56 protein-coding genes (2 of these 56 only partly in view) are annotated in these 56,860 nt (G+C 61.4%); 35 read left to right on the top strand and 21 right to left on the bottom strand.

The window, feature by feature from the left end:
- The 3 genes in view from proS to ABFY71_RS00530 are tightly spaced (each overlapping or abutting the next) and all read left to right on the top strand, a layout consistent with a single transcriptional unit that may run on beyond the window.
- Window positions 1-939, top strand: partial view of a proline--tRNA ligase gene (gene proS / locus ABFY71_RS00540; protein WP_347944221.1) — the 3' portion only. 411 nt of this gene lie to the left of the window's left edge; only the last 939 of its 1,350 coding nucleotides appear in the window; the start codon falls outside the window, past its left edge; it ends in the stop codon at window positions 937-939.
- Window positions 936-2,306 (top strand): ABC transporter permease, encoded by a 1,371-nt coding sequence (locus tag ABFY71_RS00535; RefSeq protein ID WP_347944220.1) that lies wholly within the window; start codon window positions 936-938, stop codon window positions 2,304-2,306. The genes proS and ABFY71_RS00535 overlap by 4 nt, the downstream gene beginning before the upstream one ends.
- Window positions 2,299-2,985, top strand: a complete 687-nt coding sequence (locus ABFY71_RS00530; RefSeq protein WP_305578087.1) for an ABC transporter ATP-binding protein — start codon at window positions 2,299-2,301, stop codon at window positions 2,983-2,985. The genes ABFY71_RS00535 and ABFY71_RS00530 overlap by 8 nt, the downstream gene beginning before the upstream one ends.
- A gap of 113 nt (window positions 2,986-3,098) precedes the next feature.
- On the opposite strand, the gene ABFY71_RS00525 is transcribed toward ABFY71_RS00530, so the two are convergent.
- From ABFY71_RS00525 to ABFY71_RS00500, 6 genes are all read right to left on the bottom strand, one after another.
- Entirely contained in the window at window positions 3,099-3,515 is a 417-nt protein-coding gene (locus ABFY71_RS00525; RefSeq protein WP_347944219.1) for an HIT family protein, read from the bottom strand.
- Between the two features lie 3 nt (window positions 3,516-3,518).
- Window positions 3,519-4,643, bottom strand: a complete 1,125-nt coding sequence (locus ABFY71_RS00520) for a hypothetical protein (protein WP_347944218.1) — start codon at window positions 4,641-4,643, stop codon at window positions 3,519-3,521.
- Between the two features lie 59 nt (window positions 4,644-4,702).
- On the bottom strand, window positions 4,703-5,905 hold the full coding sequence (locus ABFY71_RS00515) for a GNAT family N-acetyltransferase (protein ID WP_347944217.1): 1,203 nt from the start codon (window positions 5,903-5,905) through the stop codon (window positions 4,703-4,705).
- A 173-nt stretch (window positions 5,906-6,078) separates the two neighbouring features.
- Complete coding sequence (locus ABFY71_RS00510; RefSeq protein ID WP_305578079.1) at window positions 6,079-6,537, bottom strand: RidA family protein; 459 nt, start codon at window positions 6,535-6,537, stop codon at window positions 6,079-6,081.
- Window positions 6,534-7,856, bottom strand: coding sequence for a DNA polymerase IV (locus ABFY71_RS00505; protein ID WP_431021488.1), 1,323 nt, complete (start codon window positions 7,854-7,856; stop codon window positions 6,534-6,536). Before ABFY71_RS00505 ends, ABFY71_RS00510 begins: the two co-directional genes overlap by 4 nt.
- Window positions 7,857-8,138: a DUF3572 family protein gene (locus ABFY71_RS00500; RefSeq protein WP_305578077.1), complete on the bottom strand. Its 282-nt coding sequence runs from the start codon at window positions 8,136-8,138 to the stop codon at window positions 7,857-7,859. It abuts the gene before it with no gap.
- 98 nt (window positions 8,139-8,236) lie between these two features.
- Here ABFY71_RS00500 and ABFY71_RS00495 point away from each other — a divergent pair, with 98 nt between their 5' ends.
- Entirely contained in the window at window positions 8,237-8,608 is a 372-nt protein-coding gene (locus ABFY71_RS00495) for a response regulator (RefSeq protein ID WP_108459298.1), read from the top strand.
- A 93-nt stretch (window positions 8,609-8,701) separates the two neighbouring features.
- Window positions 8,702-10,072 (top strand): PleD family two-component system response regulator, encoded by a 1,371-nt coding sequence (locus ABFY71_RS00490; protein WP_347944216.1) that lies wholly within the window; start codon window positions 8,702-8,704, stop codon window positions 10,070-10,072.
- Between the two features lie 407 nt (window positions 10,073-10,479).
- Here ABFY71_RS00490 and rpmG read toward each other — a convergent pair whose 3' ends face one another.
- From rpmG to rnr, 3 genes are all read right to left on the bottom strand, one after another.
- Window positions 10,480-10,647 (bottom strand): 50S ribosomal protein L33, encoded by a 168-nt coding sequence (gene rpmG, locus ABFY71_RS00485; RefSeq protein ID WP_305578073.1) that lies wholly within the window; start codon window positions 10,645-10,647, stop codon window positions 10,480-10,482.
- Window positions 10,648-10,743: 96 nt separating this feature from the next.
- The gene (locus tag ABFY71_RS00480) at window positions 10,744-11,136 is read right to left on the bottom strand and encodes a DUF983 domain-containing protein (protein WP_305578071.1); all 393 of its coding nucleotides are present in this window, start codon (window positions 11,134-11,136) and stop codon (window positions 10,744-10,746) included.
- 4 nt (window positions 11,137-11,140) lie between these two features.
- Window positions 11,141-13,426 carry a ribonuclease R gene (rnr, locus tag ABFY71_RS00475; RefSeq protein ID WP_347944215.1) on the bottom strand — a complete coding sequence of 762 codons (2,286 nt, stop codon included), beginning with the start codon at window positions 13,424-13,426 and terminating at the stop codon, window positions 11,141-11,143.
- 183 nt (window positions 13,427-13,609) lie between these two features.
- Between rnr and ABFY71_RS00470 the strand changes: the two genes are divergently transcribed.
- Window positions 13,610-14,653, top strand: coding sequence for a dipeptidase (locus ABFY71_RS00470; RefSeq protein WP_347944214.1), 1,044 nt, complete (start codon window positions 13,610-13,612; stop codon window positions 14,651-14,653).
- Window positions 14,654-15,272: 619 nt separating this feature from the next.
- On the opposite strand, the gene topA is transcribed toward ABFY71_RS00470, so the two are convergent.
- Window positions 15,273-17,948, bottom strand: a complete 2,676-nt coding sequence (topA, locus tag ABFY71_RS00465; RefSeq protein WP_347944213.1) for a type I DNA topoisomerase — start codon at window positions 17,946-17,948, stop codon at window positions 15,273-15,275.
- 255 nt (window positions 17,949-18,203) lie between these two features.
- On the opposite strand from topA, the gene ABFY71_RS00460 reads away from it, so the two are divergent.
- Window positions 18,204-19,235: an aldo/keto reductase gene (locus tag ABFY71_RS00460; protein WP_347944212.1), complete on the top strand. Its 1,032-nt coding sequence runs from the start codon at window positions 18,204-18,206 to the stop codon at window positions 19,233-19,235.
- Window positions 19,236-19,406: 171 nt separating this feature from the next.
- Here the strand turns inward: ABFY71_RS00460 and dprA are convergent, their stop codons facing one another.
- The 5 genes from dprA to ruvX all read right to left on the bottom strand — a co-directional run bounded on the left by dprA (window position 19,407) and on the right by ruvX (window position 24,230).
- Window positions 19,407-20,528, bottom strand: a complete 1,122-nt coding sequence (gene dprA, locus ABFY71_RS00455) for a DNA-processing protein DprA (protein WP_347944211.1) — start codon at window positions 20,526-20,528, stop codon at window positions 19,407-19,409.
- 3 nt (window positions 20,529-20,531) lie between these two features.
- Window positions 20,532-21,140: a glycerol-3-phosphate 1-O-acyltransferase PlsY gene (gene plsY / locus ABFY71_RS00450; RefSeq protein ID WP_305577684.1), complete on the bottom strand. Its 609-nt coding sequence runs from the start codon at window positions 21,138-21,140 to the stop codon at window positions 20,532-20,534.
- A gap of 212 nt (window positions 21,141-21,352) precedes the next feature.
- Window positions 21,353-22,657: a dihydroorotase gene (pyrC, locus tag ABFY71_RS00445; protein WP_347944210.1), complete on the bottom strand. Its 1,305-nt coding sequence runs from the start codon at window positions 22,655-22,657 to the stop codon at window positions 21,353-21,355.
- Window positions 22,654-23,643: an aspartate carbamoyltransferase catalytic subunit gene (locus ABFY71_RS00440; RefSeq protein WP_305577688.1), complete on the bottom strand. Its 990-nt coding sequence runs from the start codon at window positions 23,641-23,643 to the stop codon at window positions 22,654-22,656. Before ABFY71_RS00440 ends, pyrC begins: the two co-directional genes overlap by 4 nt.
- A 92-nt stretch (window positions 23,644-23,735) precedes the next feature.
- Entirely contained in the window at window positions 23,736-24,230 is a 495-nt protein-coding gene (ruvX, locus tag ABFY71_RS00435) for a Holliday junction resolvase RuvX (RefSeq protein ID WP_347944209.1), read from the bottom strand.
- Between the two features lie 69 nt (window positions 24,231-24,299).
- Between ruvX and ABFY71_RS00430 the strand changes: the two genes are divergently transcribed.
- The 5 genes from ABFY71_RS00430 (at window position 24,300) to ABFY71_RS00410 (ending at window position 27,698) form a co-directional block, all read left to right on the top strand.
- A complete protein-coding gene (locus ABFY71_RS00430; RefSeq protein WP_347944208.1) occupies window positions 24,300-24,833 on the top strand; it encodes a hypothetical protein in 534 nt (177 codons plus the stop codon).
- Between the two features lie 96 nt (window positions 24,834-24,929).
- On the top strand, window positions 24,930-25,217 hold the full coding sequence (gene gatC / locus ABFY71_RS00425; protein ID WP_347944207.1) for an Asp-tRNA(Asn)/Glu-tRNA(Gln) amidotransferase subunit GatC: 288 nt from the start codon (window positions 24,930-24,932) through the stop codon (window positions 25,215-25,217).
- Complete coding sequence (locus ABFY71_RS00420) at window positions 25,218-25,700, top strand: GNAT family N-acetyltransferase (RefSeq protein ID WP_347944206.1); 483 nt, start codon at window positions 25,218-25,220, stop codon at window positions 25,698-25,700.
- Between the two features lie 75 nt (window positions 25,701-25,775).
- Window positions 25,776-27,260 (top strand): Asp-tRNA(Asn)/Glu-tRNA(Gln) amidotransferase subunit GatA, encoded by a 1,485-nt coding sequence (gene gatA, locus ABFY71_RS00415; protein WP_347944205.1) that lies wholly within the window; start codon window positions 25,776-25,778, stop codon window positions 27,258-27,260.
- Between the two features lie 120 nt (window positions 27,261-27,380).
- Entirely contained in the window at window positions 27,381-27,698 is a 318-nt protein-coding gene (locus ABFY71_RS00410; protein WP_305579737.1) for a hypothetical protein, read from the top strand.
- A 123-nt stretch (window positions 27,699-27,821) separates the two neighbouring features.
- On the opposite strand, the gene ABFY71_RS00405 is transcribed toward ABFY71_RS00410, so the two are convergent.
- Window positions 27,822-28,079, bottom strand: coding sequence for a YjhX family toxin (locus tag ABFY71_RS00405; RefSeq protein ID WP_305579738.1), 258 nt, complete (start codon window positions 28,077-28,079; stop codon window positions 27,822-27,824).
- Window positions 28,080-28,328: 249 nt separating this feature from the next.
- Between ABFY71_RS00405 and ABFY71_RS00400 the strand changes: the two genes are divergently transcribed.
- Genes ABFY71_RS00400 through gatB form a run of 4 tightly spaced genes read left to right on the top strand, consistent with a single transcriptional unit; the run spans window position 28,329 to window position 31,179 of the window.
- Entirely contained in the window at window positions 28,329-28,640 is a 312-nt protein-coding gene (locus ABFY71_RS00400; RefSeq protein ID WP_305579739.1) for a chorismate mutase, read from the top strand.
- Between the two features lie 11 nt (window positions 28,641-28,651).
- Window positions 28,652-29,164 (top strand): GNAT family N-acetyltransferase, encoded by a 513-nt coding sequence (locus ABFY71_RS00395; protein ID WP_347944204.1) that lies wholly within the window; start codon window positions 28,652-28,654, stop codon window positions 29,162-29,164.
- Window position 29,165: 1 nt separating this feature from the next.
- Complete coding sequence (locus tag ABFY71_RS00390) at window positions 29,166-29,666, top strand: GNAT family N-acetyltransferase (RefSeq protein ID WP_347944203.1); 501 nt, start codon at window positions 29,166-29,168, stop codon at window positions 29,664-29,666.
- 13 nt (window positions 29,667-29,679) lie between these two features.
- A complete protein-coding gene (gene gatB, locus ABFY71_RS00385) occupies window positions 29,680-31,179 on the top strand; it encodes an Asp-tRNA(Asn)/Glu-tRNA(Gln) amidotransferase subunit GatB (protein WP_347944202.1) in 1,500 nt (499 codons plus the stop codon).
- 107 nt (window positions 31,180-31,286) lie between these two features.
- On the opposite strand, the gene ABFY71_RS00380 is transcribed toward gatB, so the two are convergent.
- Window positions 31,287-31,499: a hypothetical protein gene (locus ABFY71_RS00380; protein WP_305579742.1), complete on the bottom strand. Its 213-nt coding sequence runs from the start codon at window positions 31,497-31,499 to the stop codon at window positions 31,287-31,289.
- A 50-nt stretch (window positions 31,500-31,549) separates the two neighbouring features.
- Window positions 31,550-32,440: a DMT family transporter gene (locus ABFY71_RS00375; protein WP_347944201.1), complete on the bottom strand. Its 891-nt coding sequence runs from the start codon at window positions 32,438-32,440 to the stop codon at window positions 31,550-31,552.
- A 126-nt stretch (window positions 32,441-32,566) separates the two neighbouring features.
- On the opposite strand from ABFY71_RS00375, the gene ABFY71_RS00370 reads away from it, so the two are divergent.
- Window positions 32,567-33,079, top strand: a complete 513-nt coding sequence (locus ABFY71_RS00370) for a DUF1801 domain-containing protein (RefSeq protein WP_347944200.1) — start codon at window positions 32,567-32,569, stop codon at window positions 33,077-33,079.
- A 2-nt stretch (window positions 33,080-33,081) separates the two neighbouring features.
- Here ABFY71_RS00370 and purN read toward each other — a convergent pair whose 3' ends face one another.
- Both purN and purM read right to left on the bottom strand, forming a co-directional pair.
- Entirely contained in the window at window positions 33,082-33,624 is a 543-nt protein-coding gene (gene purN / locus ABFY71_RS00365) for a phosphoribosylglycinamide formyltransferase (RefSeq protein WP_431021487.1), read from the bottom strand.
- 44 nt (window positions 33,625-33,668) lie between these two features.
- Window positions 33,669-34,745, bottom strand: coding sequence for a phosphoribosylformylglycinamidine cyclo-ligase (purM, locus tag ABFY71_RS00360; RefSeq protein ID WP_347944198.1), 1,077 nt, complete (start codon window positions 34,743-34,745; stop codon window positions 33,669-33,671).
- A gap of 134 nt (window positions 34,746-34,879) precedes the next feature.
- On the opposite strand from purM, the gene ABFY71_RS00355 reads away from it, so the two are divergent.
- Genes ABFY71_RS00355 through ABFY71_RS00340 form a run of 4 tightly spaced genes read left to right on the top strand, consistent with a single transcriptional unit; the run spans window position 34,880 to window position 40,418 of the window.
- Window positions 34,880-35,998, top strand: a complete 1,119-nt coding sequence (locus ABFY71_RS00355; RefSeq protein WP_305579747.1) for an AI-2E family transporter — start codon at window positions 34,880-34,882, stop codon at window positions 35,996-35,998.
- Complete coding sequence (locus tag ABFY71_RS00350) at window positions 35,976-36,722, top strand: P-loop NTPase family protein (protein ID WP_347944197.1); 747 nt, start codon at window positions 35,976-35,978, stop codon at window positions 36,720-36,722. Before ABFY71_RS00355 ends, ABFY71_RS00350 begins: the two co-directional genes overlap by 23 nt.
- Window positions 36,715-38,880, top strand: a complete 2,166-nt coding sequence (locus ABFY71_RS00345; RefSeq protein WP_431021486.1) for an RNA degradosome polyphosphate kinase — start codon at window positions 36,715-36,717, stop codon at window positions 38,878-38,880. The genes ABFY71_RS00350 and ABFY71_RS00345 overlap by 8 nt, the downstream gene beginning before the upstream one ends.
- Window positions 38,881-38,882: 2 nt before the next feature.
- Entirely contained in the window at window positions 38,883-40,418 is a 1,536-nt protein-coding gene (locus ABFY71_RS00340) for a Ppx/GppA phosphatase family protein (RefSeq protein WP_347944195.1), read from the top strand.
- A gap of 5 nt (window positions 40,419-40,423) precedes the next feature.
- Here ABFY71_RS00340 and rnd read toward each other — a convergent pair whose 3' ends face one another.
- The gene (rnd, locus tag ABFY71_RS00335; protein WP_347944194.1) at window positions 40,424-41,602 is read right to left on the bottom strand and encodes a ribonuclease D; all 1,179 of its coding nucleotides are present in this window, start codon (window positions 41,600-41,602) and stop codon (window positions 40,424-40,426) included.
- 223 nt (window positions 41,603-41,825) lie between these two features.
- Between rnd and aspS the strand changes: the two genes are divergently transcribed.
- The 14 genes from aspS to lipA form a co-directional block, all read left to right on the top strand.
- Entirely contained in the window at window positions 41,826-43,622 is a 1,797-nt protein-coding gene (aspS, locus tag ABFY71_RS00330) for an aspartate--tRNA ligase (RefSeq protein ID WP_347944193.1), read from the top strand.
- A gap of 183 nt (window positions 43,623-43,805) precedes the next feature.
- A complete protein-coding gene (locus ABFY71_RS00325; protein ID WP_347944192.1) occupies window positions 43,806-45,416 on the top strand; it encodes an EAL domain-containing protein in 1,611 nt (536 codons plus the stop codon).
- A 128-nt stretch (window positions 45,417-45,544) separates the two neighbouring features.
- The gene (locus ABFY71_RS00320; protein WP_371136186.1) at window positions 45,545-47,836 is read left to right on the top strand and encodes an NADP-dependent malic enzyme; all 2,292 of its coding nucleotides are present in this window, start codon (window positions 45,545-45,547) and stop codon (window positions 47,834-47,836) included.
- Window positions 47,833-48,123 carry a Dabb family protein gene (locus ABFY71_RS00315; RefSeq protein ID WP_347944191.1) on the top strand — a complete coding sequence of 97 codons (291 nt, stop codon included), beginning with the start codon at window positions 47,833-47,835 and terminating at the stop codon, window positions 48,121-48,123. Before ABFY71_RS00320 ends, ABFY71_RS00315 begins: the two co-directional genes overlap by 4 nt.
- Window positions 48,124-48,348: 225 nt before the next feature.
- Window positions 48,349-48,750, top strand: a complete 402-nt coding sequence (locus tag ABFY71_RS00310; RefSeq protein ID WP_347944190.1) for an FtsB family cell division protein — start codon at window positions 48,349-48,351, stop codon at window positions 48,748-48,750.
- Window positions 48,751-48,865: 115 nt separating this feature from the next.
- A complete protein-coding gene (gene pdhA, locus ABFY71_RS00305; RefSeq protein ID WP_305579756.1) occupies window positions 48,866-49,885 on the top strand; it encodes a pyruvate dehydrogenase (acetyl-transferring) E1 component subunit alpha in 1,020 nt (339 codons plus the stop codon).
- 11 nt (window positions 49,886-49,896) lie between these two features.
- Window positions 49,897-50,292 (top strand): hypothetical protein, encoded by a 396-nt coding sequence (locus ABFY71_RS00300; protein ID WP_347944189.1) that lies wholly within the window; start codon window positions 49,897-49,899, stop codon window positions 50,290-50,292.
- Between the two features lies 1 nt (window position 50,293).
- Window positions 50,294-51,685, top strand: coding sequence for a pyruvate dehydrogenase complex E1 component subunit beta (locus ABFY71_RS00295; protein ID WP_347944188.1), 1,392 nt, complete (start codon window positions 50,294-50,296; stop codon window positions 51,683-51,685).
- Between the two features lie 11 nt (window positions 51,686-51,696).
- Window positions 51,697-53,076, top strand: coding sequence for a pyruvate dehydrogenase complex dihydrolipoamide acetyltransferase (locus ABFY71_RS00290; RefSeq protein WP_347944187.1), 1,380 nt, complete (start codon window positions 51,697-51,699; stop codon window positions 53,074-53,076).
- 165 nt (window positions 53,077-53,241) lie between these two features.
- On the top strand, window positions 53,242-53,871 hold the full coding sequence (locus ABFY71_RS00285) for an SGNH/GDSL hydrolase family protein (RefSeq protein ID WP_347944185.1): 630 nt from the start codon (window positions 53,242-53,244) through the stop codon (window positions 53,869-53,871).
- 30 nt (window positions 53,872-53,901) lie between these two features.
- Complete coding sequence (gene lpdA / locus ABFY71_RS00280; protein ID WP_347944184.1) at window positions 53,902-55,341, top strand: dihydrolipoyl dehydrogenase; 1,440 nt, start codon at window positions 53,902-53,904, stop codon at window positions 55,339-55,341.
- 195 nt (window positions 55,342-55,536) lie between these two features.
- Window positions 55,537-55,794, top strand: a complete 258-nt coding sequence (locus ABFY71_RS00275) for a GlsB/YeaQ/YmgE family stress response membrane protein (protein ID WP_347944183.1) — start codon at window positions 55,537-55,539, stop codon at window positions 55,792-55,794.
- Between the two features lie 109 nt (window positions 55,795-55,903).
- Complete coding sequence (locus tag ABFY71_RS00270; RefSeq protein WP_347944182.1) at window positions 55,904-56,161, top strand: GlsB/YeaQ/YmgE family stress response membrane protein; 258 nt, start codon at window positions 55,904-55,906, stop codon at window positions 56,159-56,161.
- Between the two features lie 15 nt (window positions 56,162-56,176).
- Window positions 56,177-56,860: the 5' portion of a lipoyl synthase gene (gene lipA, locus ABFY71_RS00265; RefSeq protein WP_305579764.1), read on the top strand. It continues 270 nt past the right edge of the window; only the first 684 of its 954 coding nucleotides appear in the window; its start codon is at window positions 56,177-56,179; its stop codon lies beyond the right edge, outside the window.

Here is a 56,860-nt window from a genome sequence, read left to right as displayed (position 1 = left end):
AAGTTCCGCGACGAGGTGCGGCCGCGCTTTGGCACCATGCGCAGTCGCGAATTTCTGATGAAGGATGCCTATTCGTTCGATTTGAGCAAGGAAGAAGCGGTGAAGGCCTATGAACGCATGTTCGTGGCTTATCTGCGCACCTATGCCCGCATGGGCCTGACGGCGATTCCAATGCGTGCTGATACCGGCCCGATTGGTGGCGATCTCAGCCATGAGTTCATCGTGCTGGCGGACACCGGCGAAAGCGCGGTGTTCTGTGACAAGCGTCTGCTCGATAAACCCATCCCACCCCAGGATACGGACTTCCGGGGCGATCTGAGTCCGATCTTTGAGGACTGGACGTCCCACTATGCCGCGACCGAAGACATGGTCGACATGAGCGAATTCGAGGCATCGGTGAGCGAAGAAAACCGGGTTTCGGCCCGGGGCATCGAAGTTGGCCATATTTTCTACTTCGGGACCAAGTATTCGGAACCCATGAAGGCGACTGTGACCGGTCCCGACGGCAAGGAAATTACCGTGCATATGGGATCCTACGGTATCGGGCCGACCCGGTTGGTACCGGCCATCATTGAAGCGTTCCATGACGATGACGGCATTGTCTGGCCAGTATCGGTGGCCCCGTTTGAGGCCGTGCTGATCAATCTCAAGGCCGGAGACGATGCCTGTGATGCAGCCTGCGACGCCCTCTATGCCGAACTAAACGCGGCCGGCCTCGACATGCTGTATGATGATCGCGATCAGGGTGCTGGTGCCAAGTTCACCACGGCGGACCTGATCGGCATTCCCTATCAGATCATCATCGGACCGCGCGGGTTGAAGGCTGGCGAGGCCGAAATCAAGCACCGCAAGACCGGTGAGCGCGAGACACTGCCCATTGGCGAGGCCGTGGCTCGGCTCAAGGGATTGATTGAACCCCAGCGAAAGACCGACATTTGACCGACACGGCGCAGCCTGCACTGAACAAGGGCACGCGCGCCTTTTCGCGCTTTGAGTGGCTGATCGCTGGCCGCTATTTGCGGGCCCGGCGCAAGGAGGCGTTCATTTCGGTGATCGCCAGCCTGACCATGGTCGGCGTGGCTATCGGGGTAGCGACCCTGATCGTGGTGATGTCGGTAATGAACGGCTTCCGCGCCGAGCTGCTGACCAAAATCCTGGGTCTGAACGGCCACTTCACCGCGTTTCCCATCGAGCGCGAATTCACCGACTACAAGGAGACCATCGCCGCCCTCGAGCAGATTGATGGCGTCAGTTTCGCGGTCTATTTCGTCGAGGGTCAGGTGCTTGCCTCCGGTCCCGGTAGTTCAACCGGCGCGACGGTGCGCGGCATGGATGAGGAAAACCTTGAAAAGCTCGACCTGCTGTACAATTCGGCAGTGCAGGGCGGCTGGGACGAGTGGGATAGCTCCAAGGGCGTCGCAATCGGTTACCGGTTGGCGCAAGCTCTGGGGGTGTCGCTGGGTGACCAGGTGCAGATCATCAATCCGGATGGGGCGATGACGCCATTTGGCTCGACACCACAAATCCGCTCCTATCCGGTCAATGTGATCTTCAATCTTGGCATGGTCGAGTTTGACAGCTTCTTCATGTACATGCCCCTCGAGCCGGCGCAGACCTATTTCAAGAAATTTGAAGAGGTGCTGAAACCCGGCATGGGGCCGTTGGATCCCTTGGCGAGCGACGCCGAGATCGACGCTGCCTATGAGCGCATCAATCAGGTTTCGGCGGCGGAGGTCTTTATCGACGATCCCGACAACGTGATGGAGATGCGGCAAAGGCTACAGTCTGATCCGTCGACCCGACCACTGGTGCTGACTGACTGGCAGCAGCGCAACGAGACGTTCTTCTCGGCGCTGCAGGTCGAACGCGTGGTGATGTTCACCATTCTGTCGATGATTATCCTGGTGGCGGCGTTCAATATTATTTCCAGCCTGATCATGCTGGTGAAGGACAAAAGCTCCGACATCGCCGTGCTGCGTACCATGGGAGCCACGCGCGGCGCGATCATGCGCATCTTCTCGATCACGGGTACCACCATCGGCGTGATCGGCACGCTGACGGGCGTGGTGCTGGGCCTGATCGTGGCCGCCAATGCGGAGACACTACGGGCCTTTGTGTCGAACACGCTGGGCGTGGCGATCTTTCCGCCCGAGGTATTCTTCCTGTCGACGCTGCCATCCAAGACTGATCCGGTGGAGGTAGCCGTGGTCGTTGGGCTTGCCTTGGGGCTGAGTTTTCTGGCGACGCTGTATCCTGCCTGGCGAGCGGCCCAATATGATCCGGTAGAGGCATTGCGTTATGAGTAAGCCCCATCTGGTTCTCACCGATGTGCATCGCCACTATGGTCAAGGCGACAAGATCGTCCGTGTACTCGAAGCCGCCAACCTGACCGTACAGAGCGGTGAGATGGTGGCGCTTGTCGCACCCTCTGGCGCCGGCAAATCGACGCTGCTGCACCTCTCAGGCCTGCTGGAGAGCCCGCAGGGGGGCGAAGTGGAGCTGATGGGGATCAAGACCAGCCATCTGGGTGATCGTGGCCGGACGCAGCTGCGCCGATCGACAGTGGGTTACGTGTACCAGTTCCACCACCTGCTGCCCGAGTTCACGGCATTGGAGAATGTCTCCATGCCGCAGCTGATCGCCGGCAAGTCGCCGGCCGAGGCGGACAAGCGTTCCATGGAATTGCTCGAGCTGCTCGGCATTGCGGCGCGCGCCAGCCATCGGCCAGCTGAATTGTCGGGCGGCGAACAGCAGCGCGTGGCGATTGCCCGGGCTGCGGCCAACCATCCCAAGGTCATTCTGGCCGATGAACCCACCGGCAATCTTGACCCCGAAACCAGCGACATCGTGTTCGGGGCGCTGGCCGACCTGATCAAGAATGAAGGGGCGGCAGCCTTGATTGCCACCCACAACCACGATCTGGCGCGCCGCGCCGACCGGATTGTCACGCTCAAGGGCGGATTGGTGGTCGATCACACACTGTGATTGGGCGCCGCCAGTCTGACCGCCTGAACGCTACACACCCTACCTGCCGCGACCTTTGAGCCCCCCCCTTGAGGGACGGGGGCGATGCCGCATCAGCATCAATGTGAAATACTCTAGAGCTGAGCAGCAATCTTGCCGGCCAGTGCGGCCAGTTCGTCATTGTCCGCCTGGTTGCGGCCGTGAGCGCCCATCTCCACCCCTTCAAACATCGGGATGACGTGAAAATGCAGATGGTACACCGTCTGCCCAGCCGCGGCTTCATTGAACTGGGCGACACGAATGCCATCGGCATCGGTGGCGGCCTTGGCTGCTGTGGCGACACGCTGTACCAGCGGCATGACTGCTGACAAGACTGCCGGATCGGCGTCGAGCAGATTGCGCGAGGCCGACTTGGGAATGACCAGGGTATGGCCGCGCGACTGCGGAAAAATGTCCATCATCACTAGGGCGGTCTCGTCTTCATACACCTTGTGAGCGGGGATTTCGCCGCGCAGGATTTTCGCAAAGATATTGGCTGGATCATAGGTCATGGATCACTCCGCTGGCTGGACAATTTCCTGCTGTCCCTTCTGCAAGAATCGAAAACGAAAGTAGTTGAGGACAGCGAGGCCGGTAAAGGTCACCGGCACGTATCGGAAGCCCCGGCGAACAAAGAACAGGGTAATGTTGGCGGCGGTGCTGGCGCTCATGGCGCCTTTGCCCATGGCCGAGGTAAAGGAGGAGGGGACGATATGCCGATAGATCAGCGCATCCGAGCGATAGAAGTCCAGCGCCTTGGCGGCGAAGGCCCGCTTTGAGGCGGAATAGGCCTTGAGCTCGGCCATCCCCATATCGCCGTGAAACTCGACCTCGGAACCCAGCGCCCAGACTTCCGGGGGCGCGAGGCGGGTGTTTCCGACCTCGGTGAAAAGCTCGGTCAGGTCACGGAAGGTGACGAAATTGGCATTCCAGCAATCATCAGTCTTGGCGCCGTGGGCCATGATCAGCACGTCAGCTGTTTCGAGTTTGGCCCGTATGGCCGAGTAGTCGCCCGCGCTGAAGTCGACGCCGGATTTGGCGGTTTCGACAATCGCGCCGGCGCGGGTGAGTTTTTCGACCATGGCCGAGCCGAAGGCACCGCTGGCGCCGGTCACAAGAAATCGACGGCCCTTGATCTGGCAGGTGGTACCGGCCAGCAGATCAAACACATTGGCGAAAGATGAGAAGAAATTGTGCGGATAGACATGATGCATGGCGTGGTAATTGTCGCCGACCCAGAGCAGGTTCTGCTGACCGCCGACGCGGTCCATCGACATGTGATTGTAGTCCAGCCCCTCTTCGCGCAGCGTCATCACCAGCATGACTGTCCGGAGCACGGCCACGGCGGCAATGGGCGGCCAGGGAAAGACCAACAGGAAGATTACTGTTCCGGCCATCGAGGTGAGATACTCGGGCAAGATATGGAACCAGATATTGGCCCGGGCATAGGCCGGGTTGATCTGCATGTCCACACCCAGGAACTTGTGATGAACCCAATGCCAGGACGACAGACGGCGCAGCAGCGGGATCGAGGAACCCTCCCATCGGTGCAGGGTCCAGTGCAGAGCGTCAAACAGTACGGTTGAAGCCACAAACACCAGAGCGGCCTGCAGCACGAAAAAGAAAATATCCAAAATCATGGCAATCTACATAGAGCTCTTGGGTGGTTGGGGAAAGCCACGATCATCGCCGAACCGTGCTAGCGGTCGGTGCGTTCGCCCTTGCGGAACGGAGTGAACTGGTCGAGCAGGTCCTGGTTGCGCTCGACGGACTGGCGTTCGTGCTCAAGATAGTCGGCGACGGCGGCGCGCAATCCTGGATGGGCAAGCCAGTGCACCGAATAGGTTGACGCAGGTGCGTAACCGCGGGCCAGCTTGTGTTCGCCCTGGGCCCCGGCCTCGACCACAGCCAGTTTGTGGGCAATGGCGTAGTCGATGGCCTGATAGTAGCAGAGCTCAAAATGCAGGAAGGGGACGTCACGGGTGCAGCCCCAATTGCGGCCGAAAATCCGGTCTTTGCCGACGAAATTGATGGCACCAGCAATCGGTTCGTCGCCGTCATAGGCCAGCATCAGCACGATGGACTCGGGCATGGTGGCGCTGATGCGCGAGAAGAATTCACGGTTGAGGTAGGGGCGGCCCCATTTGCGGGCGCCAGTGTCCTCATAGAAATCGTAGAAGGCGTCCCAGTGATGTTCCTGCAGATCGGCGCCCGATAGCCATTTGACGGAAAGCCCATCCATAAGTGCGTCGCGGCGTTCGCGGCGTATGGTCTTGCGCTTGCGTGACGACAGGGTCTCGAGAAACTCGTCAAAACTGGCATAGCCATCATTGTGCCAATGGAACTGCGTGTCGACGCGTTTGAGCCAGCCTTCGGCCTCAATTTCATTGGCCTCTGCTTCGGGTACGAAAGTGGCGTGCACCGAGGAGGCATGGCGCTGCAGCGCAAGCTGCTGGGCGGTCGAGAGCAAGGCGGCCCGCACAGATGCGTTTCCCGAGGGTACCAGCAGCTTGGGCGCGGTCGCCGGCGTAAAGGGCACCGAACATTGCAGCTTGGGATAGTAGCTGCCACCGGCCCGTTCCAGCGCGTCGGCCCAGCCATGGTCGAAAACATATTCGCCCATGGAGTGGGATTTGAGAAAGAGCGGCATCAACCCGATGGGTGTCTCATCAGCATCGGACAGAACAATGTGCTGAGGCTGCCAGCCGGTGCTGGCGGTAGCGCAGCCCGATTCTTCCAGCGCCAGAAAAAACGCATGATCAAGAAAAGGATTGTCCACCTTGCCGTCGGTCGAGGGCGCAAGGGCATTCCACACGGCCGCTGGAATGCTGGCAGTGGAGGGATGGACGGTGGCCGTGTATCCGCTATCGGGCAATGTCGGGATTGAAACCTTCGAAGACAATCTGATCCATGTGGGGCCGGGCAGCCTCCGCTGCAACCTTGGACCGAATTGTCCCCGCCGTCACGGGCTTTCCCGGCGCTCGCCAGAACTTGATCGCCGCGTGACGGCAGGAGATGAATTCGAGCCGGGTTGCCCGTGCAGCAGGTGCACCGGACTGTGATGGGCCAAAATGCCTAGACTTCGACTATCGCTTCGATTTCGACGGCGGCGCCGAAGGGCAGGGAGGCCACGCCAAAGGCGGCACGGGCGTGCTTGCCCTTCTCGCCCAGAATGGCGACGAGCAGGTTGGAGCAGCCATTGGCAACCAGATGTTGCTCGGTGAAGTCGGGTGTGGACGCCACCAGAACCGTAACCTTGACGATACGCTTGATGTCCTCAAGCGGGACGCCGGCAGCGTGAACGATCTGGGAGAGGACGTTGAGCGCCGACAGTTCAGCGGCATTGCCACCCTGGACGACATTCATGGTATCGCCGAGCAGTCCGGTGACCACGCCCTGATCATTGGCAGAGATCTGGCCGGAGACGTAGAGCAGATTACCGCTGCGCGCGACCGGCACATAGCTGGCCACGGGTACCTTGGGGGCGGGCAGTTCATAGCCGTACTCGCGGAGTTTTTCGATTGGGCTGGTCATTTGGTCTTGCCTTCAGTTTGGTCGTCGTCCGGTTCTGCCGGCGGCGCCGGCCGAAATTTATAGAGCTTGCCGCGCACCACGGCTTCACGGCCAAAGCGTGTGCGCACTCGATCCACCGCGCGCTCGGCGGCTGCCTTGCGGGCCACTATTGGTTCCAGCAGATCGGCCGGATCGCTGCCATCGGCGGCATCGATACCCGAAACACCGATTCCAATCAGCCGGAAAGCGGTGCCATCCACTTCGCGTTGCAGCAGCGACAGCCCGGTTTCATAAATGACATTGGCAAGCTGGGTCGGGATCATCAAGTGTCGGGCGCGGGTACGCAAGCGGAAACCGGTCGATTTCAGCTTTAGTGTCACCGTATCACCGACGATGTTTTTGGCCTTGAGCCGCTCGGATAGTCGTTCGGTGACCTTGAGCAGTTCGGTGGAGAGGGCATCGAGACTGCTGATGTCGGTGAAAAACGTGGTTTCAGAAGAAACGGTCTTCATTTCACCGTCTGTAGCGATGCGCCTGCTGTCCTGGCCCCGCGACAGGCGGGCGAGCCGGGCGCCGGTTTCGCCATAGCGGCGCATCAGGCGCTCCGGGGGCTCATTCTGCAACTGACCGATGGTGACCAGACCGTCCTTGCGCAGCGTCTCGGCAAGCACTTTGCCCACCCCGTAGATCAGGCTGATGGGTCTTGGTGCCAGAAATTGCAGGGTTTCTGCCACGCCGATCACGGCAAAGCCGCGCGGCTTATCAAGGTCCGAGGCAACTTTAGCCAGAAACTTGTTGTGGCTGAGTCCAACCGAAATCGAGACGCCGATCTCGGTTTCAACGGCGCGGGCGAAACGGGCCAACACCACCGCGGGTGGTGCCTTGTGCAGGGCCTGGGTGCCGGCCATGTCAAGGAAGGCCTCATCGATCGAGATCGGTTCAACCAGTGGGGTCAATGCGTCCATATGGCTGCGGATCTGGCGGCTGACAGCGACATATTTGGCCATGTCAGGCTTGATGATCACGGCATCGGGGCACAGCTCTCGCGCCTTGAACATGGGCATGGCCGAGCGCACGCCCGACTGGCGGGCAATGTAGCAACAGGTTGAAACCACGCCGCGAACGCCGCCGCCGATTATCAATGGCTTGTCGCGCAGGCTGGGATTGTCGCGCTTTTCGACCGAGGCGTAAAAGGCATCGCAATCGACGTGGACGGTGGTGAGGGTAAACAGTTCGGGATGGCTGCGCAGACGGGGTGAGCCGCAACGGGGGCAGCGGTCCAGGTCACGGTCCGCCGTGCCGTATTCGAGACAGTCGCGGCAGAGCCAATCCAGCGCCAATCAATACTCCGTCCGGTTGATCTGATGAAACACCCGCATGAAGTCTTCGGGTGAAATTGCAGAATTTGCGCAGAGGGCGAGCAGAATCGGTTCGTTTGAGGCAAAATAGTCGACGAGGCCGCGTTGCAGGGCTGGCGTGCCGACGGCCTTGCGCAAGGCGTCGGGGTCCAGGCCGGCATGGTGCATGAAGGCCAGTAGCTCTTCTGGGTGCTCGGCGAGGTAGCCCAGGCAAGTATCGGCAAGGGGTGCCAGGGATGAGGTCGCTTTCTCTGGACGGGGCAATACCGGGCTCGTTTGATGATTTGTAAGAGTTTTGATGCTAGCTGAAATGAGCGGCGAAGCGAAGTGCCGCTAGCGCCTAGCGCCGCAAGGAAGGCTCAATGCCCAAGACAGTGATGATCGTTGAAGACAATGAGCTGAACATGAAGCTCTTCAACGACCTGCTCGAATCGCGCGGCTATGCCGTCATCCAGACCCGTAATGGTATGGAAGCGCTTGATCTGGCGCGCGCGCATCACCCCGATCTCATCCTGATGGACATCCAGCTGCCCGAGGTGTCGGGGCTGGTGGTGACCAAGTGGCTCAAGGATGATGACGAACTCGCCCATATTCCGGTGATTGCCGTCACCGCGTTCGCCATGAAGGGTGATGAAGAGCGGATTTTGCAGGGCGGCTGCGAAGGATATATCAGCAAGCCGATCTCGGTACCTCACTTTCTGGAAACTATTGCCCGCTATATTGGCCCGGCCTGATCGCGCAGCGCCGACTATGCACTCTGCCTGATCAGCCCGCTTGATGCCGGTGGTGGACGCTACCGGCCAGCGAACTGGTTTTTGGGGCTTGTAGTGACCGCGCGCGTACTGATTGTAGATGATCTCCCGACCAATGTCCGCTTGCTCGAGGCGCGGTTGAGTGCGGAATACTATGATGTCGTGACGGCGTCCTCGGGGCCGCAGGCATTGGCGATCTGCGACAGCCAGGATATCGACCTTGTGCTGCTCGACGTGATGATGCCCGACATGGACGGGTTCGAGGTCTGCCAGCGCCTGAAAAGCAATCCCCGGACCCAGCACGTGCCGGTACTGATGATCACCGCGCTCGACCAGACCTCGGACCGGGTGCGCGGGCTTGAGGTTGGGGCTGATGATTTCCTGACCAAGCCGGTTGATGACGTGCAACTGATGGCACGGGTCAAAAGCCTCGTACGGCTGAAATCCTTGACCGACGAGCTGCGGGCCCGCGCCATGACGGGGCAGCAGATTGCTGTCGAGGATGCGTTGCGCGCGATGGACAGGATCAACACGGACGGCGGCGTCATCCTGATTGTCGACACCGATCTGCGTCACGCCGAGCGCATCAAGAGCTATCTCACGCCCGAACATGACGTCGACATTCTGACCAATCCGGCCGATGCAGTATTCCAGGTGACTGGCGCGCAGTATGAACTGGCACTGGTGGCGATGTCGCTAACCGAGTTTGATCCGTTGCGGGTGTGCTCGCAAATACGCACGCTGGAGCACACGCGCAATCTGCCGATCATTCTGGTTGCCGATGCCGCCGATAAGCCCAAGGTGGTGCGGGCGCTCGATTTGGGCGTCAATGATGTCATCTCGCGGCCCGTAGAACGCCACGAACTGGCGGCGCGGGTTCGCACCCAGATCCGGCGCCAGCGCTACGCCCTGGAGCTGCGGCAAAGCGTCAACAATACCATGGCGTTGGCGATAACCGATGACATGACCGGCCTCTATAATCGACGGTACTTCGACCGCCATTTGGGCGTGATGCTGAGCAAGGCTCAGGAGCTCAAGCGCGATATGGCGCTGATGATCCTGGACATTGATCACTTCAAGGCGGTCAACGATGGACACGGCCACGATATCGGCGACGCGGTGATCCGCGAGTTCGCAGTTCGCCTGAAGCGTACCATCCGCGGCGTGGACCTTGCCTGCCGATTTGGCGGCGAAGAGTTCGTGGTGCTGATGCCCGATACCGACTTCCGCCAGGCCGAGGCCGTGGCGGAGCGGGTAAGGCAATCGATTGCCGATCGGGGCTTTGAGGTGGGCGGGGCACGCCCGCTCATGGTGACTGTTTCGGCGGGGGTGACGCTCAATGAAAGCGTAACCGACACCCCGGAATCGTTGATAAAACGGGCCGACGTGGCGCTGTATCGCGCCAAGCGCGAAGGCCGTAACCGCGTGGTGTTTGACGCCGCCTGAGCAATCGGTGCAATTGGACGCGTTAGGGTTATCTGTTATAATTAACAAAAGGTTGCTGGCTGCAGAGGCCCGGTTTGCCTTGTGTTTTGGCCGTTCGAGAGTAGGTTGCCCTCAACACCGACATGCCCCGCTACGGGGCGCTGTCGAGGGTTCCCCATGGCTCGTTTCAGGTCCGCCGCAACGCCTGAGACCCGTGGGGCGGTTGGTCCGGACGCGGACAGAGTGGCCTCTTCGACATGCCGCTCCGGACCAGCCACACTGTTGAAACAATTGCAGCACATTACCCGAAATCGCTAGCAGACTGTTAGCACTGGGCGGCGCCTATTACTGCCCGCCGCCAAGGGACAGCAAAAAGCCCCGCATCGCTGATGCGGGGCTTTTGATTTCGCAACGAAACGGCGACCAAATTACTTGATCTTGGCTTCCTTGAATTCAACGTGCTTGCGCACGACCGGGTCGTACTTGCGATACGACAGCTTCTCGGTCTGGGTGCGGGCATTCTTCTTGGTGACGTAGTAAAAGCCAGTATCAGCTGTCGACACGAGCTTGATCTTGACGGAAGCAGCTTTGGCCATTTGGTAGTCCTTCACAAAGCAATCGGCGCCGCGGATTCCCCGGCGCCTGAATTTGGCCGCAACCTACGGATTTGTCGCGGATTGTCAAGGTGACTTTCAGTCCGTCTGGCCGGTACCGAAGCCGTACATGCCATTGGCCCATTGCAGACCGACAATGGCGCCCTTGATCGAGGGCAGCATGGCGAGTGGCAGGATCACGGCGAGCGGGATCATCGTATAGAGATAGGTCAGCGGATTGACGTGCCAGGTCATGTCCATGTGCAGCATGACCGCCACCAGGATGTGGCCAACGATCATGATGGCAATGTAGGGCGGAAAGTCATCGGCGCGGTGCAGGTCGAGCTGCTCGCCGCAGACATCGCAGTTCTCGGCAACCTTGAGATAGGCCCGAAACATCTTGCCCTGGCCGCAATGGGGGCACTTGCAGGTGGTGCCGCGCCACATGGCCTGACCTAGATCACGCTGTTCAACTGTTGCCTTGTCTACCATCAGATTACCTCTTTTTGCGCCCCTTGGCGCCGAACGGCTTAAATGGGCGCTTGTTGCCACGTCTGACAGATGACGGATTGACGCGCGTGCCTTCCGAGAGCAGTTCGAACCGCAGGGCGCCGGCAACCGGGGCTGCCTCCAGCAGCCGGACTGTGACCCGATCACCCAGGGTGAACTTCTCGCCGCCGCGCTCGCCGATCATCGACTGGCGCTCTTCGACATAGCGGTAGTAATCCTGACCCAGGCTTGAGGCGGGAACAAAGCCGTCGGCGCCGGTCTCGAACAGGCGCACAAACAGGCCGGAACGGGTGACGCCGGAAATGCGGCCCTCGAACTTGGCGCCGATCTTGGTGGCGAGGAACTGGGCCAGCAAGCGGTCGGCGGTCTCGCGTTCGGCACGCATGGCGCGGCGCTCGGTGGCCGAAATATGCTGGGCAATGCCGGGCAATTGCAGCATCTCGCGTTCGGTGAGGCCGTCCTCGCCCAGATTGAGCGCCGTGATCAGGGCGCGGTGCACGATCAGATCAGCGTAGCGACGAATGGGGGAGGTAAAGTGCGCGTAGCGGTCGAGATTGAGGCCAAAATGGCCGTAATTCTCGGCATTGTACTCGGCCTGGGCCTGACTGCGCAGCACCATTTCACTGACCTGCTCGACATTGCCGGCCTTGCGTGACTGGGCCAGAATGCCGTTGAAGTCGGTGGCGCGGACGCTGTCGGACTTCTTGATCGCGATCTGCAGTGAGCCGAGGAAATCGCGCAGGGCCTGCAGTTTTTCCGACGATGGCTCATCGTGCACGCGATAGAGCAGGGCGGACTGCTTCTGTTCAAGCGTTTCGGCGGCGGCAACATTGGCAGCAATCATCATTTCTTCGATGAGACGATGGGCCTCCAGCCGCTCTGGCACCCGGATATCGAGAACCATGCCCTTGTCGTCCAGCACGATCTTGCGCTCGGGCAGGTCAAGCTCCAATGGGCCGCGATGGTTGCGGGCATGGACCATGACATCATAGGCAGCGTAAAGCGGGCGCAGAATCGGATCGAGCAGTGGACCGGTCTGCTCGTCAACCTGGCCATCAATGGCGGCCTGGACCTGCTGATAGCTGAGTTTGGCCGCCGAACGCATCAGAATGCGATGAAAGCTGTGGTTGCGCTTGCGGCCATCAGCACCAATCACCATGCGGACGGCCAGGGCGGCACGGGGCACGCCCTGCTTGAGCGAGCACAGTTCATTGGAGATGCGCTCGGGCAGCATGGGAACCACCCGATCGGGAAAGTACACCGAATTGCCGCGCAGATAGGCTTCGCGATCCAACTCCGAACCGGGGTGGACATAGGCTGCGACGTCGGCAATGGCGACGGTGACGATATGGCCTCCAGGATTGGCCGGATCCTGGTCCGGTTCGGCGTAGACCGCGTCGTCATGATCCTTGGCGTCGGCGGGATCGATGGTGATCAACGGCACGTCGCGCCAGTCTTCGCGGCCCTTGAGGTTGGCTTCAGTTGCCGCATCGGCCTCGCGGATCACCGATTGCGGGAACCGGTAGGGGATTTCCAGATTATGGATGGCGATCAGGCTGATGGCGCCTTCAGACATCGGATTGCCGATGACGGCGGTGACCTTGGCGCGCGGGATCATCAGGCGGCCCGAAAGCTTGACCTCGACCTCGACAAGATCGCCATCGGCAGCCGTCAGCAGATCGCCGAGCGGGATGCGCATTTCCTTGAGCTTGCGATCAACCGGCAGCAAGCGCGCGCCGTCATCATCCATGCGGACAATGCCGATCTGCCCGCGACGCGGCTTGTCGAGGATCTTCATCGCCTTGGCGGTGTAAACCGGAATTTCGGCCTCGCCGGCATCGATGCGGGCGAGAATGCGGTCCCCGGGGGCGGGGGCGACGCGCGCATCGCGGCCGCCGAGCACAGTGACGCGCGGCTTTTCGCCTTCCTCCTCGTTCCACTGCGCCGGATAGGCATGGAGGTCATCCGGATCAGCATCGAGGGGGATGTCGAGCACGGTGACATGGGGCAGGGCGGCGGTGCGGCGCAGCGCCTTGCGGGTGCGGGTGATGACACCTTCGCCCTCGAGTTCTGCCAGCATGGCCTTGAACGGGCGGCGCATGTCGCCACGGATGCCGAACATCTGTGCCAAATCGCGCTTGCCCTTGATATCGGGCTGTTTGGCGAGAGCTTCGAGCAATTGTTCCCGTGAGGGCAGGGCATCGGCCGCTGGTTTGCGGGCGCGCTTGGGACCGGAGGAGTTTTTGGGTTTGGTAATTGGAGGCCTGGCCATTGGGTCGTTTTTAATAGGGTATCGCATAGATAGGGCAATCGCGTCGAAATTGCCAATTTTGCCAACATTATGTGAACGGGATCGTTGCGGCCGAGGGCTCACGTTTCGCTGCGGATGCGACTGACATCATCGGCGACATACTGACATCATGCAGGCTCAGATCCGTGATTCTCTGGTTTTCCGATGACCCAAATTCCCTTCTTCGACGGCCACAATGACACCTTGCTCAAGCTGCTGGAGGCCGAGGGGGACAAGACCAGGCTGTTCATCGAGGGCATGCCCGCGGCCGATATCGATCTGCCTCGGGCCAAGGCTGCCGGCATGGTGGGCGGATTCTTTGCCATGTTCCCGCCGCCGGCGAAGAGCAGTGCCGGCGGCGCGGTGTCGGCTTCCGATAGCAAAGGCACGCTGCCACCCGAGCTGGGACTGGCCGATGCGCAAGCCTCGACCTTGGGCATGGCCGCGATCTTGCTGCAGCTCGAGCGTGCAGGGGGGCTGACAATCTGCCGGAGCGCCGCAGATATACGCGCCGCCACGGTTAGGAACACGCTGGCGGCCGTGATGCACATTGAGGGCGCCGAGGCCATCGACACGGATTTTTATGCCCTGGACGTGCTCTATGCGGCCGGGCTGCGCTCAATCGGGCTGGTGTGGAGCCGGGCCAATGCCTACGCCACCGGCGTGCCGTTCCGCTTTCCTTCCGATGCCGAAATCGGACCCGGCCTGAGTGACGCCGGCAAGGCGCTGGTGCGCGAATGCAATCGCCGTGGGGTGATGATCGACCTCTCCCATCTCAACGCCGCCGGGTTCCGCGACGTGGCTGCGCTCAGCGACAAGCCGCTGGTGGCGACCCATTCCAATGTGCATGCGATCTGCGCCAGTTCGCGCAATCTGGTGGATTGGCAATTGGCAGCCATCGCCGAGAGCCGGGGCCTGGTGGGGGTGAACTATGCGGCCGGTTTTTTGCGTCCGGACGGACAATGGCAGAAAGATACTGATCTCGAGGTGATCGTGCGCCATGTTGATGCGCTGATAACAGCCCTGGGGGAAGATGGCGTGGCGCTGGGGTCGGACTTTGACGGCGCCATGGTACCGGCGGCGATGGGTGACGTAACCGGTGTGCCCAAACTGCTGCAAGCCTTGCTCGACAAAGGCTATGGCGAGGCCCTGGTGCGCAAAATCGCGTTGGGCAACTGGCTGGCCATGATCGAACGCACGATCGGCTGATGCGGCGCGCGCCCCCGATCGAATGCGCAATCCAAAGCGGATTTGGCAAGCCCGACCAAGGGATAAGCACTTTACCTTAGCTGCGACAAACAAGCCCTTGAAAAGCCTGAATTTATGGCCATCTTAATGGGGAGCCAAAAGCTCGTTCCCTGTTTGATCAGATTTTGCAGCTTCCGCCGTTATGGGTGAGAAGCCAGGAGGTAAAACATGCCCGCCCTTAGGCTCTGTCAATCGTGTGCTGGACCTCGGCCTCGTGCCGCTGCTCGCTGCCCATGGTGTCTGGCAAGCTACACATCGCCCCGACGTACCCCCGAGCATCTATTTGGGACCGCTGATGGTGAGAAAGGCGTGGCACAGCAGATCTATGTTTCACCGCCGCCGGCGAGCCAATAGCGGGCTCGACGAGCCGGCTTTGCCGGATTGTCAGTCTGCGACCAAACGCCCATCGCTTTGTGCCAGCCAATGGCCATGATGGGCGCGCGGTGTCTGCCGGAAACGACGACACCGCTGGGGCTTGAGCGCTGAACAGCTAGGCGCTCGCCCCGATTTTCCTGACCCACTTGCCCCGGCCATGCGCCGGGGCTTTTTGTATCTGCGCTACGACCGCGCCGACGCGGCGCTAGAACGGAACGTCTTCGTCGGCAACGACCTTGCTTGTCGTGGATTTCTTGGCTGCTGGTTTCTTGGCAGCTGGTTTCTTGGCAGCCGTCTTTTCGGTGGCCGTCGTCTTGGCGGCTGCGGTCTTTTTGGCGGCTGGCTTTTTTGCCGGGGCTTTCTTTTTGGCTGGGGCCTTTTTAATCTTCTTGCCGGTGGCTTCGGCGCGGGCAGCAATCCATTCAACGGCCTGCTCAAGCGTTACCGCCTCAGGCTGGATGTCCTTGGGGATGGTGGCGTTGATCTTGCCCTGATTGACATAGGGGCCATAGCGGCCAGCGCGAACGGTGATCGGACCGTCTTCATGCTCGAAGGTCTGAATAGCCGCCACCGCGCCGGCGCGCTTGAAGCCGCCAGCGGCCTTCTGCGCCAGCAGATCGACGGCGCGATTGAGGCCAACGGTGAACACCTCTTCTATATCGGGAAGATTGGCGTATTTGCCGTCGCACAGGATGAATGGACCATAGCGCCCCAGGCCAGCCGTGATGGGCAGGCCGGTTTCGGGGTGCAGGCCCACATCACGCGGCAGCGAAAGCAGCTTGAGCGCGCCTTCCAGGTTAAGGGTCGCCGCGTCCCAGCCCTTGGGGATGGAACTGCGCTTGGCCTCCTTGCCGCCCGTATCGCCGAGCTGGACATAGGGGCCGAAGCGGCCGGTCTTGAGAAAGACTTCTTCGCCCGATTCCGGATCGGTGCCGAGCACGCCGTCGCCGGCAGCGGCTTCAGGGGACTGGCCACTGGCGGCATCCGAGAGCTGCATGGTGTGCTTGCATTCGGGATAGTTCGAGCAGCCGATAAAGGCGCCGAACTTGCCCAGCTTGAGCGACAGCTGGCCTACTCCACAGGTGGGGCAGAGCCGTGGATCGCCGCCGTCTTCCTTGGGCGGGAAGATGCGGCTGGCCAGGGCGTCGTTGAGGACGTCCAGGACCTCGGAGACGCGCAGATCCTTGATCTCGGTGGTGGCGGCGTGAAAATCCTTCCAGAAGTCGCGCAGCACCTGCTTGTAGTCCAGAGTGCCAGCCGAAATTTCGTCAAGCTGCTCTTCGAGGCCTGCGGTGAAACCGTATTCAACATAGCGATTAAAGAAATTTTCAAGGAAGGCGGTGACAATGCGGCCGCGATCCTCGGGATGCAGGGCCTTGCCCTCAAGGCGGACATAGTCGCGGTCCTTGAGTGTGGTCAGCGTGGCCGCATAGGTGGAGGGCCGGCCGATGCCGAGCTCTTCCATCTTCTTGATCAGGCTGGCTTCGGTATAGCGGCTGGGCGGCTGGGTGAAGTGCTGCTCGATATCGACCGACTGCAGCGCCGGCTTATCGCCCACGGCGAGGGGCGGCAGTTCGCGGCTTTCCTCGTCCGCATCATCGGGCTCGTCGGATTTGACCTCGACACCATAGAGCTTGAGGAAGCCCGAAAAGGTCACCACCGAGCCGACGGCGCGCAGCTCAACAGCGCGACCGGGGACGTTGACGGCGATATCGACCGTAGTGCGGTCAATCTCGGCCGATTTCATCTGGCTGGCCAGGGTGCGGCGCCAGATCAGGCCGTAGAGCTTGGCCTGGTCGGCATCGAGATTGAGGCTCTCGGGGCGCTTGAACATGTCCGTTGGGCGGACGGCCTCGTGCGCCTCCTGTGCGTTCTTGGCCTTGGTCTGGTAGATGCGCGGCTTGTCGGGGAGGTATTCCGCGCCGAAATATTTGCCGATCACCGAGCGGGCCATGGCGATGCCTTCGGGCGCCATCTGCACGGCGTCGGTCCGCATATAGGTAATCAGTCCGTCTTCATAGAGTCGCTGGGCGATCTGCATGGTGCGATTGGGCGACAGGCCCAGGCGCGAGCTAGCGTCCTGCTGCAGGCTCGATGTGGTGAAGGGCGCATAGGGATTGCGCTTGGTCGGCTTCTTGTCGACGGCCGAAACGTTGAACTGGCCGGCTTCGATGAGCTTCTTCAGCTCAGCGGCATGCTCGCCGTCCCTGATGGCCAGCTTGTCTGTCTTCTTGCCATCGACCGAGAGCAGTCGGGCGAGGAAGCTCTTGCCGGACTGGGCCAGCTTGGCTTCCAATGACCAATACTCATCGGGCTTGAACTTTTCGATCTCGGTTTCGCGGTCCGACACCAGGCGCAGGGCGACGGACTGCACGCGACCCGCCGAGCGCGAGCCGGGAAGCTTGCGCCACAGGATGGGCGAGAGGGTAAAGCCGACGAGATAATCGAGGGCGCGGCGGGCCAGATAGGCATCAACCAGCGGCATGTCGATTTCGCGCGGCACCTGCATGGCCGCCAGAATGGCGTCCTTGGTGATAGCGTTGAATAGCACGCGGCGGACGGTGACGCCCTTCTTGATGGCCTTCTTTTGCTGCAGAACATCGAGCACGTGCCAGGAAATGGCTTCGCCTTCGCGATCCGGGTCAGTGGCCAAGATCAGTTCGTCGGCGCCCTTGAGCGCGTTGGCAATGTCGGCAATGCGCTTCCTGGAGGCGGTATCGACCTCCCAGGACATGGCAAAATCCTCGTCCGGGCGGACGGAACCGTCCTTGGCCGGCAGGTCACGGACATGGCCGAAAGAGGCCAGGACGTGGTAGTCCGACCCCAGATATTTGTTGATTGTCTTGGCTTTGGCCGGACTTTCAACGACAACGACCTTCATGGAATACCTGTCCGCAACCGCTTGATGAGAAGTGGCGCAACATGGTGAAGCTGGAACAAAGTGTCAACGGGCACAGTGAGCCAGCCCCGGCCTCCCCGTAGGGGAGAGAAATCTTGCATACAAGCTTGCGGGGGTGCAGACTTGAGTGGTGCGCAGCTCTGCGCCGGATCCATTCACTTGAAAGCGACACTTCTGGCCTGCGCCATTGGCGCAGCAGTCACTTGTCCTTCGGGTCGACCACGAGGAGATATTGCAATGGAATACCGCAAACTCGGTAATAGCGGGGCCGTCGTGTCGGCCTATTGCCTGGGGACAATGACCTTTGGCGCGGAATCGGATGAAGCGACCGCGTTTCAGTTGATGGACGACTATGTCGCGGCCGGCGGCAATTTCATCGATACCGCCAATGTCTATAGCGCCGGGGTGTCCGAAGAGATTGTGGGGCGCTGGCTCAAGAGCAGGCCGGGCGTGTTGCGTGATCTGGTGCTGACCACCAAGGGGCGTTTTCCGATGGGGCAGGGCCCCAACCACCTCGGCCTGTCGCGCAAGAATCTGAGGGAGGCGCTCGATGCCTCGCTAAAGCGGCTGGGGGTGGACCATATCGATCTCTACCAGATGCACGCCTGGGACGCGCTGACGCCCATTGAGGAAACGCTGCGCTTTCTCGATGACGCGATCGGTAACGGCAAGATTGCCTATTACGGGTTTTCCAATTTTCTGGGCTGGCAGCTGACCAAGGCAGTGTGGACCGCCAAGGCCAAGGGCTTTGCACCGCCGGTGACCTTGCAGCCTCAATACAACCTGCTGGTGCGCGACATCGAGCATGAGATCGTGCCGGCGGCGCTCGATGCCGATATCGGCCTGATGCCGTGGTCGCCGCTGGGCGGCGGCTGGCTGAGTGGCAAATACAAGCGCGACCAGATGCCGACCGGCGCGACCCGGCTGGGCGAAGATCCCAAGCGGGGCATGGAGGCATTTGACAAGCGCAATGCCCAACCGATCACCTGGGCGGTGATCGGGGCGGTTGAAGATATCGCCAAGGATCGCAGCGCCAGCATGGCGCAGGTGGCTCTGGCCTGGCTGTCTCAACAGCCCGCCGTGACCTCGGTGATACTGGGCGCGCGCACGACCGACCAGCTCAAGGACAATCTGGGCGCGGCCGACCTGGTGCTGAGCGCGGAAGAAATCGCCACGCTGAGCGATGTTAGCAAGCCGGAAATGAGCGATTATCCCTATGGGGCCGGGGGCATCGGGCAGCGCAACCGCAACATTGAGGGCGGAAGGTAGCGGCCTTTTCCCTTCTCCCCTCAAGGGGAGAAGGTGCCGCGCAGGGCGGATGAGGGGTGAGGCATATCCCGCGAGATCCAAGCGTGGGACACGCAGAACCCCTCACCCTGACATTTCTGCTGAACGCAGTTATGTCGTCACTCTCCCTTAGGGGGCGAGAGGCGGTCCCACCTAGTATCGGAGCGCCACCAGCTGCCCGCTCGACCACTCGATCTGGCCGGCAAGGTCGAGTTCCAGCAGCAGCATTTGCATGGAAGCGGCGCTCAGGCCGGATTGGCGGACCAGTTCGTCGACCTCGATGGGGGTCGGGCCAAGGGCGGCGAGCAGGCGGGATTTGTCGTCGGCGCTGGGCGGCGGCGCATCGGGAGCCAGATCGGGTTCCCAATCGCGGTCGAACAGCGCGCTGCGCGATGGATCGGCGCTGCCCAGGGTTTCGATGATGTCGGCGGCACTGGTGATCAGCTTGGCGCCCTGCTGGATCAGGGCATTACCACCTTCGGCGCGGGGGTCGAGAGGGGAGCCGGGGACAGCGAAGACGTCGCGGTTTTGCTCAAGGGCCAGGCGGGCGGTGATCAGCGAACCGCTGCGTTTGGCCGCTTCGACCACGACAACGCCCAGCGAGAGACCGGAAACCAGCCGGTTACGCCTGGGGAAGTCGCGGGCTCGGGGTTCCCAGCCGAGCGGCATTTCTGTGAGCAGGGCGCCGCCATGGTCGAGAATGGCGTGGGCAAGCGGGATGTTTTCGGCCGGATAGATCCTGTCGAAGCCGCCGGCCAGCACTGCGACAGTGCCAGTGGTGAGCGTGGCCTGATGGGCGGCAGCGTCGATGCCACGCGCCAGGCCGGAGACAATGGTGTAGCCGCGCTCGCCCAGATCGGTGGCCAGCAGGCGTGTCATCTTGACCCCAGCCGCCGAGGCATTGCGGGCTCCAACAATGCCGACGGTGCGCTGCCAATCCAGATTGGGGCCGGCGGCCAGGGTGAGCAGCGGCGGTGCGGCGGGAATATAGCGCAGAAGTGGCGGATAGTCGGGGTCGCTGCTGGCCACAAGGCGGGCGCCATAGCGCGTCAGACCGGCAATCTCGTCTTCAGCCTCGCTCTGGCTGGCGATACGGACCGACTTGCCACTGCGCCGGATCAGGCTGGGCAGGGCCTCCAGCGCGGCCTCGGCCGAACCGAAACGGTTGATCAATTGCCGGAAGGTCGCGGGGCCCACATTTTCCGTGCGGATCAGGCGCAGCCAGGCGAGGCGCTGCGCCGGTGTCAGTCTGGCGGCACCCTGGTCAGGCGCCATCGCTTAGGCCGTCTTTTTCTCGGAGCCGATCTTTGGCTCGGTGCCCTTGATGAGTCGGGCGATGTTGTCCCGGTGCTGGAAGAACAGCAGCAGGGCCATAACGGCGGCAGCACCGGCCAGCCACTCATTGACCACGACATAGGCAAAGATCGGGGCTGTGGCGCCCGCCGTCAGCGCAGCCAGCGAGGAAAATCTACGGGCAAAGGCGATGAACAGCCAGACAGCGCAAAAGATCACGCCAACCGGCCAACTCAGCGCCAGCAGCGAGCCGATGAACACCGCGACGCCCTTGCCACCCTTGAAATTGAGCCAGACCGGGAAGCAATGGCCCAGAAAGGCGCCGATGCCTGCCAGCATGGCTGCCTCTTCGCCCCACAGACCCCGCGCCAGCAGGACGGGCACGGCTGCCTTGGAGGCGTCCAGCAGCAAGGTTGCGGCCGCGATCCAGCGATTGCCGGTGCGCAGTACATTGGTGGCGCCGATATTGCCCGAGCCAATGGTGCGGATATCCCCCAGGCCGGCAGCCCGCGTCAGCAGCAAGCCGAAGGGGATGGAGCCAAAGAGGTATCCCAGCACGACGGCGTAGAGGAGCGGCATCAGGTCAATAGGCATTGGTTTCCCCTCGTCTTTGAAGTGAGAAGTATGCGCAGAGCGGGGGGTGCGGCAAGGGGGCGGAGCCGGACGATGACTGAAAATGGGTGACAAATACCCAGATCGTCACGCTTGGGCTGACCCGAGGGCACTGTACCTCGCCAAGGCGCCGCAAGTGTAGAGCCCTCGAGGCGAGCCCGAGGTTGACGACTGGTGGCTAGGGCTAGCGGGAGCTAAACTACGTGCTCGAACACCGTTTCCCCGCCCACAATGGTGCGCATGACCTTGCCGGCGAGGCGGGCGCCTTCGAAGCTGGTATTGCGCGAGCGGGAGCGGAGTTGCTGCTCGCTGACCTGCCAGGGATATTCCAGATCGAAAAGGATCAGGTCTGCCGGGGCGCCAACGGCGATACGGCCGGCGGCAAGACCAAGAATATCGGCGGGGCGGCTGGTCATGGCGCGCAGCACGGTCAGGATGTCGACATCGCCGGAATGAACCAGGCGCAGCGCAGCCGCGAGCAGGGTTTCCAGCCCGATGGCGCCGTCCGAGGCTTCAGCGAAGGGCTGGCGCTTGACCTCGGTGTCCTGCGGGTCGTGATCGGAATGGATGGTGTCGATCGTGCCGTTGCGCAGGCCTTCGACAATGGCCTGGCGATCATCTTCGGAGCGCAGGGGCGTCGACAGCTTGAAGAAGGTCCGGTAGCGACCGATGTCGTTCTCGTTGAGCGCGAGGTTATTGATGGAAACCCCTGCGGTAACGGACTTGTTACGCTTTTTGGCTGCCGCCACCAGTTCCACTGAGGCGGCGCAGGAGATCTGGGCGGCGTGGTAATTGACGCCAGTCAGTGCGGCCAGTTGCAGATCGCGGGCCAACGGAATGGTCTCGGCCTCACGCGGAATGCCCTTGAGGCCCAGAATGGTGGCGAATAGCCCCTCATTCATCACGCCAGCGCCGGCCAGGTCGGTGTCGCAGAGATGATGGACGAAGATCATTCCATAATTGGCGGCGTAGCTCATGGCCGTACGCAGCATGGCCGGCGACTGGATGGCGTGGCGGCCATCGGTGAGGCAGACGGCACCAGCTTCCTTGAGCAGACCGTACTCTGTCATTTCCGTACCATTGAGGCCCTTGGTGATGGCACCGGCCGGCAGGACGTTGACCCTGGACGTTGCCTTGGCGCGGCGAATGAGGAAATCGACCAGGGCGCCGTCGTCCACCACGGGCGTGGTGTCGGGCATCATCACGAAACTGGTGACGCCGCCGGCAGCGGCGGCATCGCCCGCCGATTGCAAGGTTTCGCGGTATTCCTTGCCGGGCTCACCGGTAAAAACGCGCATGTCGATAAGCCCGGGCGCCAGAATCAAGCCTTTGGCGTTGATGACTTCGGCGCCGTCAGGGACCCCGATCGGCGCACCAATGGCGATTTCAGCGATCAGGCCATCTTCGATCAGTACCGCGCCCTGACTGTCAGTGCCGGAGGCAGGATCAACAATGCGGGCGTTTTCAATGAGCATCGGGCGGCTTACGGGAGTGCTCATGGTTCATTCCTCGACGGCAACAGGGCATCGAGCACGGCCATGCGCACGGCAACGCCCATTTCCACCTGATCGGTAATGACCGAGGCGGGGCCATCGGCAATGGCGGGGTCGATCTCGACGCCGCGATTCATCGGGCCGGGATGCATGACGATGGCGTCGGGCTTGGCGTAGCTGAGCTTTTCGGCATCCAGACCATAGAAGCGATAATATTCGCGCACCGAAGGGATCATGCGGCCCTGGGCGCGTTCGTGCTGCAGGCGCAGCATCATCACCACATCGGCACCGGCCAGACCTTCGCGCATATCGGTGAAGACTTCGCTTGCCAGGTGTTCAATGCCGACAGGCAAAAGATTTCGTGGGGCAATGACGCGGGTGCGCACATTGAGCGCGCCGAGCAGCAAGAGATTGGATCGAACGACGCGGGAATTGGCAATGTCGCCGCAAATGGCGACTGTCAGGCCGGAAATGCGGCCCTTGTGATTGCGGATGGTCAGGGCATCGAGCAGGGCCTGGGTAGGGTGCTCGTGGGCACCGTCGCCGGCATTGATCACGGCGCAGCCGACCTTCTGGCTGAGCAGTTCCACCGCGCCCGCCGCTCCGTGGCGCACGACGATGACGTCGGGGCGCATGGCGTTGAGCGTGGTGGCGGTATCGACCAGGGTTTCGCCCTTGGATACCGAACTGGATTTCACCGACATGTTCATCACCAGTGCACCGAGGCGCTTGCCGGCGATTTCAAACGATCCCTGGGTGCGGGTGGAGGGTTCAAAGAACAGATTGATCTGCGTCTTGCCAGTCAGGGTGGGGTGGCTTTTGCGCTCCTGGCGCGACACCGGCACCATGGCTTCGGCACGATCGAGCAACTGGATGATCTCGTGCTGCTGCAAATCGGCAATCGAGAGCAGATGGCGCTGGTTGAAAGGGGGAAAATCGCCAGATGAGCTGGCGGATGACGTCGAGGTTGTGCTGGCGCGAGCTTGGGCCATACGCTCCCATTCCCTATGATTTGACGCGGTGTAGCGGAGGGGCGCGCGCGGTTCAACTTTTTGTTGAGTTTTCCCGACGCAACGCGCCACGATCAGGCGTGGCGCAATCGGTCCAGCGCGCCCTGGAGAATATAGCTGGCGGCCAGCTTGTCGACGACTTCGGCGCGGCGGTCGCGGCGCATATCGGCCTCGATCATCATGCGGGTGACGGCGCTGGTGGACAGGCGCTCATCCCAGAAGGCGATGGGCAGGGCGATGCGCTGGGCCAGGCTGCGGGCAAAGGCGCGGGTGGACTGCACGCGGGGACCCTCGGAGCCGTCCATATTGAGCGGCAGGCCCAGAATGATCGCGACGATGGCGTTCTCGGCGATCAGCTGATCGAGACGGATGGCGTCGGCCGTGAATTTGGTGCGCTTGATGGTTTCGAGCGGGGTGGCCGAATAGCGCATGCCATCCGAAACGGCCACGCCAATGGTCTTGCTGCCCAGATCGAGGCCCAGAATCCTACCCGTTGCGGGAATCGCCGCCAGTGGATTGGCGTATTCTACCGCCTCGTGCTGGCTCTGATCGGGGCTGTCTTCAGTCATGGAGTGCTCACTTGCCACAATGGTGTCGTCCTATAGGGTGCGGCGGCATTTGGCGACTGGAAAGCGGCGATGAAACTGACCTGGTTTGGCGGCACCACGCTGCGTATCCACATTGGCGGGGTGATTCTGGTTCTCGATCCGGCGGGCGCGCCGGCGGGGATCGACGCGGCGGAGCTGGTATCGGGCGCCGATCAGGTGGTGCGTAATTTTGGCGCGGATCTGCCCGTGCTCGATACGCAAGGTTGGCGACCGCGTCAGCCGCAGCGGCTGATTGACGACGGGGTGGAACTGCCGCCGGTAAAATGCTGGTTGGCGGGACCGGATGCCGTGCTGGTGGACGCCATGGGCGAAGCGCCGCTCTTGCTGGTCCGGGGCGCTGTGCCGGCTTTGGGGCGCTGGGCGGAAGGCGCAGTGGTGGTGGTGTTTGGTAGCGGCGCCGGGCTCAGCGCGATCGGCATGGCGGTGCTGGCCGCACGGGCACCGCGCCTGCTGGCACTGGCCGGGGACGAGGCGGCGGTGGATCAGGCCATCCCGATCCTGCGTGACGGGCTGGATGGATCGGGGCTGGTGGCGTTGGAGGCTGGGCTGGCGCTGGAAATCTGATCGGGCGCGTCAGCCATTTTCATTGTCTTTTTGGCTGCGTGGTTGCTAATGAAGCGGCAATAGCGATCCTTGCAGCCTATCCTTGTGGAGTTAGTCATGTCCGTCGACGCCAAGACCGTTAAGCGCATAGCGAGCCTGGCGCGCATCCGCATCGAAGAGGATGAGGTTGCCGCCTATCAGGGCGAGCTCAATGCGATTCTGGGTTTCATCGAGCAGCTCGGCGAAGTCGATGTCGAGGGCGTTGATCCGATGACCTCGGTGATGCCGATGACTCTGCGGCTGCGCGAAGACGTGGTCACTGACGGAGATTATGCCGACAGGGTGGTGGTCAATGCGCCGCTGAGCGAAGACAATTTCTTCATGGTGCCCAAGGTGATCGAATAGATGAGCATCAGCATCGCCATCGAAACGGCGTTGCAGGATGATGTGCGGGGCCTGGTGGCCCAGCTCAATGACCATCTGCTGCCGCTATCGCCGCCAGACTTCCAGTTCAAGATGACCGTCGAGCAGATGGCGGGGGCCGATACGAGCGTGTTCGTGGCGCGTGACGCGGCGGGACGGCCGGCGGGCATGGGGGCGCTCAAGGTGCATTCGGCGGCACTGGGCGAGGTCAAGCGCATGTTCACGCTGCCCGAAATCCGTGGCCAGCGCGTTGGTTCGGCCCTGCTGGCGGAGATTGTGGCGCTGGCTCGGGAGAAGCATTTGTCCATGCTAATGCTGGAAACCGGCACCGGTCCTGGATTTGACGGGGCGCATCGGCTTTACAGCCGCAGTGGCTTTGTGGCTCGCGGACCGTTTCTGGACTATCCTGACAGCGCGTGGTCGGCATTTTTCGAAATGTCGCTCAGCGTGCCGCAACCGGCCTAAGCCAAACCAAAGACGAGCAAACTCAATCGGCGCGATTGCGCCACCCCGCTACGACCTTTCTGAGCGAGATCTGTTTTGACTGACCTGACCAAACTGAGCCTGGCCGCTGCCCGCAAGGGCCTCATCGACAAGAGCTTCACCTCGAGCGAATTGACCGGGGCGTATCTGGGCGCGATCGAAAAGGCCAATCCGAGCCTGAACGCCTATGTGGCGGTCACGGGGGAGCAGGCACTGGGCATGGCCAAGGCGAGCGACGCCAAGCTGGCGCAGGGGCAGGGCGGGGCGCTGGAAGGCATTCCGCTGGGAATCAAGGATCTGTTTGCCACCAAGGGCGTGCACACCCAGGCAGCCAGCCATATTCTGGATGGCTTCAAGCCGGAGTATGAATCAAGCGTCACCGCCAATCTGTGGCGCGACGGCGCGGTGATGCTGGGCAAGTTGAACATGGACGAGTTCGCTATGGGCTCGTCCAACGAGACCAGCTATTACGGCAATGTGATCAACCCGTTCCGCGCGACAGGCAGCAATGCCAATCTGGTGCCGGGTGGCTCCTCGGGTGGTTCGGCGGCCGCTGTTTCGGCCTGGCTGTGCGCTGGCGCTACGGCGACCGATACTGGCGGGTCGATCCGCCAGCCGGCAGCGTTCACCGGCACGGTCGGCATCAAGCCAACCTATGGTCGCTGCTCGCGCTGGGGCACAGTGGCGTTTGCTTCCTCGCTCGATCAGGCCGGCCCGATAGCGCGCACCGTTGAAGATGCGGCGCTGATGTTGACCTCGATGGCCGGTTTCGACGTCAAGGATTCCACCAGTGTTGACGTGGCCGTGCCCGATTTTGCCGCTGCCGTTGAGCGCGGCGTCAAGGGTCTGACCATTGGCGTGCCGCGCGAATATCGTCAGGATGGCATGCCCGCCGAGATTGAACAGCTGTGGCGCCAGGGCCTCGACTGGCTGCGCGCCGAAGGGGCCACGGTCAAGGATATCAGTCTGCCGCACACCAAATACGCGCTACCAGCCTATTACATCGTGGCACCCGCCGAAGCCTCGTCCAATCTGGCGCGCTATGACGGCGTCAAGTACGGCCTGCGCGTCACCGGCAAGGACATCACCGACATGTATGAACTGACCCGCGCCGCCGGGTTCGGCCGCGAGGTGAAGCGCCGCATCATGATCGGCACCTATGTGCTGTCGGCCGGCTATTTCGACGCCTATTACGTCAAGGCGCAGAAAGTGCGGACGCTGATCAAGAAAGATTTCGAGGACGCCTTCCAGGCCGGCGTCGACGCCATCCTGACGCCAGCCACGCCCTCGGCGGCGTTTGGCATTGGCGACGAGGCCATGGCCAATGATCCGGTCAAGATGTACCTCAACGACATTTTCACCGTGACAGTGAACATGGCGGGGCTGCCGGGCATTGCCGTTCCGGCAGGCAAGGATGGTCAGGGCTTGCCCCTGGGACTGCAGTTGATCGGCAAGCCGTTCGATGAGGAAACGCTGTTTGCCGCCGCGCGCGTCATCGAACGCAGCGCCGATATGGACTTTTCCCCCAAGCCCTGGTGGTAGCCCCGCTGGCCGGCGCTACTTGATTGCTGCGCCGATCCGCATTATTTGCCGCCTATGCACAAATTGAAACTGGTTGTGACACCGTCGGGTACGGCGTCCGGGCCGACAAGAGTATCTTCGATGGCCACTGACATTTTTACCTCCCAGGACTGGTCCGAACCGCCCAAGGACCTGAGCATGCCGCTCCAGGCGATGTGGTGGCTCAAGAAGGGGGAGTTGCGCGTGGGTCCGGAATGGGAGCAGGCGCACAATATCGTTCAGTCGATGGAAGGTGTGGCGGCGTTTGACTGGGTGCATGCGCTGATGCACTGGATCGAGGCCGATATGGGCAATGCCGATTACTGGTATCGCCGCGCTGGCAAGAAGCGCGCTACCGCCAGCGTCGCCAGTGAATGGGAACACATCGCCGCGGCGCTGAGCGGCGTCACCAAGCACTAATCCCCGATTGTCAGGCCCACGGGTGGGCCTCATGCTTTTGCGAGCCATTTTCGCCATTGACCCCTCCCCACAAGGGGGAGGGGCAGGTCTGTCAGGTTCGGGCTGCGTGTGGCAAGCGCAAGGCTACCGGTTGTCATATTCGCTGCGGACCAGTTCCAGGCCGCGTTTGGTAATGCGGTAGGGTTGGCCATTGCAGGACTTGATGGCCTTCCTGGCCTTGAGCTTTTTAAACAAGAGCATGGTGCAATCGCTCATCAACCAGCCTTCGCGGTTGAACATTTCCAGGCCGGTGGTTTTGCCCGCCTGATTGCGGATGAGCGCAATGCGGCCACCCTGCGCGAGGGCATGCAGCACCCGCTGTTCACTTCTTGAGATATCCATAGAACGTCTGTCGCCATAGGGCGCGGGCCAGGACCCGCGAACAAACACGATCAACGGCCGGCATCGCGCTCGGCGGTTGACTGGTTCATTGTGCCTCGTCGCATTTGGACGAGGCTTCAGGCGGTCTCAGACTGACTAGACATTTGCGTGTGATAGCCAATTGCCGGGAATTTGCGCAAGGGGGGCGGTTGAAATCACCGGCGGGGCGGTGCAAACCTGCAACAAGTCCCAATCGCACTGGAATCTGCCGTGACCGCTCAGAACGCCCCCGCCGACTGCCAATCCAAGGACGACGTCCGTGCCGAAATCGACCGGATCGACAGTCTGCTGCTCAACCTGTTTGCCGAGCGGCATCAGTATGTGACGCGGATGGCCGAGATCAAGACCGATCCACACGAGGCACATGACCCGGTTCGCATCGAAGCGGTGATTGCCAAGATCAGGCAACGCAGTTTGGCCCTTGATCTTGACGAGGATCAGGCCGAACTTGTGTGGCGGACCCTGATCGACTGGAACATCAATTACGAGAAGGGCATTATTGCGGCGCGGCGCCGCAGATAACGGAGGCCACCATGCCAGGCATCACCATTCGCAAGGCCGAAGGCGCCGATGCCCGGCGACTGGCCGAGATAGCCTACCGTGCCTGGGAAAACGGCATTTTCCCGCTGCTGACGGCGCGACCGGGGCTGCGTGACGCCGAGCGGTATCGGCTCTCACAAGTGGTCGCCGAGACGCTCAGCAGGATCATTGTTGCCGAGGTCGATGGCATTGTCGTGGGCTGGTGTTCGCGCGCGGCGCGACGGGCCTATATTCCCTACCTGTTCGTGACGCCGGAACTACAGCGCAATGGGATCGGTTCGATGTTGTTGCGGCGGATGGAGTCGATGCTGGAACTCGGCGGCGCCGAGCGGGTGTATCTGGAAACGCCCGCCGACAATGTGCCCGCAGTGCAGTTCTATGAGAAGCAGGGTTATCGCATCCTGGCATTGCGACCTGACGGGCGCGGCATGCCGCAACCCTTCATGAGTGTGCATCTGGAAAAGCGCCTCATGCCGTTCGACGGCGATATCGGCCACGAGGACTAGCTTGCCAGACTGGCTTTTGCGCGCGCCTGCCCCTTCCGAGGCCGAGACGCTTGGCAGGATCGGATTTGACGCCTGGGAACTCAGTGCCTTTGGTGACGATGATCAGGGCCGGGCTGACCGGACTGCGCTCCTGGAGGAGTTCGTTGCCTTTTGCCGAGATCAACGTGACACCATGCTGATAGCCGAGCTCGACGGCAAACCGGCTGGATGGGGCGCGCGCGAATATCTGAACGAGGTGGTTTCAGACCTGTGGGTGGCCCCATGGGCGCAGAAACGTGGTGTTGGCGCGGCCTTGCTAGAAGCGCTGGAAATCGCTATCGCCAAGGGAGGTTTTGCGCATGCTGAACTTGAAACCTACGCTGGCAATGTTGGCGCGGTAAGGTTTTACATGCGACAGGGATATACCCCAATTTGGCGAGGCATGAAGCACTCGCCAAGCTTGAACTATGCGCTGGACAAGGTGCGGCTCAGAAAGCCATTGCTGCAAGCAGTGCAGACGTAAACAGGATGCTCAATTGACTCTCATCGACACGCGCACACCCAACCCGAAAAGCTTCATCGCCGGATCGACCGGTGACTGGGAAGTCGTCATTGGCATGGAAGTGCACGCGCAAGTGACTTCCGAGAGCAAGTTGTTCTCGGGTTCATCAACCGCGTTTGGCAACCCGCCCAATGCCAATGTGTCATTTGTGGATGCGGCCATGCCCGGCATGCTGCCCACTATCAACGCGGAATGCGTGCGCCAGGCCGTGCGCACCGGCCTGGGCCTGAAGGCCCAGATCAACAAGCGCAGCGTGTTTGACCGCAAGAACTATTTTTATCCCGATCTGCCGCAGGGCTATCAGATTTCCCAGTTCAAGGACCCGATTGTCGGCGAAGGCGCCGTTCAGCTCGATATGGTTGATGGCAGTATCGAGATCGGCATTGAGCGGCTGCATCTGGAGCAGGATGCCGGCAAGTCGATCCATGACCAGCATCCCAATATGAGCTTTGTGGATCTCAACCGCTCGGGTGTGGCGCTGATGGAAATCGTCAGCAAGCCAGATCTGCGCTCGTCCGAGGAAGCCAAGGAATATCTGGCCAAGCTGCGCAGCATTCTGCGCTATCTGGGCACTTGCGACGGCAATATGGAGCAGGGCTCAATGCGCGCCGACGTCAATGTCTCGGTGCGCCGGCCCGGTGGCGAATTCGGCACGCGGTGCGAGATCAAGAATGTGAACTCGATCCGCTTCGCCGGTCAGGCGATTGAATTTGAGGCACGGCGTCAGATCGATATTCTCGAAGATGGTGGCATCATCGATCAGGAAACCCGACTGTATGATCCCAAGGCTGGCGAGACGCGGTCAATGCGCTCCAAGGAAGAGGCACATGATTATCGCTACTTCCCCGACCCCGATCTGCTGCCGCTCGAATTCGATGATGCCTTCGTGGCCGAACTGGCCGAGGGCCTGCCCGAACTGCCGGACGAAAAGAAGGCCCGGTTCATCAGCGATTTTGGCGTGACGCCCTATGACGCCATGGTGCTGACGCTGGATCGTGAAACCGCGGACTATTTTGAGGCTGTGGTGGCGTTCGGTGGTACCAAGCGCGACGGCAAGGCCGTGGCCAATATGCTCAATGCCGATGTTGCCGCCTTTGCCAATAGTCAGGGGCTGGCGATCTGGGAGACCCATCTGCAGCCCGGTCAGGTGGCCGGAATCGTGGATCTTGTGGCCGCAGGGACGATTTCGTCCAAGGGCGCCAAGGACTTGCTGCAGATCATCATTGCCGAGGAGCCCGAGGGTGATCCGGCCGAGATCGTCGAGCGGCGCGGCATGAAGCAGATGACCGATATGGGCGCCATCGAAGCCATTGTCGACGAGATCATCGCCGCCAACCCCGATCAGGTCGCCAAGGTACTGGCAAAGCCGTCAATGATTGGCTGGTTCGTCGGCCAGGCGATGAAGGCTTCGGGCGGCACGGCCAATCCGCAGGTACTGAACGCGCTGATGAAAAAGAAGCTCGGGCTTGAGTGATCCCACACGGCGTCGGTATCGCCGTCAAACTTGAGCTGAGATGATCAAGAAGCAGCAACGGCGCCGTTAGGCGCCGTTTTTTTTGATACTAGCTCCAGTTTTTGATACTAACTCCAGGTCGGCGGCTGGTCGTCGCCCGGAATGGGGTCAGGCTGGCCGGGCGTGGGATCTTCCACCGGCTGAGGTGTATCGGGCAGTTCCTCGGGATGGGGTGGCACGGGATCAACCGGCTGCGGCGGCGCGGGCTCGGGCTGGGGAATGATCTCGGGCGGAGCTACGGGATCGATATCGGGGCGGGGTTCGTTGATCGGCTGAGACATGGGGCGCTCCTTTGGTTGGAGGAACGTCCCAGCGCAGTTGTCGTTCCCCGTCAGGCCGCGACGCGACGCCACAGCCTGCCAATGCGGCCATCGATCAGCAGCAGCCCGGTGAAGATCACCAGCATGCCCAGAATCTGGATTGGCAGGACCGTCTCTCGCAGGATGGTAACGCCCAGTATCACTGCCGAAATCGGGGCGATGAAGGTGGTTGTGGCGAAATTGGTCGCACCGACACGCGGCAGAATGCGATACATGACCTGGAAAGTGAAAGCGGTCGACATCAGCCCGATGGCCAGCGCCGCCATCCAGGATTCAGCCCGCACCATGATCGGTGTGCCCTCGGTAACAAAGGCGATCGGGATGGCAATGATGGCCGCGCCGGTCAGCGCGACAGAGGCCAGCGCGGTAGGCTCTATGGCCTTGAAGCTGCGGGTGATGTTGAGCGAGAGCGCATAGCACAGCGTGGCGAGCAGGCAGGCGCCGATGGCCCAGAGCCGGGAATCGCCCCCGCTGCTCAGCGCCGGCCATGCCAGAATGAAGGCGCCAGCAAAGCCGACGACGACGCCGGCAATCTTGATGCGCGAGGCCTTTTCGCCGCCGCGCCAGAAATGGCTGACAATGACGGTCACCAGTGGCGTCAGGGCGTTGATGATGGCGGCGACGCCGCTGGCCAGATTGGCCTGGGCCAGCGGGAACAGCGCGAAGGGAATGGCATAGGCCAGCACGCCCAGCCCGCCCAGCTTGAGCCACAGCACCGGATCGCGGGGAATGGGTTTGCGCAGCGCCACCATGACGGCCCAGCAGCCCAGCGCGCCGATACCGACGCGCAAGGAGGTGACCCAGAGCGGACCGATTTCGCGGATCAGCACGGCGTTGAAGATGAACGAGCAGCCCCAGATGGCGCCGAGCAGAATAATCCAGAACCAGTCACGACGAACCATTGATTCCTCCCTAGGTTGCGCACGCTATGCCTGTGCGGATCCAAGGTCGAACCGATTTTGACAATAGGAGGGATCAATACTGGTGATGGCTGGACGCATCAATGTCTGCAGCGTTAGCCTGTCCTGATGAGTGGACGCTACAGGAGGCACACCGTGGTGAGAAAGGGCACACAGAAGGCAGCGGCGGAGCCGGTCTTGCTGTCCGGCGGCAATCCGCAGATTGCCAAGGGCGATGGCGATGGGCCCGTTCAGGCCTATATCGCGGCCATGCCGGGATGGAAGCGCGGCGTGGGTGAGCGGCTGGACGCGCTGATCGTGGCGGCGCTGCCCGATGTCGCCAAGGCGGTGAAGTGGAACTCGCCGTTTTATGGCGTGCCGGGGCAGGGGTATTTTCTCGGCCTTCACTGTTTGACCAATTACATCAAGATTGCCTTCTTTCAGGGCGCCGCGCTGACGCCCGAGCCGCCGGTGGGGTCCAAGGACCCCGACACGCGCTATCTGCATATCGGCGCCGACGGGGCGTTCGACGAAGCTCGGTTTACCGACTGGGTGCGGCAGGCGGCCGCGCTGCCCGGCTATCTGGCGCCCGAGGCCCAGGAGGCCGCCACGCTCAAGAAGAACGTCAAGAAGAGCGGCTGAAGTCAGGCGCGGACAGCCACCTGACCGGAGGCGAGCAAGCGCAGGGCTTCGGGGTAGATACGGTGTTCCGCGACGAGCACGCGCTCGGCCAGGGTGTCCGGTGTATCACCGGGCAGTACGGGCACTTCGGCCTGCAGGATTGGGGCGCCTTCATCCAGACCCGGCGTGACGAAATGGACGGTGCAGCCATGGGTGGTGGCGCCATCGGCCAGGGCGCGCGCATGGGTGTCGAGGCCCTTGTAGTGCGGCAACAGGGAGGGATGGATGTTGATCAGCCGGCCGGCCCAGTGGTTGACGAAATCCTCGCCCAGAATGCGCATGAAGCCCGCCAGGCAGACGATGTCGACATGCCAGCCCTCCAGCGTCTGGGTCATGACGTCTTCGAACATCTCCCTATTGGGAAATTTGCTCTGCGCCAGCGAGGCCGTTGCGATGCCGTGCTCGGCGGCGGTCACCAGGCCCGGCGCGGCGGCGCGGTTGGACAGCACGCCGACGATCTCGGCAGGATAGTCGGGTGCCTTGGCGGCCTCAATCAGAGCCGACATGTTCGAGCCCCGGCCAGAGATCAGGATGGCGACGCGTCTGCGGCTCACAGCGCCAGCGTGCCAGCGAAGGTTACGGCTTCGCCGCTGCGCGCGGTGAGAGTGCCGACCACGGCGGCGATTTCGCCGGCAGCGTTGAGGTGCTCGACCAGCCGTTCGGCATCGTCGGGAGCGACCGCCACCAGCATGCCGACGCCGCAATTGAAGGTGCGCAGCATTTCATGCTGATCAACGCCACCGACTCGGCTCAGCCAGCCAAATACCTTGGGCACGGTGACGGCATTGAGATCGACATGGGCGGCCAGATGATCGGGCAGTACGCGCGGGATATTGTCGATGAACCCGCCGCCGGTGATGTGGGCCAGCGCCTTGATGGCAAGCCGGGCCTTGAGCGCGGCCAGAAGCGGCTTCACATAGATCCGGGTGGGCGTGAGCAGGGCTTCCGAGAGCTGGGTGCCGGGCGCGAAGGGAGCGTCGGCGGTCCAGTCGAGGCCCGACAGTCCGACAATCTTGCGAACCAGCGAATAGCCGTTGGAATGCACGCCCGAGGAAGCGATAGCCACCAGAGTATCGCCAGCAGCGATATCGGGGCGCGGCAATAGCGTGCCGCGTTCGGCGGCGCCGACGGCAAAGCCGGCCAGATCATAATCCTTGCCAGCATACATGCCGGGCATCTCAGCGGTTTCCCCGCCAATCAGCGCGCAGCCCGCGAGGCGACAACCTTGGGCAATGCCCTCGACAATGGCAGTACCCTGTTCGACATCGAGCTTCCCGGTGGCGAAATAATCGAGAAAGAACAGCGGCTCGGCGCCCTGGACGATGATGTCGTTGACGCACATCGCCACCAGGTCCTGCCCGATGGTGGCATGATTGCCGGTCTCGATGGCAATTTTCAGCTTGGTGCCGACCCCGTCATTGGCCGCCACCAGCACCGGATCGACAAAGCCGGCCGCCTTGAGATCGAACAAGCCGCCAAAGCCGCCAATCTCTCCATCCGCACCGGGACGGCGGGTCGAGCGCACTGCCGGCTTGATGGCTTCCACCAGCGCATTGCCTGCATCGATGTCGACGCCGGCCTGCTTGTATGAAAGGCCGTTTGATGTCAGGTTTTGCTTGTCAGACATGGGCCTCGGACCTCAATGGGGAAAGCGTGCGTAATGCCGTCACCGGTCGACCAAGGCAGTTGCCAATTCCGGAGCCGGAAGTTAGACGGCCTGATAGCTTCTCCACCACAGCGACGCAAGGGCTGCACGACACCATGACCCTCAGAAATCAAGTGCTGATCTGGATCGCGTTTCTTGTGGTGCTGGTGTTGTTGCTCTGGCTGTTCCGCGGCATTCTGTTGCCGTTCGTCGTCGGCGCGGCGCTGGCCTATCTGCTGAACCCTTTGGTCAACACCTTGCAGCGTTGGCACTTCAATCGGGGTTGGGCCACTGCGGTGGTGCTGTTCAGCGTCATCACCATTTTTGTCGGCATGTTCCTGGTGTTCCTGCCCATGGTGGGCCAGCAGATCATCGGGCTGCTGCAGCGCCTGCCGCGCTATGTGTCGGATTTGCAGGAACTGATCACCGAGTGGTCGCCATCCGTCAATGAATGGCTCGGGCCCGAGCGGGCAGCGCAGTTCCAGACCTCGATCAACGATCTGGCGGGGCAGGCGCTCGGTTTTATCGCCACATTGCCGGCCGAACTGGTCAATATCGGCTATACCGGGGCGGCGGTGATCGGGGTGACGTTGCTGACCCCGGTGGTGGCGTTTTATCTGCTGCTGGACTGGGAAGGCATGGTGCGCGGCCTGCAAGGCCTGTTGCCACGCGAGCACAAGCCGGAAATCAACCGCATTCTGGACGACATCGATAAATCGATGGCAGGCGTTATCCGCGGGCAGGGCGGTGTGCTGCTCATTGACGCCGCCTATTATGCAACGGCGCTGAGCCTGCTGGGGCTCAATTTCGGCTTGGCTGTCGGATTGATCAGCGGCCTGCTGAGCTTTGTGCCTTTCATGGGTTTTGCCGTGGGGTTCGCGCTGTCGATCGGTATTGCGCTGGTACAGTTCTGGCCCAATTACTGGATGGTCGTGGCCGTCGCCGCGATCTTCATGGGCTGGCAGTTTGTCGAGGGCAACATTTTGTATCCGAAGCTGGTTGGCTCCAGCATCAATATCAATCCGGTCTGGCTGATGTTCGCGCTGTTGGCATTTGGCGCGCTGTTCGGCTTTGTGGGGCTGCTGCTGGCCGTGCCATTGGCGGCGATTGTCGGTGTGCTGGTGCGCTATGGGGTAGCCAAGTACAAGTCGAGCAGCCTGTATCTGGGGTTAAATGGCAATGCGCTGCTGACGGGGCGGCATGGTGAAACCGATGACGTCGCCCGTGCTCCCTGAGGACGCCAACACCACACGACAGCTCGCGCTTGAACTCGAACACGTTCCAGCCCAGGGCGAGGCCGATTTTCTGGTGGGTGATGGCAATGCGCTGGCGCATGGCCGGATCATGGCGTTTCCGCAATGGTCCGAGCCGGTAACACTGCTGGTGGGCCCCGCCAAATCGGGCAAATCGCATCTGGCACGCATCTTTGCCGATCGCAGCAGCGCCCGATTTGCCGGGGTTAATGAGCTGGAGGCGCTGGCCACCCAGGGGGGGCGCGGCCCGCTCATCGTCGAGGATGTTGACCAGCTCGGCTATGATGAAGTGGGGTTGTTCCATCTGCTGAACCAGTCGCTGCGCGAGCAAAGGCCGATCCTGATGACGGCGCGTGACGAGATTGCGAATTGGTCGCTGAGCACCGATGATGTGCGCTCGCGGGTCCGGCGGGCCACGGCGTTTACGCTCGAACTGACCGACGACATCCAATTGTCACAGATGCTGGTGAAACTGTTCCGGGACCGCCAGGTCACGGTTGATCCCAAGATCATCTTTTATCTGGTGGCGCGCATGGAGCGCTCCAGCGAAGAAGCCGTGCTTCTTGCCGATTTGATGGATAGGCTGGCGCTGGCCAAGGGCAGCGCCGTTACCCGTGCGATTGCTGCCGAAGCACTCGATCGCCGCCGCATCCAGCGCGGCGCATCGGGCGATGAACAGGACTGGGATAGACAAGCCGATGAATGAGATGAGCGATTTTTCTGAGAACGACAGTTCGATCCCCGACTCTGAAGCGCTGCGCACCAGCCCGGCCCGGTTCGTCAACCGCGAGGTCAGCTGGCTGCAATTTAACATGCGCGTGCTCGAAGAGGCGGGCAATGTGCATCATCCCTTGCTGGAGCGGCTGCGGTTCGTGTCGATCTCGGCGAACAATCTCGATGAGTTCTTCATGGTGCGTGTGGCGGGCCTGAAAGGCCAGCTGCGGGCGGGGCTGTCCAAGCAAAGCGCCGATGGCCTGACGCCAGCCGAGCAGCTCGAGGAAATTGCCACGCTGGCGCAGCATTTGCAGCTTGAGCAACAGGACCATTGGCAGGAACTGCGCGAGGAATTGTTCGCGCAGAACGTGGTGATCCACGAGCAGGACGATTTGACACCTGACCAGGTGAGCTATCTGCAAAAGCTGTTCCGTGAAGAGATTTTTCCGGTGCTGACGCCGATTGCGGTCGATCCGGCGCATCCATTCCCGTTCATCCCCAATCTTGGTCTGGCACTGGCCTTTGAGCTGAAGCGGCCGGATAGCGACCAGCCATTGACGGCGCTGGTGCGTATTCCGGGCAATCTGGATCGCTTCATCAACCTGCCCAGCTCTCTGGTGTCGGAAGGACGCAGCGAAGTGGTGACCATCGATACGCTGGTCAAGCTGTTCTTCCACAAGATGTTTCCCGGCCACCTCGTGGTCGGTTCGGGCGCCTTCCGCGTCATTCGTGACAGCGAAATCGAAATCGACGACGAAGCGGCCGACCTGGTGGTGGAGTTTGAGAGCGCGCTGCGCCAGCGCCGACGCGGCCAGGTGATCCGGCTGGAAATCGAACAATCGATGCCCCGCGCGCTCAAGCGCCAGATTGGTGAACAGATGGGCGTCAAGGACGCCGATGTGTTTGAGGTACAGGGGTTTCTGGGCCTCGCCGATGCCAGCAAAGTCTGCGATGTCGATCGTCCCGACCTCAAGTTCACGCCCTATCACGCCCGGTTCCCTGAACGGATCCGTGACTATAATGGCGACAGCTTCGCCGCCATACGCGCCAAAGACATCCTGGTGCACCATCCGTTCGAGAGCTTTGACGTGGTGGCGCAGTTCCTGATGCAGGCGGCGCGCGACCCCGACGTGGTGGCGATCAAGCAGACGCTGTATCGCACCTCGGCGGACAGCCCGATCATCAAGGCGCTGGTGCTGGCGGCCGAAGCGGGCAAGTCGGTGACCTGTCTGGTGGAACTCAAGGCCCGCTTCGACGAAGAGGCCAATATCCGCTGGGCGCGCGATCTGGAGCGGGCCGGGGCGCAGGTCGTATTCGGTTTCATCGAGCTCAAGACGCACGCCAAGCTGAGCCAGGTGGTGCGGCGCGAAAAGGGCAAGCTGGTGAGTTATTGCCATATCGGCACCGGCAATTATCACCCGATTACCGCCAAGATTTATACCGATCTGAGCTATTTCACCATCGATCCGGCGATTACCCGCGACGTGGCGCGGGTGTTCAATTTCATCACCGGTTATGCGCGCCCCACCGAGCTGGAAACCATCGCGGTTTCGCCGGTCAATCTACGCCAGCGCCTGCTGGACGATATCGATCACGAGATCGAACTGGCTCGCAATGGCCAGCCGGCCGGCATTCTGCTGAAAATGAACTCGCTGGTGGATCCGCTGATCATCGATTCGCTGTATGACGCCAGCCAGGCTGGGGTCAAAGTTGATCTGATCGTGCGCGGCATCTGCTGTCTGCGGCCCGGAATTCCCGGGTTCTCCGATAATATCCGGGTTAAATCGATTGTCGGCAGGTTCCTGGAGCACAGCCGCATCTATTGCTTCGGCAATGGCGAGGCGATGCCCAACCCGCGGGCCAAGGTGTATATTTCCTCGGCTGATCTGATGGGGCGCAACCTTGACGGGCGGGTCGAGGTCATGGTGCCCATTCTCAACAACACCGTCCATAAGCAGATCCTCGACAGGATTCTGGTTGCCTATCTGCGTGACAACCAGCAGAGCTGGGAAGTGCTGCCCGATGGCAGTTCGCACCGCGTGCGCGTGGGTGACGGTGAAGAGCCGTTCAATGCCCATGACTACTTCATGACCAATCCCTCGCTGTCGGGACGCGGCAGTGCCGGCATGGTCGAGCCAGACGAGGACTAGGTGTGAACAAGTTCTGGGGTGTTGACGCCGACCCGACCGCACAAGGCCGCATCAAGGGCGCCGAGCCCGTAGCCGTGCTCGATATCGGTTCGAACTCCGTTCGTCTGGTGGTCTATGAGCGGCATGCTCGTGCCCTGACGCCGCTTTACAACGAGAAGTCGGCCTGCGCCCTCGGGCGCGGCGTGGGCAAGACCGGTCGCCTCGCCGAGGCCAACATGGCCAAAGCGCTCAAGGCGATCAAGCGCTTTGCGCTGGTGTGCCGATTGATGCGGGTGGGCAAGACTTTCATCCTGGCGACCTCGGCGGTGCGTGACGCGGCCAATCGCGAGGCGTTCGTTGGCGCTGTTGAAGCGCTGATGGACTGCAAGGTTCAGGTGCTGAGCGGTGCGCGGGAGGCGCATTACGCTGCGCTTGGTGCGGTTGCCGGCATGCCTGGCTTCAGTGGCATAGTGGGCGATCTGGGTGGGGGAAGCCTCGAGACCTCCCGCATTGTCGACGGCCGCGACACAGACGGAAAATCGTTCGAGCTCGGCGTCATTCGACTGCAGGATGACAGCAATGGCTCGCCCAGCGAGGTCAGTGCCATTATCCGCGAGCGGCTGCAGGGTGCCGAGTTGGGCCAGTCAAGCGCAGGAGAATCGTTCGCTGCCATTGGCGGGACCTGGCGCGCATTGGCCAAGCTGCATCAGGTCATGCGGAAATATCCGCTGCACATGGTGCAGCATTACGTGGTGCCGGCTGATGAGATGATTGCCTTTTGCGATGAAATCATCGGGGCGAGTTCACGTAAGGCTTATGGCGGGGCCGATCGGGTCAGCTCGTCACGGCGCGAACTGGTGCCGCTTGGCGCCGCCGTACTGGCCGAAGTGCTCAAGGCCGGCCAGTTCAAGGATGTGGTGTTCTCGGCCCTGGGCGTGCGTGAAGGCTATCTCTACGGCAAGCTGGATGCGCAGGAGCAGGCGATCGACCCGCTGATTCAAGGTGCCGAGGAGCTCTCGGTGCTGCGGTCGCGCTCGCCCGCCCATGCCAACGATCTGATCGCCTTCTCCGCTCAGTTGCTGGCTGTGACCGGCGTGCAGGAAACGTCCGAAGAGGCGCGCTTGCGGACGGTCGCGTGCCTATTGGCTGATATTGGTTGGCGGGCGCACCCCGATTATCGCGGTTCCCAGAGCATTGACGCGGTGGCCTATGGCTCGCTGAGCGGCATGGACCATCCCGGGCGGGCATTTCTGGCGCAGGTCATTGCCATTCGCTATGACGGACTCAAGAGCAAGACTGCGTCATCGCTGGTGGCGCTCGGCAATGCGGCACTGACCGAGCGCGCGCGCCTGATTGGTAGCCTGTTCCGCGTGGCCTATCCGATTACCGCCGCAATGCCGGGGATTTTGCCGCGCATTCGTTGCGTCGTCGATGATGCCCGTCTGTTGCTGATTTTGCCGAATGACCTGGCGTTTCTGGATGGCGAGCACCTGCAAAACCGGTTCGCGACCTTTGCCAGTGTCGCCGGCTTCAAAACCGCCCAGGTGCGGGTGCAGTAGCCCGATTATTCGGCCGCTGCCGTCGCGTCTTCTGGCTTGATCTCGAATTCGACGATGCCCTTGCGCGTGGCCACCAGCCCGATGCGGCCATGTTTTATGGCCAGGGCCTTCTCGCCAAACAACTTGCGGCGCCAGCCCCTGAGCGCGGGGACATCAGCCTCATCATCAAGCACCAGGGCGTCGATCTCGTCTGACGTGGCGATAATGCGCGCGGCAACGCCGTGCTGTTCGGCGACCGATTTGAGCAACACGCGGACCAGATCGCCGACGGCACCCTTGGGCGATGGACCGCGGTAGCGTTCGGGCAAGATCGGCAGGTCCGCCTTGGGAATGGCCTCGACGTCCTTGAGCAGGGCGACGATATCGGCGGCGACAGAACTGCGGCCAAAGCCGCGCGGCACGGCGCGAAGCTGCTCAAAGGCTTCAGAAGTCAGCGGCCTTTGCATGGCCAGTTCGAACAATACGTCATCCTTGAGCACGCGGCTGCGCGGCTGGTCGGTAGCCTGCGCGCGCTGCTCGCGCCAGGCCGCCAGCCGTTTGAGGGCGGCAAGGTCACGCGGGCGGTTGATCTTCATCTTCAGGCGTTCCCAGGCCTGCTCGGGCTGGACCACATAGGTGTCGACGCTGCGCAGGACGCTCATCTCGTCCTCAACCCAGCCGCCCCGCTTGGTCGCGGCAACCTGCTTGCGCAGTTCGCGATAGATGTCGCGTAGATGGGTGACGTCGGCGGCGGCGTAGAGGCGCTGCTTCTCCGACAGCGGGCGAACTGACCAATCGGTAAAGCGGCTCGACTTGTCGAGTTCTACACCGGTAATGGAGCGCACCAGGTTGTCGTAGGACACACTGTCGCCAAAGCCACAAACACTGGCGGCCACTTGCGTGTCAAAAATATTGGCGGGAACACTGCCGGTGGCTTTGACAAAGATTTCAATATCCTGCCGGGCAGCGTGGAAGACTTTGGTGATGTCCTGGTTGGCCAACAGGGCGTAGAACGGGTCCAGATCGAAACCGACAGCCAACGGGTCAATCAACACCGCCTCGTCATCGGTGGCGACCTGAACCAGGCAGAGTTTGGGCCAGTAGGTGGTTTCCCTCAGGAACTCGGTATCGACCGTCACGAAATCAAACTTGGCAGCGCGCTCGCAAAAGGCTGCGAGCACATCTGTGGAAACTATGAGGTCCATGCGAGCGTCCGTCTTAAATTAGTCAATATTGTTAGTAGCAGGTGCGGCAGGTGCACTCCATACCGGATTTGCCGCGCGGCGTGACCGGATTTGCCGTGCGGCACGCAGGGCTTGGCGCGCGGCGGTGCCGATCAGGCCGCCCAACTCCCGATCAACTTGACAATCGGGGGCTCTCATGCGCTTTTCCGCCCAAGATTCCGGTCTTTTTTGCAGGCTTTATCACATGACGTCACATCGTTACCGCTCGCACACTTGCGGGGCCCTGACAGCTGCGGACGCGGGTAAAACCGTCCGGTTGAGCGGATGGGCCCACCGTATCCGCGACCATGGCGGACTGCTGTTTATCGACCTGCGCGACCATTACGGGCTGACTCAGGCCGTGGTTGACCCCGATTCGCCGGCCTTTGCCGCCGCCGAACAGGTGCGTTCGGAATGGGTCATCCGCATTGACGGCGAGGTCAAGTTGCGCGACGCCGCCGCGGTGAACCCCAATCTGCCCACAGGCACCATTGAAGTGTTCATCCGCGAGATCGAAGTGCTCTCGGCTGCCAAGGAATTGCCGCTGCCGGTGTTCGGCGATCAGGAATATCCCGAGGATGTGCGCCTGACCTATCGCTTCGTCGACCTGCGCCGGGAAAAGCTGCACGCCAACATCGTCAAGCGCACCAAGGTTATCAGCTCGATGCGCAACCGCATGGGTGAGGCCGGCTTTGGTGAGTATTCGACCCCCATCCTGACCGCCTCCTCGCCGGAAGGTGCGCGTGACTTTCTGGTGCCCAGCCGCATTCATCCCGGCAAGTTCTTTGCCTTGCCGCAGGCACCCCAGCAGTACAAGCAATTGCTGATGGTCGCCGGCTTTGACCGTTATTTCCAGATTGCGCCATGTTTCCGCGATGAGGACCCGCGTGCTGATCGCCTGCCGGGCGAATTCTACCAGCTCGACATGGAAATGAGTTTTGTCACCCAGGAAGACGTCTGGGACACGATGACACCGATCATGACCGGCATCTTCGAAGAGTTTGCCGAGGGCAAGCGCGTGACCAAGGACTGGCCGCGTATTCCCTATGATACGGCAATCCGCAAATATGGCTCCGACAAGCCCGACCTGCGTAACCCGATCGAGATGCTGGCCGTGACCGAGCATTTTGCCGGTTCGGGCTTCAAGGTCTTTGCCGGGCAGATCGAGGCGGATCCCAAGGTGGAAGTCTGGGCGATTCCGGCCAAGAACAAGCCCGGCGCCGAGCCAATCGGCCGGGCGTTCTGTGACCGCATGAATGGCTGGGCGCAAGGCGAGGGCCAGCCCGGCCTGGGCTACATCTTCTTCAAGGACGGGCAGGGCTCGGGCCCGATTGCCAAGAATATCGGCGAAGAGCGGACGGCAGCGCTGAAGGCGCAGTTGGGCCTGGACGACGGTGATGCCGTGTTCTTCGTCGCGGGGCGCCCGGACAAGTTCTACAAGTTCGCTGGCGATGCCCGCACCAAGGTGGGTACCGACCTGGGCGTGATCGACACCGAGCAGTTCGCGCTGTGCTGGATCGTTGATTTCCCGTTCTACGAGTGGGATGAGGAAAACAAGCGGGTCGACTTTGCGCACAACCCGTTCTCGATGCCGCAGGGCGGGATCGACGCGCTGAACCACCAGGACCCGCTGACCATCAAGGCCTATCAGTATGATGCGGTCTGCAATGGCTACGAGATCGCCTCCGGTTCGATCCGTAACCAATTGCCGGACACCATGGTCAAGGCGTTCGAGCTGACCGGCAAGAGTCGCGCCGAGGTCGAGGAGCAGTTCGGCGGCCTGTATCGGGCCTTCCAGTATGGCGCGCCACCGCATGGCGGGGCAGCATTCGGGGTGGACCGGGTGGTGATGCTGCTGTGCGGCGTGCAGAATCTGCGCGAGATCACGGCATTCCCGATGAATCAGCAGGCCGAAGACCTGCTGATGGGGGCGCCGAGCCAGGCGTCGCCGTCGCAATTGCGGGAGCTGAGCATCCGGCTCAACGTGCAAGAGAAAAAATAAGCATGACGCCCAAATAGAGTTGGCGCGTCCAACATTGAGGGCGGTTCCCGGAGACGGGGACCGCCTTTTCTGGATTTGGACAGGACCCCTGCAAAGGTTGCCGGAAATTAATTAGCGTTAATGATCCGTTAAAGGCTGGGTTGCTACCGATGGGTGGTATTTTCGTCGTTTCGGATTCGCCAAGTGAAGACCCGATACTCCCATATCCTGATGTTGGCGGGCGCCGTATTGGCGTTCGTGCCCATTCTGGCCGTGGATTATCTGTTGGACGCATACGTCCAGGTTCGGGAAAAAGATTCTTCTCAGCAATATGTTAGAACGATTACTTCGCAGATCGCCATAGCTTCCGATGATGCTATCGCTGCGCTGCGGCGAATTCTGGCCGAAAGTCCGTCGCTGTGCACGCCTACCTTTGTCGCCAATGTGCAGGTGGCGATCGAAACCAGTCTCAATATCAAGCAGGTTCTGGTCGAGAACGCTGACGGTGTGCAGTATTGCGATGCGTTTGGGCGCACAGTTAGCTATTCCCCGCTGTCCCGGGCGCTGCCGGTTCCTGGCCGCACTGAAACCATTACCATTGTGCAGCTGGGTGATATGGATATGCCGGCGCTCAAGATCACCCAGGGCTTTGGTGATTTGCGTCGGGTCTCGGCCTTCCTCCCCTTGCTGGGACAGACCAAGGAGACGCTGGCCGAGGGCATCAATGCCGGCGGTATGTTGCGGGTGTCACTGACCGATGGCAGCGCGATCATGACGATTGGCGATGCATCGGGTTTTGACCGGCGCGGCACATCGACCGACTTCGTTTATGCCCAGGGCTTTGCAGGTGAACTGCCGCTGAAGGTCGAATACGCCATGCCGTTCGCCATGGCGCGCGCCGGCTATGCCGATTTGGACGTCAGCTTTACGGTTTTGGCATGCCTGATGAGTGCGGCCTTTCTGATCATGGCACTGCAGTATGTGCGGACTTCGCGGGTGCCGGCGTTCGACCTCGAGCGTGGTATCGCCCGTGGCGAAATCAAGCCGTATTACCAGCCGGTAATCAATTTGCGCACCGGTGAGCTGGTCGGCTGCGAGGTACTGTGCCGGTGGGAAAAGAAGAACGGCGAGATCGTGTTTCCGGGGGCCTTCATCGACTATGCCGAGGTCACCGGTCTGGCCATTCCGATGACGCTGTCGCTGATGCAGCAGGTCAAGTACGATCTGGCCGATCTGTGCATGCTGATGCCGGATATGAAAGTCGCCATCAATTTGTTTGAGGGACACTTTCGCGACGACAGCATTGTCGAAGATGTGCAGGCGATTTTTGGCGATACATCAGTCAATTACCGACAACTGGTATTTGAAATCACCGAGCGGCATCCGCTGGCCAATTCGCTGGTGGCCAATAGCGTGATTGCGGGATTGCACGCGTTGGGCTGCCGCCTGGCCATGGACGACATGGGCACCGGGCATTCGAACCTGGCCTATCTGGGGACGTTGGGTATCGACATCATCAAGATCGACCGGATCTTTGTCGATATGATCAAGCCTGGGACGACGCAGGTGCCGGTGCTCGATGGATTGATCGCCATGGCCAAGGATCTGGATTGCGAAATCGTCGCCGAGGGCGTGGAGACCGAGGCCCAGGCCTTGTATCTGCGCGCGCGAGGCGTGCTGCAGGCCCAGGGGTTCATCTTTGCGCCAGCCCTCAAGAACAGCGCCTTCAAAGAGCTTGCCCTGGCGCTGCACGCCAATAAGCCCGGTCCGGTGCGGATCCAATTGGCTGATGCCATTGTCGCCAGCGCGGCGTAGCGCTTTGCCAGTAGATGCTGCCGCTTGTGGACTTATTCCCTTTTCATCGTGGACAATTAGTGGCACCAACGCGGTCACATATCGGTTGCATTGGCTAGTTCTGAGCGAATGCGGAAAAGGAGCTCGAGGTGTCTGTGTCTACTGACGTCGATGAACAGCGGAAGGCCCTGCGCGACGCTGCGCTGCATTTCCATGAGTTTCCCAAGCCCGGCAAACTCGAGATTCAGGCGACCAAGCCATTGGGTAATCAGCGCGATCTGGCGCTGGCCTATTCCCCTGGCGTTGCGGCGCCATGCGAGGAGATTGCGGCCGATCCCGATACGGTGGCGAGATACACCTCGCGCCAAAATCTGGTGGGAGTGATCTCCAATGGCACCGCTGTCCTCGGCCTGGGCAATATCGGCGCGCTGGCGTCAAAGCCGGTCATGGAAGGCAAGGCGGTTCTGTTCAAGAAGTTCGCCGGCATTGACGTGTTCGATCTGGAAATCGACGAACTCGATCCCAAAAAATTCATCGAAGCCGTGGCGCCGCTTTGGCCGACATTTGGCGGCATCAATCTGGAAGACATCCGCGCCCCTGATTGCTTTGAGATCGAGGAGACGCTGCGCGAACGGATGCCGATCCCGGTATTTCACGATGACCAGCATGGTACGGCGATCATTGTCGGCGCCGCTGTGCTCAATGGCCTTGAGCTCAAGGGCAAGAAGATCGACGAGGTCAAGATCTGCGCCTCCGGGGCAGGGGCTGCGGCCATCGCGTGCCTGAATGTGCTGCTGGCACTGGGCGCTAAACACGAGAATATCTGGGTGGCCGACAAGGACGGCCTGGTTACCCATAAGCGCAATGACATCAATGACAAATGGCGCGGCCAGTTTCGCCGTACCAGCGAGGCCACCAGCCTGGCGGAAGTGATCGAGGGCGCTGATGTCTTTCTGGGCCTGTCAGCGGCCGGCGCTCTGACGCCGGAAATGCTTTCCAAGATGGCGCCCAAGCCCCTGATTCTAGCGCTGGCCAACCCCTATCCCGAGATTCTGCCCGATCTGGCCAAGGCGACGCGGCCAGACGCCATGGTGTGTACGGGGCGGTCCGATTTTCCCAATCAGGTCAACAATGTCCTGTGTTTCCCGTTCATTTTCCGCGGGGCACTTGATGTCGCGGCGACGACGATCAACGAGGAGATGAAACTGGCAGCGGTGCGGGCGATTGCCAAGCTGGCGCATGAACCGGGTTTGGAGGTGTCGCCGTCGGGCGCACCAGCGGTGTTTGGTCCGGACCACATCATCCCCAATCCGTTTGACCAGCGGCTGATCCTGCGCATTGCACCTGCTGTGGCGCGGGCCGCCATGGAGTCCGGGGTCGCCAAGAGCCCCATCACGGACTGGCCGGCCTATCTGGACGGACTGAACCGCTTCGTGTTCCGCTCGGGATTGGTGATGAAGCCCATCATCGACCGTTCGCAGGGACAGAACAAGCGGATCGCCTTTGCCGACGGCGAGGACGAACGGGTGCTGCGCGCCACCCAGGTGCTGATCGAAGAACGCATTGCCCGGGCGATCCTGATTGGACGCCCCTCGGTGATTGAGGCACGAATCGAGCGCTTCGGCCTGAGCCTGAAGCCGGGCCGGGATTTTGAGGTGATCAACCCCGAGGACGATCCGCGCTATCGTGACTATGTCAATTTGTTCCATTCACTGGTGGGGCGTGATGGCGTCACGCCCGACACGGCGCGGCAGGTGGTGCGGACCAACCCGACGGTAATCGGGGCGCTGGCGGTGCGGCGAGGTGAGGCCGATGCCCTGATCTGCGGCTTGCAGGGGCGCTTCATCCGCCATGTGCGCGATATCCGTTCGGTCATCGGGTTGCAGGAGGGCGTTGCCGATGTTTCGGCGCTGTCACTGCTGCTGATGCCGCGTGGCGCATTCTTCCTGGCCGACACCTATGTCAACATCGATCCGTCGCCCGACGAAATCGTGGGCATCGCGCTGCAGGCGCGCAATCACCTCAAGCGCTTCAACATTGAGGCCAAGGTGGCGCTGCTGAGCTACTCCAACTTCGGCTCGCGCGATGGCGAGAGCGCCTACAAGATGCGCGAAGTGTACGACAAGCTCAAAGTGATCGCGCCCGAGATGATCGTTGAAGGCGAAATGCAGGGCGATCTGGCGCTGAGCCAGGAGTTGCGCGAGCGCTATGTGCCTGACTCCGTGCTGCACGGGGAAGCCAATCTGCTGCTGTTTCCCAATCTGGATGCCGCCAATCTGTCGATGACCCTGCTCAAGGAGATGACCAATGCTCTCTCGGTTGGTCCAATCCTGATGGGGCCAAAATCGCCGGCCCACATTCTGGCGCCGTCGACCACCAGCCGCGGCATTGTCAATATGGCAGCTATTGCCGCTACCGAAGCGACGGGGGCCGACACATGATCCGGCATACGGTGGTATTCACGCTCAGGCACCCCGCCGGATCGGCAGAGGAGGGGGCGTTTCTGCGCGATGCCAAAGTGCTGGCCGGTATTCCGGGCGTCGAGGATTTTGAACAGCTTCGGCAGGTCAGCCCAAAAACCGATTTCGCCTTTGGTTTTGCCATGCGCTTTGCCGACGCAACTGCCTATGCCAGCTACAATGAGCATCCAGACCATGTGGCCTTCGTGCGCGATCGCTGGCAGCCGGAAGTCGAACGCTTCATGGAGATCGACTACCAGCCGCTATAGAGGCCGCAGACATGGGGCCTTGCCCGAGCTTGTGCGGCCAATCGGGCCGCGCTGGCACGGTCCGGGGGCGTCGGAGTGTTGCTGCCTTAGCGGGAGCGGACAATCGAATTCGTGCCCGCCTAACGGGCCGACAGATAGCTGGCGCCCTGCATCCAGGCTGGAGATTGCAACGCGGCGTTAAGTCCTTGCGAGGCATAGTGACGGCGTTCAGCTCTGGTTCGCCCTATGCCCACAACCCGCCTCAAACGCCCTGCCATCTGGCGCCCCCTGGCGCTCACAGTTGCCCTGCTTGGTTTTCAGGGTTATCTGGGATTCTCGGCTATTGGCGGTCAGTTCGGCATCGAGAACCGGACTGAAATCCTGCTCGATATCGATCAACTCAGGGCCCAGTCGTCAGCGTTGCAGGCAGAAATCGATGACTATCGGCATCGGGCCACACTGATGGACCCGCGTCGGCTCGACCCTGATATCGTTACTGAGCGGGCCCGGGCGCTGCTCAATATGGCTAATGCGGACGACATCATCATCATGGTCGACCGGAACACCGGTGAACCTATATCCGGTAAATTCCAAAACTTAACCACGGATGAGTTAAACGCAATTATCGAAGCAGATACAACGCTTTAATAGGCGTGGTTTGCGCTGATTGAGCGTTGCGTTGTGTGGTTTGCTTGCGTTATGGTGCGCATCTGTGGCCAAACTGGCCGAAGCGACAAATTCATTCCGATGCGGAGCGTTCTCAATGGCGCGTAAGGCTGTGGCTTCCAAAGCCAAGACGCAAACCAATGTTCCTCAACTCACGCCAGAGCAGGAGCTCGAAGCCTATCGCGAGATGCTGCTGATCCGGCGGTTCGAAGAAAAGGCCGGCCAGATGTACGGCATGGGCCTGATCGGGGGGTTCTGTCACCTCTATATTGGTCAGGAAGCTGTCGTGACTGGCGTGACCATGGCCTCTGAGAAGGGCAAGGACGCGCAGATCACCGGCTATCGTGACCATGGTCACATGCTGGTCATGGGGCTCGACCCCAAGGGCGTGATGGCCGAACTGACCGGCCGCCAGGGCGGGCTGTCGGGCGGCAAGGGCGGCTCGATGCACATGTTCTCCAATGAGCACCGCTTCTATGGCGGCAACGGCATTGTGGGCGCGCAGGTGTCGCTGGGCAACGGGTTGGCTTTTGCCGCCAAGTATCGCGGCGACGGCACGGTCGCGCTGGCCTATTTCGGCGACGGCGCAGCCAATCAGGGCCAGGTCTATGAGAGTTTCAACATGGCCAAGCTGTGGAAGCTGCCGGTCGTGTTCATCATCGAAAACAACAAATACGCCATGGGCACCTCGACCGAGCGTTCCTCGGCGACGACGGATTTCTCCAAGCGGGGCGCGTCGTTCGATATTCCGGGCGAGCAGGTCGACGGCATGGATGTGCGCATGGTGTATGATGCCGCCCAGCGTGCCATCGAGTATGCGCGCTCCGGCAAGGGTCCGTACATCCTCGAAATGCTAACATATCGCTATCGTGGTCACTCCATGTCCGATCCGGCCAAGTATCGCAGCAAGGACGAAGTCACCAAATATCGCCAGGAGCGCGATCCCATTGAGCAGGTGAAGGCGCGCCTGCTGGAGTCGGGGGCCGAGACTGAAGAATCGCTCAAGGTTATCGAGAGTGAAATTCGGGCGATTGTGACCCAGGCCGCTGAATTTGCCACCAATGATGCCGAGCCAGATCCCGCAGAACTGTGGACTGACATCACCATCAGCGCCTGAGGGGCTCATCGATGAGCGTGCTGCTTGGAGTGATCGCCGTTTTTGCCCTTCTGTCGCTGGTTGTGGCGGCCATGCAGGCCATCAAGATCGTGCGACAGGCGCCGGCCAGCGAAGATCTGGGATCGTTCATGGTGCTGGGCTGGTGGAAGTTCGCCACGCTGGAAGCCAAGGCCGGTCCGGCCGCAGCGGCCCAGATCGCGATCTACAAGCGGGCGACCATCGCCTTTCTGATTTTCATCGTGCTGGGTGTGTTGCTCAGCGGATGGGCGGTCAACCAGGGTTCGGGGGCACAGGCCGCCGCAGCGCCCCGGTTGATCAACGATCCGCGGGTTCTTCCCGCCGAATTTGCCTTTAATACTGACCTTCGCCGTGTGGCCATGCCCGGCGTCCCTCTTTCGGAGAGCTGATATGCCTCAAATCCTGATGCCCGCGCTGTCGCCCACGATGGAAGAGGGGACGTTGTCGAAGTGGCTGGTCAAGGTCGGTGACACCGTGTCGCCCGGCGATGTGCTGGCCGAGATCGAAACCGACAAGGCCACGATGGAAGTCGAAGCTGTCGATAGCGGTGTCGTCAAGGAATTGATGATCGAAGAAGGCACAGAGGGCGTGAAGGTCAACACCCCGATCGCTCTGGTGCTGGGCGAGGGCGAGGAAGCCGGCGAGGCGGCGCCCAAGGTCGCCGAGCAGGCCGCAACAAGCGAACCTGCGGCCGAAACCGCTGCGGCCACCGTGCCGGCCGAGGCCAAGGCACCGCAAGCGGCCGAAGCACCTAAATTTGTGGCGCAGGACGACCCTGATCTGCCCGAGGGCGTGGAAATGGTCGAAATGACTGTGCGCCAGGCGCTGAACGAGGCGATGGCCGAAGAATTGCGCCGCGACAAGGATGTATTCGTGATCGGTGAGGAGGTCGCCGAATATCAGGGCGCCTACAAGATCACCCAGAACCTGCTGCAGGAATTCGGGCCCGAGCGTATCGTTGATACCCCGATCACTGAGCATGGCTTTGCCGGTCTGGCGGTTGGCGCGGCCTTTGCCGGGCTGAAGCCGATCGTGGAATTCATGACCTGGAATTTTGCCATGCAGGCGATCGACCAGATCATCAACTCGGCGGCCAAACAGCTCTATATGTCGGGCGGCCAGGTGACGGCACCCATGGTGTTCCGCGGTCCCAACGGCGTCGCCTCGCGCGTTGGTGCGCAGCACAGTCAGGATTACTCGGCCTGGTACAGCCATGTTCCTGGCCTCACGGTGATTGCGCCCTATAGCGCGGCCGACGCCAAGGGCCTGCTGAAAGCCGCCATTCGCTCGCCCAACCCGGTGATCTTCCTCGAAAACGAAATCCTGTATGGCTCGACCGGCCTCGTCCCCAAGATGGACGATTTCCTGCTGCCCATCGGCAAGGCCCGCATCGCCCGCAAGGGCGCCGATGTCACCATTGTCTCGTTCTCGATGGGTATGCGCTACGCCACCCAGGCGACCGAGAAGCTGGTCGCGGCTGGGGTCGATGTCGAATTGATCGATCTGCGCACGCTGCGGCCGCTCGACAGTGATACGGTCATCGAGTCGGTGAAAAAGACCGGTCGCATGGTCACCGTGGAAGAAGGCTGGCCACAGGGCGGCATTGGCGCTGAATTGTCAGCCCGCGTCATGGAGGTGGCCTTCGACTATCTCGATGCGCCAGTCATGCGCGTGACCGGCAAGGATGTGCCGATGCCCTATGCCGCCAACCTTGAAAAGTTGGCACTACCGCATGTCGATGACGTCATCGCGGCGGTCAATGCCGTCACCTACCGTTCGTAAGGAGATCCGGGATGCCAATCGATATCACCATGCCGGCGCTCTCTCCGACGATGGAAGAGGGCAAGCTTGCCAAGTGGCACGTCAAGGAGGGCGACACCGTCTCCTCCGGTGACGTGATCGCCGAGATTGAAACCGACAAGGCCACGATGGAAGTCGAGGCGGTCGATGAGGGCAAGATCGGCAAGATCCTGGTCGCTGAAGGCACCGACAATGTGAAGGTCAATGCCGTAATTGCGGTGTTGCTGCAGGAAGGCGAGAGCGCCGACGATATGGCTGCGGCGCCCAAAGCCGAGGCGCCAAAGGCCGAAGCACCGAAAGATGATGCAGCCAAGGCAGCGCCACCCGCCAAGACTGCCGAGCCAGCCAAGGCCGAGGCTACCAAGACCGAGGCAGCGCCAGCGCCGTCACCAAGTGCCAAGGCAGCGCCGGCCCCGACAAAATCGACCGGCGACAAGGTGTTTGCGTCCCCATTGGCGCGGCGCCTCGCCAAGGAAGCAGGCATTGATGTTGCCGCCATCTCAGGCACCGGTCCCAAGGGCCGCGTGGTGAAGTCGGATGTGGAAGCGGCCAAGTCCGGCGCGACCCCGCTCAAGGCCGCGTCGCCTTCTGCCGTCGGAGCACCCGCTGCTGCAGGTGTGGCCGCGACGGGCATGACCAAGGCGCAGGTCCTGGCGATGTACGAAGAAGGCAGCTACGAGGCGGTGCCCAATGATGGCATGCGCAAGGTGGTGGCCGCGCGCCTGACCGAATCCAAGCAGACCGTGCCGCATTTCTACCTGAATCTGGATTGCCGCATCGACGCCCTGCTGTCGGCGCGCGAACAGATCAATGCCCAGGCGCCCAAGAGCAAGGAGGGCAAGCCCGCCTACAAGCTCTCGGTCAATGACTTCGTGATGAAAGCCTGGGCCGTCGCCCTGCAGCGCGTGCCGCTGGCCAATGCCACCTGGGCAGGCGACAGCATTCTCTATCACAAGCGCAGCGATGTGGCGGTTGCCGTGGCGGTGCCCGGCGGGCTGTTCACCCCGGTGGTCAAGAGCTGCGACACGCTGAGCCTGCGCGAAATTTCCGAGACGGTGAAGGACCTGGCGACGCGCGCCAAGTCCAAGAAGCTGGCACCGCATGAATATCAGGGCGGCGCCTCCTCGGTCTCCAATCTGGGCATGTTCGGCATCACCAGCTTTGCGGCAGTGATCAACCCGCCGCATGGTACCATATTGGCGGTCGGCGTGGGCGAGGAGCGGGTCTATCCCGACAAGGGCGAGATCAAGATCGGCAGTTTCATGACGGTGACGCTGAGCTGCGATCACCGCGCAGTTGACGGTGCCCTGGGCGCAGAAGTGCTCGGCGTGTTCAAGGGGTTGATTGAAAACCCCGTGATGATGCTGGCCTAGGATGGTTGCGATGAGTTCGCCCGTTCACCCACAGAGCCATTCCCGCGCGGGCGGGAACCTCCGTCTGGCGATGCAGTGGCAGGACAACGGAGGTTCCCGCCCGCGCGGGAATGACTCGGTGGGTGTTTGGTCCATCCGCTATCTCGCCACCAAAGGGGAGGGCGTATGAAGACCATCCTCGCCTTTGGCGACAGCCTGACCTGGGGCTTTTCTCCCAAGGGCGGCCGGCATGATTATGCCGACCGTTGGCCATCCGTACTGGAGGCTGGGCTTGGCGAGGCACGGGTGATCGCCGAGGGACTCAACGGCCGGACCACCGCTTCCGACGACTGGACCGTGGCGTCGGACCGCAATGGGGCACGGGTGCTGCCGACGTTGCTCGATACACATCAGCCGCTTGATCTCGTCGTCATCATGCTTGGCAGCAATGACATCAAGACCTTCGTCACCGGCTCGGCCTTCGCGGCCGCCAATGGCATGAAGCGGCTCGCCGAAATCGTCCGTACCTTCCCATATGGCTATGGTGACGCGCCGCAAGTGCTGCTGGTGGCGCCGCCGCTGACCGTGCCATCGCCGCGCAATGCAGTGCCGGCCAGCGTCTCACCGCGCAGCGCCGATGATGTCCTGTTCGATCACTACTATTCCCAGACGGCAAGCGACCTCGGCGTCGGCTACTTCAATGCGGCTTCGGTCGCCACGGCCTCGCCCATCGACGGGGTCCATCTCGACGCGGCCAATACGCGCGCCATCGGCGAGGGACTGATCCCTGTCGTCAAATCCATGCTGGGTCTATGACCCGCTTCATCGACCATTCTGGAGGCCCAAATGGCTGACCAATACGACCTTCTCGTTATCGGCGCCGGTCCCGGCGGCTATATTGCGGCCATTCGCGGCGCGCAATTGGGCATGAAGGTAGGCATTATCGAGCGCGAGCACATGGCCGGCATCTGCTCCAACTGGGGCTGCATTCCCACCAAGGCGCTGCTGCGGACGGCCGAGATCTACGGCCATATGAGCCACGCTAAGGACTATGGGCTGACTGCTGACAAATTCGGCTTCGATCTGGACGGTGTCGTCAAACGCTCGCGCGACATTGCGGCGCAGATGAACAATGGCGTCCAGTTCCTGATGAAGAAGAACAAGGTCGACATCATCTGGGGCGAGGCGGTGATCACCAAGCCCGGTGAAGTCAAGGTTGCGCCGACCAAGAAGACCATTGTGCAACCCCAGGGGCCGGTGCCAAAAAAGCCATTGGGTGAGGGCACTTACAAGGCCAAGAACATCATCATCGCGACGGGCGCGCGCCCCCGTGTGCTGCCGGGCATTGAGCCCGATGGCGACAAGATCTGGACCTATTTCGAGGCGATGAAGCCCGCCGCCATGCCCAAATCACTGGTGGTGATGGGCTCCGGTGCCATCGGCGTCGAGTTCGCCTCCTTCTACCGCTCGATGGGCGCCGAGGTGACCATTATCGAACTGCTACCGCAGATCATGCCGGTGGAAGATGCCGAGATTTCGGCGCTGGCCCGCAAGCGGCTGGAAAAGCGCGGCATCAAGATCCTGACCGACACCAAGGTGACGAAAGTTGAAAAGACCAAGGACGGCATCACGGCCCATGTCGAACTCAAGGACGGCAAGACGCAGCAGATTTCCGGCGACAAGCTGATCTCGGCGGTTGGCGTGATGTGCAATATCGAGGGCATTGGCCTTGAGACGGTCGGGGTCAAAACCGAGCGCGGCGCCATCGTCATCGATGACTATGGCCAGACCAGCGTTGCGGGCATCTGGGCGATTGGCGACGTCGCCGGTCCACCCATGCTGGCGCACAAGGCCGAGCATGAAGCGGTAATCACCGTGGAAAAGATTGCCGGCATGAAGGTGCACGGCCTGAACAAGCTGCTGGTGCCCGGCTGCACCTATTGCGAACCGCAGGTGGCCAGCGTCGGCCTGACCGAAGCCAAGGCCAAGGAAGCCGGGCGCGAGATCAAGGTGGGTCGCTTCCCGTTCATCGGCAATGGGAAGGCGATCGCGCTGGGCGAACCGGACGGACTGGTCAAAACCATCTTTGACGCCAAGACCGGCGAACTGCTCGGCGCGCATATGGTCGGTGCGGAAGTAACCGAATTGATCCAGGGCTTTGTGGTGGCGATGAATCTGGAAACCACCGAGGAAGAATTGATGCACACAATCTTCCCGCATCCCACGCTGAGCGAGACGATGAAGGAAAGCGTGCTGGACGCCTATGGTCGCGCGCTGAACATGTAGCGGAGGCCGGGGCACGATCAGTGCACAGGTTTTCAACAGGTTATCCACAGGTGCCAGCCCCAATGGCAGCGTCGGAAAGCTCGGTAATCACAGCGGTCCCGGGGTGGTTGTCCCTGAAGTTAGCGGTTACGCACAACCAAGACTGACAGCACCTCAGTGGAGGTCTGGAATGCAACGCAACACGGAGATGACGCCATGACTGTCGGTATGCAGGAACTGCTTATTTTCCTCGCCATTGGCCTCGTGGCCGGGTGGTTGGCCGGACTGGTGCTGGGCGGCGGCGGTCTGCTGCGCAATCTGATCGTCGGGGTGATCGGTGCCTTTGTCGGCGGCTGGCTGCTCTCGGTGGCCAATATTTCACTGCCGATCGGCAATGTGCTGCTCAGCCAGATCATCACTGCCACAATTGGTGCCCTTGTGGTGATTCTGGTGGCGCGGTTGATCACGCGGTAGAGCGTGGGGCCTTGAAGCCTGACCTGTGCGTGGCAATATCACGCGGACAACGTCAGGGGGACTGAAGATGGCACTACCGGAACGACAAACCACGGGCAGGGGCTTTACGATGGGCGACACCAATAATCGATCAATGCTGATGTTCATCGGAATCGGGCTGGTTGCCGGGTTTCTGGCCAGCCTCGTGGTGGGCGGCGGCGGCTTGATCACCTATCTGGTGAGCGGCCTGATCGGCTCGTTTGTCGGGGGCTATCTGTTTTCGGCGCTGGGGATCAATTTGGGCATCAGCAATGCACTGGTGCGGCAAATTGTAACCTCCACGATTGGCGCCATCATAGTCGTGCTATTGGCACGGTTGATTGCATAGAAGTCAGGACATCCCGTGGTCACTCTGATCGACACCTCAGCGCTCAAGCCCCGTCACCCGGAAAAGGCCAATCGGCCTGACAGCGTAGTGTTGCGCAAGCCGGACTGGATCCGCGTTCGAGCGCCAGGGTCGCCCGTGTACAAGGAAACCCAGGCCATCGTGCGCGAGCACGGGCTGGTGACGGTGTGCGAGGAAGCCGGCTGCCCCAATATCGGTGAGTGCTGGAGCAAGAAGCACGCGACCATGATGATCATGGGCGAAATCTGCACCCGCGCCTGCGCCTTCTGCAATGTCCGCACTGGCATGCCCGGGCCGCTGGACCCCAGGGAACCCGAAAACGTCGCCAACGGGGTCGAGAAGCTCGGACTGCAGCATGTGGTGATCACCTCGGTGGATCGTGATGATCTGGCCGATGGCGGGGCGCAGCATTTTGCCGATGTGATCCTGGCGATCCGGGCCCGTAACCCGAAAACCACCATTGAAGTGCTGACGCCAGACTTCCTGCGCAAGCCTGGGGCCCTGGAGATTGTGGTGGCGGCCAAGCCGGATGTGTTCAACCACAATCTGGAAACCGTGCCGTCGAAATATCTCAAAGTGCGCCCCGGCGCGCGCTACTTCCATTCGATCCGGCTGCTGCAGAAGGTCAAGGAACTCGACCCCACCATGTTCACCAAATCGGGCATCATGGTGGGCTTGGGC

The organism is Devosia alba (assembly GCF_039938915.1).
Classification (GTDB): Bacteria; Pseudomonadota; Alphaproteobacteria; order Rhizobiales; family Devosiaceae; genus Devosia; species Devosia alba.
This window is presented reverse-complemented; position numbering and strand designations above follow the sequence as displayed.

What these genes read in the sequence shown, in the direction of transcription:
- ABFY71_RS00530 (WP_305578087.1), top strand. Translation starts at nt 2,299, where the DNA reads ATGAGTAAGCCCCATCTGGTTCTCACCGATGTGCATCGCCACTATGGT.
- ABFY71_RS00525 (WP_347944219.1), bottom strand. Translation starts at nt 3,515, where the DNA reads ATGACCTATGATCCAGCCAATATCTTTGCGAAAATCCTGCGCGGCGAA.
- ABFY71_RS00520 (WP_347944218.1), bottom strand. Translation starts at nt 4,643, where the DNA reads ATGATTTTGGATATTTTCTTTTTCGTGCTGCAGGCCGCTCTGGTGTTT.
- ABFY71_RS00510 (WP_305578079.1), bottom strand. Translation starts at nt 6,537, where the DNA reads ATGACCAGCCCAATCGAAAAACTCCGCGAGTACGGCTATGAACTGCCC.
- ABFY71_RS00495 (WP_108459298.1), top strand. Translation starts at nt 8,237, where the DNA reads ATGCCCAAGACAGTGATGATCGTTGAAGACAATGAGCTGAACATGAAG.
- rpmG (WP_305578073.1), bottom strand. Translation starts at nt 10,647, where the DNA reads ATGGCCAAAGCTGCTTCCGTCAAGATCAAGCTCGTGTCGACAGCTGAT.
- ABFY71_RS00480 (WP_305578071.1), bottom strand. Translation starts at nt 11,136, where the DNA reads ATGGTAGACAAGGCAACAGTTGAACAGCGTGATCTAGGTCAGGCCATG.
- rnr (WP_347944215.1), bottom strand. Translation starts at nt 13,426, where the DNA reads ATGGCCAGGCCTCCAATTACCAAACCCAAAAACTCCTCCGGTCCCAAG.
- ABFY71_RS00470 (WP_347944214.1), top strand. Translation starts at nt 13,610, where the DNA reads ATGACCCAAATTCCCTTCTTCGACGGCCACAATGACACCTTGCTCAAG.
- topA (WP_347944213.1), bottom strand. Translation starts at nt 17,948, where the DNA reads ATGAAGGTCGTTGTCGTTGAAAGTCCGGCCAAAGCCAAGACAATCAAC.
- ABFY71_RS00460 (WP_347944212.1), top strand. Translation starts at nt 18,204, where the DNA reads ATGGAATACCGCAAACTCGGTAATAGCGGGGCCGTCGTGTCGGCCTAT.
- dprA (WP_347944211.1), bottom strand. Translation starts at nt 20,528, where the DNA reads ATGGCGCCTGACCAGGGTGCCGCCAGACTGACACCGGCGCAGCGCCTC.
- plsY (WP_305577684.1), bottom strand. Translation starts at nt 21,140, where the DNA reads ATGCCTATTGACCTGATGCCGCTCCTCTACGCCGTCGTGCTGGGATAC.
- pyrC (WP_347944210.1), bottom strand. Translation starts at nt 22,657, where the DNA reads ATGAGCACTCCCGTAAGCCGCCCGATGCTCATTGAAAACGCCCGCATT.
- ABFY71_RS00440 (WP_305577688.1), bottom strand. Translation starts at nt 23,643, where the DNA reads ATGGCCCAAGCTCGCGCCAGCACAACCTCGACGTCATCCGCCAGCTCA.
- ruvX (WP_347944209.1), bottom strand. Translation starts at nt 24,230, where the DNA reads ATGACTGAAGACAGCCCCGATCAGAGCCAGCACGAGGCGGTAGAATAC.
- ABFY71_RS00430 (WP_347944208.1), top strand. Translation starts at nt 24,300, where the DNA reads ATGAAACTGACCTGGTTTGGCGGCACCACGCTGCGTATCCACATTGGC.
- gatC (WP_347944207.1), top strand. Translation starts at nt 24,930, where the DNA reads ATGTCCGTCGACGCCAAGACCGTTAAGCGCATAGCGAGCCTGGCGCGC.
- ABFY71_RS00420 (WP_347944206.1), top strand. Translation starts at nt 25,218, where the DNA reads ATGAGCATCAGCATCGCCATCGAAACGGCGTTGCAGGATGATGTGCGG.
- ABFY71_RS00410 (WP_305579737.1), top strand. Translation starts at nt 27,381, where the DNA reads ATGGCCACTGACATTTTTACCTCCCAGGACTGGTCCGAACCGCCCAAG.
- ABFY71_RS00405 (WP_305579738.1), bottom strand. Translation starts at nt 28,079, where the DNA reads ATGGATATCTCAAGAAGTGAACAGCGGGTGCTGCATGCCCTCGCGCAG.
- ABFY71_RS00395 (WP_347944204.1), top strand. Translation starts at nt 28,652, where the DNA reads ATGCCAGGCATCACCATTCGCAAGGCCGAAGGCGCCGATGCCCGGCGA.
- ABFY71_RS00380 (WP_305579742.1), bottom strand. Translation starts at nt 31,499, where the DNA reads ATGTCTCAGCCGATCAACGAACCCCGCCCCGATATCGATCCCGTAGCT.
- ABFY71_RS00375 (WP_347944201.1), bottom strand. Translation starts at nt 32,440, where the DNA reads ATGGTTCGTCGTGACTGGTTCTGGATTATTCTGCTCGGCGCCATCTGG.
- ABFY71_RS00370 (WP_347944200.1), top strand. Translation starts at nt 32,567, where the DNA reads ATGAGTGGACGCTACAGGAGGCACACCGTGGTGAGAAAGGGCACACAG.
- purN (WP_431021487.1), bottom strand. Translation starts at nt 33,624, where the DNA reads ATGTCGGCTCTGATTGAGGCCGCCAAGGCACCCGACTATCCTGCCGAG.
- purM (WP_347944198.1), bottom strand. Translation starts at nt 34,745, where the DNA reads ATGTCTGACAAGCAAAACCTGACATCAAACGGCCTTTCATACAAGCAG.
- ABFY71_RS00355 (WP_305579747.1), top strand. Translation starts at nt 34,880, where the DNA reads ATGACCCTCAGAAATCAAGTGCTGATCTGGATCGCGTTTCTTGTGGTG.
- ABFY71_RS00350 (WP_347944197.1), top strand. Translation starts at nt 35,976, where the DNA reads ATGACGTCGCCCGTGCTCCCTGAGGACGCCAACACCACACGACAGCTC.
- ABFY71_RS00345 (WP_431021486.1), top strand. Translation starts at nt 36,715, where the DNA reads ATGAATGAGATGAGCGATTTTTCTGAGAACGACAGTTCGATCCCCGAC.
- rnd (WP_347944194.1), bottom strand. Translation starts at nt 41,602, where the DNA reads ATGGACCTCATAGTTTCCACAGATGTGCTCGCAGCCTTTTGCGAGCGC.
- aspS (WP_347944193.1), top strand. Translation starts at nt 41,826, where the DNA reads ATGACGTCACATCGTTACCGCTCGCACACTTGCGGGGCCCTGACAGCT.
- ABFY71_RS00315 (WP_347944191.1), top strand. Translation starts at nt 47,833, where the DNA reads ATGATCCGGCATACGGTGGTATTCACGCTCAGGCACCCCGCCGGATCG.
- ABFY71_RS00310 (WP_347944190.1), top strand. Translation starts at nt 48,349, where the DNA reads ATGCCCACAACCCGCCTCAAACGCCCTGCCATCTGGCGCCCCCTGGCG.
- pdhA (WP_305579756.1), top strand. Translation starts at nt 48,866, where the DNA reads ATGGCGCGTAAGGCTGTGGCTTCCAAAGCCAAGACGCAAACCAATGTT.
- ABFY71_RS00300 (WP_347944189.1), top strand. Translation starts at nt 49,897, where the DNA reads ATGAGCGTGCTGCTTGGAGTGATCGCCGTTTTTGCCCTTCTGTCGCTG.
- ABFY71_RS00295 (WP_347944188.1), top strand. Translation starts at nt 50,294, where the DNA reads ATGCCTCAAATCCTGATGCCCGCGCTGTCGCCCACGATGGAAGAGGGG.
- ABFY71_RS00290 (WP_347944187.1), top strand. Translation starts at nt 51,697, where the DNA reads ATGCCAATCGATATCACCATGCCGGCGCTCTCTCCGACGATGGAAGAG.
- ABFY71_RS00285 (WP_347944185.1), top strand. Translation starts at nt 53,242, where the DNA reads ATGAAGACCATCCTCGCCTTTGGCGACAGCCTGACCTGGGGCTTTTCT.
- lpdA (WP_347944184.1), top strand. Translation starts at nt 53,902, where the DNA reads ATGGCTGACCAATACGACCTTCTCGTTATCGGCGCCGGTCCCGGCGGC.
- ABFY71_RS00275 (WP_347944183.1), top strand. Translation starts at nt 55,537, where the DNA reads ATGACTGTCGGTATGCAGGAACTGCTTATTTTCCTCGCCATTGGCCTC.
- ABFY71_RS00270 (WP_347944182.1), top strand. Translation starts at nt 55,904, where the DNA reads ATGGGCGACACCAATAATCGATCAATGCTGATGTTCATCGGAATCGGG.